A 57671-nucleotide genomic window follows, 5' to 3' on the forward strand; every position below is an offset into this window, starting at 1 on the left:
CCACCCCCCCACGCCGGCCGGGGGTTTCGGCGCCCCCCCCGCGGGGGGCCCCCGGCGCCCGCCCCGGCCCGCGGGGCCACCGACGCGTTCGGCTGTTCCGCCGTCAGGCCCGGCCCGCCGCCCGGCGGCGGCTGGCGACCACGATGGCGCCGCCGGCCGCGAGGACGACCACGCCGCCGATCGCGATCGGGAGGGCGCCGCCGGCGCCGGTGAGGGCCAGGCCGCCACCGGTGCTCGGGGTGGCCGAGGGGCTGGCGCTCGGGCTCGGGACGACGCCCGGCACGGCCGGGGCGCTGCCGCTCGCGCTGGGCGAGGGCTTGGGCGTGCCGCCGGGGGTGGTGGCCGGCGTGATGGCCGGGGTCGAGGCGCCCGGGGTGGTCGGGGCGGAGGTGCCCGGTGCGGGAACGCCCGGGGTGGTCGGGACGACGACCGGGGGCACCTCGGCGGGCAGGCAGCCGGTGAAGGGGTAGTGGTGCGTCTCCGCGCCGCCCTTGCCGGTGAGCGACTTGGCGATGACCGAGCCGTTGACCGGGCCGCCGCTGCCGAGGTCGAAGGCGGCGTTCGGGGCGAGCACGCTGCCGGCCCAGGCGGCGGCGCTGTTCTTGACGACCTTGGTGGCGGTCGGGAAGTTCCAGAGCAGCTTTGCGCGCACGGCGCCGCCGGAGGCGGACTGCAGCTTGTCGTCGAGGACGTAGCCCTTGGTGTCCGCGTCCCAGAGGAAGAAGCCGGTGGTGCCGGCGGCGGCCATGTCGTAGCCGGCACCGGTGACGTTGACGATGGTGGAGGCGCCGGCCGGGACGTGGACGTACACCTCCTTCGCGGCCTGGAGGGTCGCGGCGGGGACGGTGAAGCTGTTCACCGAGGCGTCGGTGCCGGTCAGGGTGAGGCGGGTGCCGTCGGTCTCGACCTTGGCCCCGGCCGTCGCGGGGGCGGCGGCGAGGGCGGCGGAGGCGGCGCGCAGCTTGGTGAACTCGGCAGCGAAGTCGATCGGGGACGGCCCCTTGGCGATCTTGCCCTGGTGGGCGTCGAGGACGCCGGTGAGGGTCCCGGCGTAGCTGCCGTTGCCCTTCATCACCTGCGTGTTGGTGCCGGTGATGTTGCCGGCGACGACCAGCGCGTTGCCGCCGGGGAGCGCCGCCACCTGTGCCGGGGTCAGCTCCTGGCCGACGGTGAAGCCGCCGGTGAAGTCGGCGTTGCCGCCGATCGCGACCGCGCCCTCGGCGTCGGGCGTGTGGGTGTCGTCGCCCTCGACGAACTCGCCGTAGAGGTTGGCGACGCCCAGGCTCTGGCACTGCTGGCCGGCCGGGGCCGCCTGGGAGGCCGGGGCGAGGAAGGCGCCCAGGGCCAGGGAACCGCCGAGCGCGAGGGCGACGGCGGGTACGGATATGCGCATGTGCAGGATCTCCGCTGTGGGTGCGGGGTGGGAGAGATCCACAGGTGTGGACCAATCGCACTCTTACGGCCAAACCGGCGAATGGTCAAGACCTTTGCTCGCAGTGGTCGAGACCTCTGTCCGCATTGCCCGGTTGATCACGTTTACGACCGCGGGCCCGGGGCCGCCACGGGCACGGCGCCGCACCCGACGGCCCCGCCGGAAGATCGCCCACCGTGCAATCTAGGATGAATCCGTGCGTACCCCTTCCTCTCTTCTCGCCGAACGCTGGCAGCCCTCCGCCGTCGTCGTACGGCGGGCCGCGCTCGCCGCCCTGGTGATGAGCATCGTGATCGTGGTCACCGGCGGGGCCGTCCGGCTCACCGCCTCCGGCCTCGGCTGCACGACCTGGCCGAGCTGCACCGGCGAGAGCCTGACGCCGACCCCCGAGATGGGCCTGCACGGGGTCATCGAGTTCACCAACCGGATGCTGACGTACGTGCTGTGCGCGGCGATCGGCTGGGCGATCCTGGCGGCGCGCTGCGCCCTCCCGTGGCGACGGAGCCTCACCCGGCTCGGCTGGGCGCAGTTCTGGCTGGTGATGAGCAACGCCGTGATCGGCGGCATCACCGTGCTGACCGGCCTCAACCCGTACACGGTGGCCGTGCACCTGATCTCCGCGATGGCGCTGGTCTGGGTCGCGACCCTGATGTGGGAGCGCTCGAAGGAGGGCGACGGCGCACCTCGGCCCTCGGTCGCGCGGCCGATCACCCAGCTCGCGTACGTGCTGGTGGGGGTCGTCGGACTACTGGTGGCGGCCGGCACCCTGGTGACGGGGGCGGGGCACCACCCGGGCACGCCGACGGACAACCGGATGGTGCCGCGGATCCCGCTGGACTACGACCGGCTCGCGCAGGTGCACGCCGACCTGGCCTTCGTCTCGGTCGGCCTGGCGGTCGCGGTGCTCTTCGTGTTCGCCGCCGTCAAGGTGCCGCCGGCCGCCCGGGCCCGGGCCCGCGAGCTGCTCGCGGTGCTGCTCGTCCAGGGCGTGCTGGGCTTCGTCCAGTACTTCACCCACGTGCCGGAGCTGCTGGTCGGGGTGCACATGCTGGGCGCCACGCTGACCTGGATCGCCGCGCTGCGCATCCCGCTCGCGCTTCGGACGCGCACGCAGGAGCCGGCCGGCGCCCCGCTGCCCGACCGGACCCCGGCCGCGGCCGCCGTCTGACCCGCCGTACGACCCGGGCCCCGGTCGTTGCGGGCGGCGGACTCAGCCGCCGAGCTGGATGCCCGCCATCCGCTTCCACTCGTAGGAGCCGGTCTTCACCCGCAGGCCGAGCTCGCCCTCGAAGGTGTCGTGCACCGTGAGGCCGGCGAGTTCGGCGGCCCGCAGGCCGACGGCGTAGGTCGGGGCGACCTGGTCGCCCCAGGTGCCGTCCGCACCGACCACGACGATCCGGGTCGCGGTGCGGCCGACGTACTCGACGACGCCCTCGGCGCTGCCGCCGTGCTGGGCGGCGAAGCTGGTGAGGTGCTTGGCGATGCGCTTGGCACGGCGCTCGGCGCGGGCGTCGGTCGCGGCGGGGGTGGCGGTCTCTGCGCTGCTCATGCCCGCATGCTACCGATCGGTAGCGGGACTCGCGACGGCAGCGCCGTGTGCGGCGGGCCACACCGCCGCGCCTCCCCCCGCTCCTGTTCCGACCGGGCCTCCGGTCGGGCCCCCACCTCGGCCGGAACGGCGCCTGCGGTCAGGCCCGGGCCGCGGGTGCCGCCGGGGCCGTCAGGTCGAGGCACCAGTCGTTGCAGCGCATGAAACTGCCCTTCGGGTACTCGAACTCGCACTCGTCGAGCAGGGTGAACCCGGCCCGGCGGCAGATGGCGTTGGACGCGGGGTTGCCGACCGAGGGGAAGGCGTGCAGCTCCCGGTGGCGCTCCTCGGCCCGTACGGCGGCGATCACGGCCCTGGCCGCGGCCACCGCGACGCCCCGGCCCTGGAATCCGGGCAGGACGGCCCAGCCGGTCTCGTAGACCTTCTCGCCGCGCCAGACGGTCTCCCAGAACCCGATGCTGCCGGCCGCCCGCTCCTCGCCCGCGAGGTGGACGGTGAACATCCGCCCCCGGCCGGTGCCGGGCAGGTCCACGTACCGCCGGTGCCGGTCGAGCAGCTGCTGCTCGGTCTCCGGGCCGCCCAGGTGCTCGGTCATCTCCGGCGCGTTGGTCTGCCGCAGCAGCCAGAGGTCGTCCTCCGCCCAGGGTTCCAGCCGTACGTCCTGCATGTCGACCTCCGCTCCGGCCGGCGCGTCGGGCGCCGGAACGACCACCCAGCATGGCACGGACGCGGCGGCCCGGGCCCCGGCCGGACGGCGGGCCCGCCCGCGGACGGCGCGAGGCCCCGCCATCCGGGGACGGCGGGGCCTCGGTGCGGATCCCGCGGGACCACCCGACGGGCGACTACCCGATGAAGGGGTCCACGGCGATGACCACGAAGAGCAGCGTCAGGTAGGTGATCGACCAGTGGAACAGCCGCATCTCCTTGAGCTTGGCGCCCACCAGGCCGGCCTTGGCCCGGTTGTACAGGCCGTGCGCCTCCTTCAGCCAGGCGGCGCCGAGCACCAGGGCGGCGGCGGGGTACAGCAGGCTGGTGTCGGCGAGCGGCCACAGGGCCAGCGAGACGGCCACCATCACCCAGGAGTAGGCCACGATCTGCTTGGCGACCGCCAGGTTGCCCTTGATCACCGGCAGCATCGGCACGCCGGCCTTGGCGTAGTCCTCACGGACCTTCATCGACAGCGGCCAGTAGTGCGGCGGCGTCCAGAAGAAGATGACCAGGAACAGCACCAGGGCGGACCAGGAGACCGAGTTGTCGACGGCCGCCCAGCCGACGAACACCGGCATGCAGCCGGCGATGCCGCCCCAGACGATGTTCTGCGCCGTGCGCCGCTTGAGCCCGAGGGTGTAGACGAAGACGTAGAACAGCAGCGCCGCCAGGGCCAGCCCGGAGGAGAGCCAGTTGACCAGCAGGCCCAGCCACAGGGTCGAGACGACCGCCAGCGCGATGCCGAAGACCAGCGCCTCGGGCGGCGAGACCATGCCGGTCACCAGCGGCCGGCGCTCGGTGCGGGACATCACCGCGTCGATGTCGCGGTCGATGTACATGTTGAGGGCGTTGGCGCCGCCGGCCGACAGGTAGCCGCCGACGACGACCTCCAGCACCAGCAGCGGGTCCGGCACACCGCGCTGCGCCAGGAACATCACCGGCACGGTGGTGATCAGCAGCAGCTCGATGATCCGGGGCTTGGTCAGGGCGACGAACGCGCCGACACGGGCCCCGAACGGCCGGTGCGCATGCGTCGCACCGGTGACCCCGGCGGGGCGGGATTCGACGGCGGTCACTAACACCCCAACTGAAGAAAAATCCTCGCAGGCGTCCACCGGACCAAAGGTGCCGAATTCGTCCGCTCTGCGCGTACCACGCCACCTTAGACGCTCCATATCTCCCGACCGGCCTCGGGGTCCCCCGGCGGGGCGGAACGCACACCGCTGGGTGAACGGGCTCCGCGGGGCGGTGCGCGGCGGGGCCGGGGCGGTCGGCGGCGCCGCGGGGCTCGCCCGTCCTGCCGTCCGGAGAGGCAGCCGCCGGGAAAAGGGACGAGTGTGGACAAAGCCCCTGTCCGCGCGTCCGGGAATGGCGACCCGCAAGGCCCGGTTGACCCAGCACGGAGGGTGAGCCCCGGCCCAAACGGTAGGCTCGCACAGAGAAGCGGGATCTACCCTCCGTGACCGGCACCACCCAAACGTCTGGTCCACAGCGACGTGGCCGACCCGGTCCCCTTCACGGGGTCACTCTTCAATACGGAAGGAGCCCTGAGACTAGGGTGAGCACCACGCCGACGAACGCATTCGAGTGGACCGAGCTGGACGAGCGTACGGTCGACACGGCCCGTGTCCTGGCCATGGACGCAGTACAGAAGGTCGGCAACGGACACCCGGGGACGGCCATGTCGCTGGCCCCCGCGGCGTACCTGATCTTCCAGCGCTTCCTGCGCCACGACCCGACCGACCCCGCCTGGGTGGGACGCGACCGCTTCGTCCTCTCCCCCGGACACACCAGCCTCACGCTCTACACCCAGCTCTACCTGTCCGGCTACGGCCTGGAGCTGGACGACCTCAAGGCCTTCCGGGTCGCCGGCAGCCGCACCCCCGGCCACCCCGAGCACGGCCACACCGCCGGCGTGGAGACCACCACCGGTCCGCTCGGCCAGGGCATCGCCAACGCCGTCGGCATGGCGATGGCCGCCCGCTACGAGCGCGGCCTCTTCGACCCGCAGGCCGCCGCCGGCGCCTCGCCGTTCGACCACACCATCTGGGCCATCGTCTCCGACGGCGACCTGGAGGAGGGCATCTCCGCCGAGGCCTCCTCCCTCGCCGGCCACCAGAAGCTCGGCAACCTCGTCGCCCTCTACGACGACAACCACATCTCGATCGAGGGCGACACCGAGACCGCCTTCTCCGAGGACGTCCTCAAGCGCTACGAGGCGTACGGCTGGCACGTCCAGCGCGTCACCCCGAAGGAGAACGGCGACGTGGACGTGGCGGCGCTGGCCGCCGCACTGGACGCCGCCAAGGCCGAGACCTCCCGCCCGTCGATGATCGCCATGCGGACGATCATCGCCTGGCCGGCCCCGGACGCCCAGAACACCGCCAAGGCCCACGGCTCCGCCCTCGGCGCGGCCGAGATCGCCGCCACCAAGAAGGTGCTCGGCTTCAACCCCGACGAGACCTTCGAGGTGACCGACGAGGTCATCACCCACGCCCGCGAGGTGGTCACCCGCGGCAAGGCCCACCGGGCCGAGTGGGAGAAGGGCTTCGCCGCCTGGCGGGCCGGCGACCCCGCGCGCGCCGCCGAGTTCGACCGCATCCAGGCGGGCGAGCTGCCGGAGGGCTGGAAGAGGCAGATCCCGTCCTTCCCGGCCGGCAAGGACGTCGCCACCCGCAAGGCCAGCGGCGAGACCCTCAAGGCGATCGGCGCGGTCATCCCGGAGCTGTGGGGCGGCTCGGCCGACCTCGCGGAGTCCAACCTGACCACCATCGACGAGGAGTCCTCCTTCCTCCCCGAGGGCAACCCGCTCAAGAGCGCCTCCCCGTACGGCCGGACGATCCACTTCGGCATCCGCGAGCACGCCATGGGCTCCACCATGAACGGCATCGCCCTGCACGGACGCACCCGCGTGTACGGCGGCACCTTCCTGGTCTTCGCCGACTACATGCGCCCCGCCGTGCGCCTGGCCGCCCTGATGAAGCTCCCGGTCACCTACGTCTGGACGCACGACTCGATCGGCCTCGGCGAGGACGGCCCGACCCACCAGCCGGTGGAGCACCTGGCCTCGCTTCGCGCCATCCCGGGCCTGTCCATCGTCCGCCCGGCCGACGCCAACGAGACGGCCGTCGCCTGGCGCACCGTCATCGAGCGCCAGACCAGCCACCCCGGCCCGGTCGGCCTGGCCCTCACCCGCCAGAACGTCCCGACGTACGACCGCGAGGTCTTCGGCTCCGCCGAGGGCACCGCCCGGGGCGGCTACATCCTGGCCGAGGCCTCCAGCGGCGTGCCGCAGGTGATCCTGCTCGGCACCGGCTCCGAGGTCCAGCTCGCCGTCAAGGCGCGCGAGGTCCTGGAGGCCGAGGGCATCCACACCCGGGTGGTCTCGCTGCCGTCCTTCGAGTGGTTCCAGGAGCAGGACCAGGCCTACCGCGACAGCGTGCTGCCGCCGGACGTCAAGGCCCGGGTCTCCATCGAGGCCGGCATCGCGCAGGGCTGGCGCGAGCTGGTCGGCGACCACGGCCGCATCGTCAGCCTGGAGCACTTCGGCGCCTCCGCCGACTACCAGGTGCTCTTCCAGGAGTTCGGCCTGACCAGCGAGACCGTGGTGGCCGAGGCGCACAACGCGCTGCGCTCGCTGGAAGCCGTCAACCGCTAGCGAGGGTGCACGCCCCCGCGGCGGGCGACCGCTCACCCGCCGCGGGGGCCGTGCACAGCACAGCGCGCCGCGTGCCCGGCCGCACACCGGGTACGCGGCCCGTACGACGAACTCAAAGACGCAGAAGACCAAGAAGAGGACTGAGCACCATGACTGACGCATTGAAGCGCCTCAGCGACGAAGGCGTGGCGATCTGGCTGGACGACCTCAGCCGCAAGCGGCTGAACACCGGCAACCTGGCCGAGCTGGTGCAGAACAAGCACGTCGTGGGCGTCACCACCAACCCCACCATCTTCCAGAAGGCGATCGGCGGCGGCGACACCTCCTACGACGCCCAGCTGCGCGACCTCGCCGTCCGCAAGGTCACCACGGACGAGGCCGTCCGCATGATCACCACCTCGGACGTCCGCGACGCGGCCGACGTGCTGCGCCCGGTCTACGACGCCAGCAACGGCCGCGACGGCCGGGTCTCCATCGAGGTCGACCCGCGCCTGGCCCACGAGACCGCGGCGACCATCGCCGAGGCCAAGCAGCTGTGGTGGCTGGTCGACCGCCCCAACGTGCTGATCAAGATCCCCGCCACCAAGGCCGGCCTGCCCGCCATCACCGAGGTCATCGGCAAGGGCATCAGCGTCAACGTCACCCTGATCTTCTCGCTGGAGCGCTACCGCGCCGTGGTCGACGCCTACCTGGCCGGCCTGGAGCAGGCCAAGGCCAAGGGCCTTGACCTCTCCGCCATCGAGTCCGTCGCCTCCTTCTTCGTGTCGCGCGTCGACACCGAGATCGACAAGCGCCTCGACAAGGTCGGCGGCGACGCCAAGGCGCTGCGCTCCAAGGCCGCGCTGGCCAACGCCCGCCTCGCCTACCAGGCGTACGAGGAGGTCTTCGGCTCCGTCGACGGCACCACCGCCCCCGGCGCCCGCTGGAAGGCCCTGGAGGCCGCCGGCGCCAACCCGCAGCGCCCGCTGTGGGCCTCCACCGGCGTGAAGGACCCGGCCCTGCCGGACACCCTGTACGTCACCGAGCTCGTCGCCCCCGGCACGGTCAACACCATGCCCGAGGCCACCCTGGACGCCACCGGCGACCACGGCGTCGTCACCGCCGGCACCATCACCGACAACTACGCCGACGCCGCGTCCGTGATGGCCGCCATCGCCGCCGCCGGCGTCGACTACGACGACGTGGTCCAGGTGCTGGAGGACGAGGGCGTCGAGAAGTTCGAGCAGTCCTGGAACGAGCTGCTCGACACCGTCACCGCCTCGCTGGCTTCCTTCGCAGCCGAGAAGTGATCCCCGCTCACACCAGCGCACTGAAAGCGGAGCCAATCAAGTGAGCACTGATTACCCCGAGTTGACACAGGACGCCGAGGCGGGAGACCCCCCACCGGCACCCGTCAACCCGCTCCGTGACCCCACCGACCGGCGGCTCCCGCGCATCGCGGGGCCGTCCGGCCTGGTCATTTTCGGGGTCACCGGCGACCTGTCCCGCAAGAAGCTCATGCCGGCCATCTACGACCTCGCCAACCGCGGCCTGCTGCCGCCGGGCTTCTCGCTGATCGGGTTCGCCCGCCGCGAGTGGGAGGACGAGGACTTCGCGCGCGAGGTGCACGACGCGGTCAAGGAGCACGCGCGTACGCCGTTCCGCGAGGAGGTGTGGCAGCAGCTCGCCAAGGGCATGCGCTTCGTCCAGGGCGACTTCGGCGACGACGACGCCTTCGAGCAGCTGCGCGAGACCATCGAGGAGCTCGACAAGGCGCAGGGGACGGGCGGCAACTTCGCCTTCTACCTCTCGGTGCCCCCGAAGTTCTTCCCGCTGGTCGTCCAGCAGCTGAAGAAGCACGGCCTGACCGATCCCCCGCAGGGCTCCTGGCGCCGCGCGGTGATCGAGAAGCCGTTCGGCCACGACCTGGAGAGCGCCCAGGAGCTGAACCGGATCGTCCACGAGGTCTTCCCCCGTGACGAGGTCTTCCGGATCGACCACTACCTGGGCAAGGAGACCGTCCAGAACATCCTGGCGCTGCGCTTCGCCAACACCATGTTCGAGCCGATCTGGAACCGGTCGTACGTCGACCACGTGCAGATCACCATGGCCGAGGACATCGGTATCGGCGGCCGTGCCGGGTACTACGACGGCATCGGCTCGGCCCGTGACGTGATCCAGAACCACCTGCTCCAGCTGATGGCGCTCACCGCCATCGAGGAGCCGGCGTCCTTCCACCCGAAGGCGCTGGTGGCCGAGAAGCTCAAGGTGCTCAGCGCCGTCAAGCTCCCCGCCGACCTGGGCAAGCACACCGTGCGCGGCCAGTACGCGGCCGGCTGGCAGGGCGGCGAGGAGGTCGTCGGGTACCTCGACGAGGACGGCATCAACCCGGCCTCGAAGACCGACACCTACGCCGCCATCAAGCTGGAGATCAACAACCGCCGCTGGGCGGGCGTCCCGTTCTACCTGCGCACGGGCAAGCGCCTGGGCCGCCGGGTGACCGAGATCGCGGTGGTCTTCCAGCGGGCGCCGTACCTGCCCTTCGACTCCTACGCGACCGAGGAGCTGGGGCAGAACGCCCTGGTCATCCGGGTCCAGCCGGACGAGGGCGTCACGGTGCGGTTCGGCTCCAAGGTGCCGGGCACCTCCTTCGAGGTGCGGGACGTGACGATGGACTTCGCCTACGGCGAGTCCTTCACCGAGTCCAGCCCGGAGGCGTACGAGCGGCTCATCCTGGACGTCCTGCTCGGTGACGCCAACCTCTTCCCCCGGCACCAGGAGGTCGAGCTCTCCTGGGAGATCCTCGACCCGATCGAGAAGTACTGGGACGCCCACGGCAAGCCCGCGCAGTACCCCGCCGGGACCTGGGGCCCGGTGGAGGCGGACGAGATGCTCGCACGAGACGGCAGGAGCTGGCGCCGGCCATGAAGATCGACCTGACGGACACCACGTCCAGCAAGATCAACGCCGCCCTGATGGACGCCCGGCGGGCCGGTGGCGCGGGCGCCGCCGGCATGGTGCTCACCCTGGTGATCGTGACCGACGAGGGCAGCGCGTACGACGCCCTCAAGGCCGCCAACGACGCCTCCCGCGAGCACCCCTCGCGCACCCTCGCGGTGATCAAGCGCGCCGGGCGCTCGCCCCGGGCCCGCGCCGAGACCCGCCTGGACGCCGAGATCCTGGTGGGCTCCGACGCCGGCTCCGGCGAGACGGTCGTCCTGCGCATGCACGGCGAGCTCGCCGCGCACGCCCAGTCGGTCGTCCTGCCGCTGCTGCTGCCGGACGCCCCGGTGGTGGTGTGGTGGCCGGAGAACTCCCCCGCCCACCCCGCGCAGGACCCGCTGGGCGCCCTCGCCCAGCGCCGGATCACCGACGCGGTCACCGCCGAGTCGCCGGTCGGCCAGCTCGCCCAGCGCGCCCAGAGCTACACCCCGGGCGACACCGACCTGGCCTGGACCCGGATCACCGGCTGGCGCTCCATGCTGGCCGCCGCCCTGGACCAGCGCCCGGCGAAGGTCACCTCCGCCGTGGTCGAGGGCGAGTCCTACAACCCCAGCGTCGAGCTGCTCGGCCTCTGGCTGACCACCCGGCTGCACGTCCCGGTGGAGCGGGTGGTCACCGGCGGCCCCGGCATCACCTCGGTGACGCTGCGCACCAAGGACGGCGACATCACCCTCGACCGTCCGGACGGCCTGATGGGCACCCTGTCCATGCCGGGCGCACCGGACCGCCAGGTGGCGCTCAAGCGCCGCGAGACCTCGGAGCTGATCGCCGAGGAGCTGCGCCGCCTGGACCCGGACGACATCTACGCGACGTCGGTGCGCACGCCGGTCGAGCGGCTGCGCGAGCCGGTCAACGCCGAGACGACGGCCGCGGACAAGGCCGCCAAGGCCGTCGAGGCGGCCACCGCCGCCCCCGTCCGGGTGACCGCCAAGGTGCCGGCCGAGCCCGTCGAGGCACCGGCGAAGGCGGCCGAGGCACCGGCGAAGGCCGCCGCCAAGGCGCCGGTCCGCAAGACGGCCGCCGCGGCGAAGAAGGCACCGGCCAAGCGCGCCACCAAGCGGGCCGGCTCGTGACCGCCGCCGTCCCGCAGCTGGTGGTCCACCGGGACAAGGAGCTGATGGCGCAGGCCGCGGCGGCCCGGCTGATCACCCGCATCGTCGACGCGCAGTCCGCCCGCGGCACCGCCTCGGTGGTGCTGACGGGCGGGCGCAACGGCAACGCACTGCTCGCCGCGATCGCCGACTCCCCGGCACGGGACGCGGTGGACTGGCGGCGGCTGGACCTCTGGTGGGGTGACGAGCGCTTCCTGCCCGCCGAGGACACGGAGCGCAACGTCGTCCAGGCCAGGGCGGAGCTGCTGGACCGGGTGCCGGTCGACCCGGCGCGGGTGCACGAGATGCCGGCCTCGGACGGCACCGACGGCTCCGACGTGGAGGCGGCGGCCGACCGGTACGCCAAGGAGCTGGCCGCGGCCGCGGAGCCGGGCGACCGGCTCGGTGTACCGGCCTTCGACGTGCTCCTGCTCGGGGTCGGTCCGGACACCCATGTGGCGTCCCTCTTCCCCGAACACCCCGGTGTCCGGGAGGGCGAGCTGACCGTGATCGGCGTCCGGGGGGCTCCCAAGCCCCCGCCGACCAGGATCTCGCTCACCCTGCCGGCGATCCGGGCCGCCCGCGAGGTCTGGCTGCTCGCGGCCGGCGAGGACAAGGCGGACGCGGTCGCACTGGCCCTCTCCGGCCCGGGCGAACTGCAGGCGCCCGCCTCCGGCGCGTACGGGCGCAGCCGTACGCTCTGGCTGCTCGACCGGTCCGCCGCGTCGAAGCTGCCGCCCGAACTGTACCCGCCGGCCTCGGCCTAGGCGGTGACGGACGGAGGTGGGTGCAGCCGCGCCCGCCCCCTTCCGCGTTCGGTGCGGGCGACCGTCGGCCCACCCGGTGCCGGGCCCACCGGACGGCGAGGGCGGCCCGGGCCGGGCGGATCAGCGGCTCCACGCCCCGCCTCCCGGTCCGAGCCGGCCTCGCGGGCCCGGCGGGCCCAGGCGGCCGGCTCCGCCCGCAGGGGCGAGTCCGCAGCGGACTCCGCCCCGGCCGGCGAGCGCAGCACGAAGGTGCCGGCGCCCGGCCGCGGGGCGACCAGCCCTCGCGTTCCGGTTCGCGGTGGGCCTTGAGGACGGTGTCGGGCCCCGCCGTCGAACCGCACCCGGCGGGGCCCCGGGGCGCAGCGAACGCGCGAAGGGGGCCGGGCCAGTGGCCCGGCCCCCTTCGTGGAGGTGCGGTGGACTCAGATCTCGCCGCGCAGCTTGGCGAGCGCCTCGGCGAGGATCGCCTCGCCGTCGGCGTCGGTGCGCCGCTCGCGGACGTACGCGAGGTGGGTCTTGTACGGCTCGTTGCGCGACGGGGCCGGCGGGTTGTGCTCGTCCTGGCCGGCCGGGAAGCCGCAGCGCGGGCAGTCCCAGGTCTCCGGGATGACGGCCTCGGCGGCGAAGCTCGGGCGCGTCTCGTGCTTGTTGGCGCACCAGAAGGAGATCCGGTTGCGGGGCGCGGACTCGCCGCGCTCCGCCTCGCCCATCGGGCCGGCGCCGACTCTGCTGCCACGGATGGCGTTGCCACTTGCCACGGTCTGACTCCCTGCGTGCTGATGCGATGCGATCTCAGCCGACACCCTGGGACAGGGAGACCCGGGCCCCTCGCGGGGTGCGGATCGCGGCCAGTATCCACTGCCGACCGGCTACGGCCTGCGGGCGGTGGCGAAGTTGTCCCAGTGTAAGCAGCCGATAAGGATCTGTCCGCACCGCCTCCGGGAATGCCCCGGAACCGGGCACCCCCTCAGGATAGGCGGGCGGACGACGCGCCGTCAGATATGCGCGGAAAAGGCTGTTCGGGCAGGAAACATCAGCTCTTGTACTTGAGCACCAGGCCCAGAATCATGATGCAGGCGAACCAGCCGACCCCGACGATGATGGTGATGCGGTCGAGGTTGCGCTCGGCCACGGCCGAACCGCCGCCGGCGGACATCGCGCCGCCGCCGAACATGTCGGACAGGCCACCGCCCTTGCCCTTGTGCAGCAGCACCAGGAGCACCATCAGCAGGCTGAAGATGATCAGGGCGATGGAGAACCCGAGAACCAACACAGCGGACCAACTCTCTCGTTCATCGGCAAGGGGCCGGACCGCCCTGAGCGGTCCGGCCCCAAAGCCTACGTTGCTGCAGCGGCGTTAGCCTACTGCCTGCTCACGGTAACGCACGATCCTGACGAACTCGTCGGCGTCCAGGGAGGCTCCGCCGATCAGGGCGCCGTCCACGTCGGGCTTGGCCATCAGGCCGGCCGCGCTGGAGGCCTTCACCGAACCGCCGTAGAGCACGCGGACCTTCGCGGCCAGCTCGCCGTCGTACAGCTCGGCCAGGCGGGCGCGGATCGCCGCGCAGACCTCCTGGGCGTCCTCCGGGGTCGCCACCTCGCCGGTGCCGATGGCCCAGACGGGCTCGTACGCCACGACGACGCTCTCGGCGTCCGCGGCCGGGACGCCGTCCAGGGCGCCGTCCAGCTGGGCCAGCGTGTGGGCGACGTGGGTGCCCGCCTTGCGGACCTCCAGGGGCTCGCCGACGCACAGGATCGGCGTGATGCCGCTGCGGTAGGCCGCCTTCACCTTGGCGTTGACGATCTCCTCGTTCTCGCCGTGGTACTGGCGGCGCTCCGAGTGGCCGATGGCCGCGTAGGTGCACTTCAGCTTGGCGAGCATCGGGCCGGAGACCTCGCCGGTGTAGGCACCGGAGTCGTGGGCCGAGATGTCCTGCGAGCCGTACTTGATTTTCAGCTTGTCGCCGTCGACCAGGGTCTGGACCGAGCGCAGGTCGGTGAACGGCGCGAGCACCGCGACCTCGACCGCCTCGTAGTCCTTGTCGGCCAGCGCGAAGGCCAGCTTCTGGGTGTGCTGGATGGCCTCAAGGTGGTTGAGGTTCATCTTCCAGTTGCCCGCCATCAGCGGGAGACGCTCGGTCATTGATCAGCCTTCCAGGGCGGCGAGACCGGGGAGGGTCTTGCCCTCCAGGTATTCGAGGCTCGCGCCCCCGCCGGTCGAGATGTGCCCGAACTTCGTCTCGTCGAAGCCCAGGATGCGGACGGCGGCGGCGGAGTCCCCGCCACCGACCACGGTGAACGCGTCACTGTCCAGCAGCGCCTGCGCGATCGCCCGGGTGCCGGGGGCGAACGCCGGGTGCTCGAACACGCCGGCCGGGCCGTTCCAGAACACCGTCCTGGCGTCAGCCAGCTTCGCGGCGAACAGCTCGCCTGACTTGGGGCCGATGTCCAGGCCCAGCACGCCGTCCGGGATCTTGTCGGCGTCGACGACCTGGAAGTCCTCGACCGGGGCGCCCGCCTTGACGTCGGGGAAGCTCCCGGACACCGCGATGTCGACCGGCAGCACGAACTCGACGCCGGTCTCCTCCGCCCGCTTCAGGTACTCCTTGACGACCGGGATCTGGTCCTCCTGCAGCAGCGAGCTGCCGACCCCGTGACCCTGGGCCGCGAGGAAGGTGAACACCATGCCGCCGCCGACCAGGATGCGGTCGGCCTTGCCCAGCAGGTTGTCGATCACGCCGACCTTGTCGGAGACCTTCGAGCCGCCGAGCACGACGACGTACGGGCGCTCCACCTCCTCGGTGAGGCGCTTGAGCACGCCGACCTCGGTGGCGATCAGGTCGCCGACGGCGTGCGGCAGGCGGGCCGGCAGGTCGTAGACCGAGGCGTGCTTGCGGTGCACGGCGCCGAAGCCGTCGCCGACGTAGAGGTCGGCCAGGCCGGCCAGGGCGTCCGCGAAGACGCCGCGCTCGGCGTCGTCCTTGGCGGTCTCGCCGGCGTTGAAGCGCAGGTTCTCCAGCAGCGTGACCTCGCCGTCGGCCAGGGCGGCGACGGTGGCCTTCGCGCTCTCGCCCACGGTGTCGGTCGCGAACGCGACCGGCGCACCGAGGATCTCGCCGAGGCGGACCGCGACGGGGGCGAGCGAGAACTGGGGGTCGGGCTCGCCCTTCGGGCGCCCGAGGTGGGACGCGACGATCACCTTGGCGCCGGCCTGCAGCAGCTTCACGATGGTCGGCGCGACGGCACGGATCCGGCCGTCGTCGGTGATGCTCCCGTTGGAGAGCGGGACGTTCAGGTCGGCGCGGACGAACACGCGCCTGCCGGCGACGTCGAGGTCTTCGATGGTCTTCACGGTCTTCGAGTCTCCTGGGGAGAGGTGGAACGAGGCGACGGCACGACGCCGGGCCGCCGGGTCCGAGAAGCGAGGGTGCCGGGTGAGGTGGCGCGGGCGCAGGGGCGCGAAGGAACAAGGCCCGGACGGTCGCGCACGGCCGTCCGGGCCCTGTTCCTCACTTCACGTCAGCTCCCGCTGCGTCAGAGCTGGCCACCGACGAGGGTGGTCAGGTTGACGAGGCGGTTGGAGTAGCCCCACTCGTTGTCGTACCAGCCGAAGACCTTGACCTGGTTGCCCTGGACCATGGTCATCAGCGAGTCGAAGATCGTGGAGAACGGCGAGTTCACGATGTCGGAGGAGACGATCGGGTCCTCGGTGTACTGCAGGATGCCCTTGAGCGGGCCGTCCTCCGCCGCCTTCTGGAAGGCCGCGTTGACCTCCTCGACCGTGACGTCGCGCTCCAGCGTGACGACCAGGTCGGTGATCGAGCCGGTGGGGACCGGGACGCGCAGCGAGGTGCCGTCCAGCTTGCCCTTGAGCTCGGGGATGACCAGGGCGGTGGCCTTGGCGGCACCGGTCGAGGTCGGGATGATGTTCAGCGACGCGGCGCGCGCACGACGCAGGTCCTTGTGCGGGAAGTCCAGCGTGACCTGGTCGTTGGTGAACGCGTGCACCGTGGTCATCAGACCCTTGACGATGCCGAAGTTCTCCAGCAGCACCTTCGCCAGCGGCGCCACGCAGTTCGTGGTGCACGAGGCGTTGGAGATGACGGTGTGGTTCGCGGCGTCGTACTTGTCGTCGTTGACGCCCATGACGATGGTGACGTCCTCGTCGGTGGCGGGCGCCGAGATGATGACCTTCTTCGCGCCGGCGGTGACGTGCTTCTTCGCAGCGTCGGCCTTGGTGAAGATGCCGGTCGACTCGATCACGATGTCCACGCCCAGGTCGCCCCAGGGCAGGTTGGCCGGGTCGCGCTCGGCGATGACCTTGAAGGTCTTGCCGTCGACCGTGATGCTGTCAGCGGTGTGGCTGACCTCGGCCTGGAGGGTGCCCAGGATCGAGTCGTACTTGAGCAGGTGCGCCAGGGTCTTGGTGTCGGTCAGGTCGTTGACACCGACGATCTCGATGTCCGCGGCCTGGGCCCGAACCGCGCGGAAGAAGTTGCGGCCAATGCGGCCGAATCCGTTGATGCCTACCCGGATCGTCACGAACCGATCTCCTTGTTAGGTACGCCGGAACTATGCCGACGGGGTGGAAATGGGATGTCCCCGACCACCCATGACCCTACCTCTCCGAGACCGGCGAGGGCACATCGCCCTGGGCCGACACCGCGGCGTGGCGTGTCAAGGGCGCCCGAGCAGGGCTTGTGCCGCGGGCGCCCGCGGAGCCGGTCGCCGGACACCGGAGGGGACTTGGGGAACAGTTCGAATGCGAAACGGCTGGTGTCCACGATGTGGGACACCAGCCGTTCGACAGGTGAGATCAGCCGGCCCGGCTCAGCTGAGCGCCATCTCGTCGGTCAGGTTCGCCTCGGTGCTGGGAAGCCCGAGCTCGGAGGCCCGCTTGTCGGCCATCGCCAGCAGCCGGCGGATCCGGCCGGCCACCGCGTCCTTGGTCAGCGGCGGATCGGCGAGCGCACCCAGCTCCTCCAGCGAGGCCTGCTTGTGCTGCATCCGCAGCTGGCCGGCCGCCGCCAGGTGCTCCGGCACCTCGTCACCGAGGATCTCCAGCGCGCGCTGCACCCGGGCGCCCGCGGCGACCGCCGCGCGCGCCGAGCGGCGCAGGTTGGCGTCGTCGAAGTTGGCCAGCCGGTTGGCGGTGGCCCGCACCTCGCGGCGCATCCGGCGCTCCTCCCAGGCCAGCACCGACTCGTGCGCGCCCAGTCGGGTCAGCAGCGCGCCGATCGCGTCGCCGTCCCGGATCACCACCCGGTCCACCCCGCGCACCTCGCGGGCCTTCGCCGGGATGCCGAGCCGCCGGGCCGCACCGACCAGCGCCAGCGCCGCCTCCGACCCCGGGCAGGTGATCTCCAGCGAGGAGGACCGGCCGGGCTCGGTCAGCGAGCCGTGGGCCAGGAACGCCCCGCGCCACGCCGCCTCGGCGTCGCAGGTCGCACCGGAGACCACCGCCGGGGGCAGCCCCCGGATCGGGCGTCCCCTGCCGTCCACGAGCCCGGTCTGCCGGGCGAGCAGTTCGCCGTCCTTGACCACCCGCACCACGTACCGGCTGCCGCGCCGCAGACCGCCGGGGGCCATCACCACCAGGTCGGAGGAGTGTCCGAAGATCTCCAGCAGATCCTTGCGCAGTCGCCGCGCCGCCACGCCGGTGTCCAGCTCAGCCTCGATCACGATCCGGCCGCTCACAATGTGCAAGCCGCCCGCGAACCTGAGGATCGCCGAAACCTCCGCCTTGCGGCAGCAGGCCCGGGTGACGGGGAGCCGGCTGATTTCGTCCTTCACCGCTGCCGTCATCGCCATGGGCCGATCCTTCCATGTGTCCGGAAAATCCGGTCGTACGCCGCGGCCAGAAGCTCCCGGTCGTGTCGCGGCGTGCCGTCCGCCGCGGCGACCCGGTCGAGCACCAGGGCAGCGCCCATCCGCTCCGCCGCCTTCTCCAGGCCGGCCAGGTCGGCGACGCCGAAGGCGCCGCCGGTGACCGCCCGCTCGTCCACCAGGATCGCATCAACGGCGAGCCCGGGGGCGTGGTCGGCGATCACCTCCAGGTGGCGCTGCGGGGTGAAGCCCTCCGTCTCGCCGGGCTGGGGGGCCAGATTCAGGGTGAGCAGGCGCCGGGCGCGGGTCTCGACGAGCGCCCTCGCGAGGTCCGGCACGAGCAGGTGCGGCAGCACGCTGGTGAACCAGGAGCCCGGGCCGAGCACGACCCAGTCGGCCTCCCGGACGGCCGCGACGGCCTCGGGGACGGCCGGCGGCGCGTCCGGCAGCAGCCGGATCGACTGCACCGTACCGGGGGTCACCGCGACGTTCGCCTGGCCGCGCACGGGCGACAGCTCCGCGGGCCGGGCCGGGTCGTGGCCCCGGACCTCGGCCTCGATGTCGAGCGGGACGGCCGACATCGGCAGCACCCGGCCCTGCACGTTGAGCAGTCGACCGACCCAGTCCAGCGCCGCCACCGGATCGCCGAGCTTCTCCCAGAGGGCGACGATCAGCAGGTTGCCGACCGCGTGGCCGCCGAGCTCACCGGTGCCGCTGAAACGCTGCTGGATCACCTCGGACCAGGTCCGGCCCCATTCGTCGTCCCCGCAGAGCGCCGCCAGCGCCTTGCGCAGGTCACCGGGCGGCAGCACACCGAGCTCGGTGCGCAGCCGCCCGCTGGAGCCGCCGTCGTCCGCGACCGTGACCACCGCGGTGAGGGCGGTGGTGAGCCTGCGCAGCGCCGACAGGGAGGCCGACAGGCCCTGCCCGCCGCCCAGCGCGGCGATCCTCGGGGCGTTGGCGCGCGGCTTGCCCGCCGTCGTGGCGCGTGAAGGGACCGCCGACCGGTCGGCGGCCTTGTTCTGGAGCTGCCGCCCGGGCACGTATCCCGCCACAACCACCTCGGCTTCCTCTGCCTGCCGCCGCCCACCGCCTGGCGGCAGGGCTCGCGGCTACTCCCGTCCCATGTCCCGGTGGACGAGCACCGTCTCCACGCCGTCGGCGATGAGACGCTTCGTCAACCGCTCGGACATGGCCACGCTGCGGTGCTTGCCACCGGTGCAGCCTACGGCAAGCGTCATGTACCGCTTCCCCTCGCGGCGGTACCCCTCGGTGACGATACGCAGCAGGTCCGTGTAGCCGTCAAGGAATTCGTTCGCACCGGGCTGCTGAAACACGTAGTCGGCGACGTCGGCGTCGGTGCCCGTGCGCGCACGCAGCTCGGGCACCCAGTGCGGGTTCGGCAGGAAGCGACAGTCCACCACGAGGTCGGCGTCGACCGGCAGGCCGTACTTGAAGCCGAAGGACATCACCGTCGCGCGCAGCTCGGGCTCGTTGTGGTCGGCGAACTGGGCGTCCAGCTTGGCCCGCAGCTGGTGGACGTTGAGGTTGGAGGTGTCGATCACCAGGTCGGCCTCGCCGCGCAGCTCGCGCAGCAGGTCCCGCTCCTGGGCGATGCCGTCCACGATCCGGCCCTCGGCCTGCAGCGGGTGCGGGCGGCGCACGCTCTCGAAGCGGCGGACCAGCGCGTCGTCCGAGGAGTCCAGGAAGACGACGCGCATCCGCACGCCGCGCTTCTCCAGCTCGTCCAGCGAGGTCAGCAGGTCGTCGAAGAACTTGCGGCCGCGGACGTCGACCACGACGCCGATCCTCGCGACGGCGCCCTGGGAGCGCGCGCCGAGGTCGACCATGGTCGGGATCAGGGCCGGCGGCAGGTTGTCGACGACGAACCAGCCCAGGTCCTCCAGGCACTTCGCCGCCGTGGAGCGGCCGGCTCCGGACATGCCGGAGATGATCACCAGCTCCGGCGCGGTCTCGGCCACGTCTGTCACGGTCACTTCGGTTCCCCGCTCTCAATGGTTCTGCTGAGGAGAACGCCCGGGGCGGCGCCGCGCTTCCCCAGGTCACCCTGGGGAGTGAAGGCGGGCCGCACGGGCTGACGGGCGGCGCCGGCCGTCATGGCGTCTCCGGTGGTGTTGCGGTCGATGGCACTGCGACGGGCGGCACTGCGGAGGGTTCCACCGCGGCGGGTCGCGCTGCGGCGGGTTGGACTGCGGTGGGTCGCGCTGCGGCGGGTTGCGCTGCGGTGGGTTGCGCTGCGGTGGGTCGCACGGCGGCATCCCCGGCCACGGCGCCCTCGTCGGCGTCGTCGGCGTCGTTGTCAAGGATCTCTCCGGTGGCGGTGTTCACCGCGAACGCCGCGGGTGTACGGGAGGCCAACGCTGCCGCAACAGTCTCGGCGGTGCGCCGGCCGATGCCCGGGACCTCGCAGAGCTCGTCCACGGTGGCCGCCCTCAGCTTCTTCAGCGAGCCGAAGTGCTTGAGCAGGGCCTGGCGGCGAGTCTCGCCCAGGCCGGGGACGGAGTCCAGCTCCCCCGCGGTGAGTCGCTTGGAACGCTTGTTGCGCTGGTACGAGATGGCGAAGCGGTGCGCCTCGTCACGGACCCGCTGCAGCAGGTACAGGCCCTCGCTGCTGCGCGGCAGGACCACCGGGTCGTCCTCGCCGGGCAGCCAGACCTCCTCCAGGCGCTTGGCCAGGCCGCACAGCGCGACGTCGTCCACACCCAGTTCGTCGAGCGCGCGGCGGGCCGCGGCCACCTGCGGCTGGCCGCCGTCGACCACCAGCAGCTGCGGCGGGTAGGCGAAGCGGCGCGGGCGGCCGGTCTCGGGGTCGATCGGGCCGGCCGGCAACTCGCCCCCGGCGGCGGGCGGCTGCCCCGGGTCGTCGGCCTCCGGAACCGCCCACTCGCCGGTCTGCTCGCGCTCCTGGAGGTAGCGGCGGAACCGGCGACTGATCACCTCGTGCATCGAGCGGACGTCGTCCTGGCCCTCGAAGCCCTTGATCTGGAACCGGCGGTACTCGCTCTTGCGCGCCAGACCGTCCTCGAACACCACCATCGAGGCGACCACGTCCTCGCCCTGCAGGTGCGAGATGTCGAAGCACTCGATGCGCAGCGGCACGGAGTCCAGCTCCAGCGCCTCGGCGATCTCCTGCAGGGCCCGGCTGCGGGTGGTCAGGTCCGAGGCGCGCTTGGTCTTGTGCAGGGCCAGCGACTGCTGGGCGTTGCGCTCGACCGTGGCCATCAGGTCCTTCTTGTCGCCGCGCTGCGGCACCCGCAGGTCGACCTGGGAGCCGCGCAGGCCGCTCAGCCACTCCCGCACCGGCCCGGCCGGCTCGGGCAGCGCCGGCACCAGCACCTCCCGCGGGACGCTCTCCGCGCCGCCGCCGTAGAGCTGCTGGAGGGCGTGCTCGACCAGCGCCGCCGTGTCGACGTCCTCGACCTTGTCCGTGACCCAGCCGCGCTGGCCGCGCACCCGGCCGCCGCGGACGTGGAAGATCTGGACGGCGGCCTCCAGTTCGTCCTCGGCGAGGGCCAGCAGGTCGGCGTCGGTGCCGTCCGCGAGGACGACGGCGTTCTTCTCCATCGCCCGCTTGAGCGCGCCGATGTCGTCGCGCAGCCGGGCGGCCTTCTCGTACTCCATGTCGGCGGCGGCCTCGCGCATCTGCTCTTCCAGCCGGCGCAGGTGGTTGCCGGTGCGCCCGGCCATGAAGTCGCAGAACTCCTCTGCCAGCTCGACGTGTTCGGCCTGCGAGATCTTGCCGACGCACGGGGCGGCGCACTTGCCGATGTACCCGAGCAGGCACGGCCGGCCGACCTGGGCCGCCCGCTTGAAGACGCCGTTGGAGCACGTCCGGACCGGGAAGACCCGCAGCAGCAGGTCGACCGTCTCGCGGATCGCCCAGGCGTGCCCGTACGGGCCGAAGTAGCGCACGCCCTTCTTGTGCGCCCCGCGCATCACCTGGACCCGCGGGAACTCCTCGTTCAGCGTGACCGCGAGCTCCGGATAGCTCTTGTCGTCCCGGTACTTGACGTTGAAACGGGGGTCGAACTCCTTGATCCAGGAGTACTCCAGCTGCAGCGCCTCGACCTCGGTGCCGACCACCGTCCACTCGACGGAGGCGGCCGTGGTGACCATCGTCGCCGTGCGCGGGTGCAGGTTCGCGATGTCCTGGAAGTAGGAGGACAGCCGCGGGCGCAGGCTCTTGGCCTTGCCGACGTAGATGACCCGCCCGTGGACGTCGCGGAACCGGTAGACACCGGGTGAGGTCGGAATCGCGCCCGGAGCGGGGCGGTAGGTGGACGGGTCAGCCATGGGTCTACCGTACCGAGTCGGCCGGACATCCCGGGGAGCGGTTCACCCTTCGGCCCGCGGGACGGCGGCCGCCCCCTCGACCTGGCCGGTACCGGGTCGGGGCACGGGTCGACGCCGGGTCGGGAGCGGCTTCGGGCACGGGTTCGGGCACGGGTTGAGGAGCGGCTTCGGGCACGGGTTCGGGCACGGGTTGAGGATCGGGTTCGGGCACGGGTCGGCGCGGGACCGGTCAGCGGGCGGCGCCGCGGTTGAGCAGGTCGAGGCCGAGCGGGGTGATCGAGTGCAGCACCGCGCCGCCCCGACGGCGGGTGGTGATCAGGTTGGCGTCGCGCAGCACGCCCGCGTGCTGGCTGGCGGCCGCCGGTGAGATGCCGAGCCTGCGGGCCAGCTCCCCGGTGCTGCACCCCTGCGCCACCACGTCCAGGGCCGCCGCCCTGGTCCGGCCCAGCAGCGCGCCGAGGGAGCGCCGGGCCTCCGTACCGCCGTCGCGGTCGCCGTCGTCCCAGAGCGCGGCCGCGGTGAGCGGGTCGCGCAGCGTCGGGATGCCCAGGACCAGCGGCGCGGCCTCGTCCGTCAGGTCGGTCAGCAGGACGGCCTGGTGGGCGAGGAACACCGTCGGCGCGAGGACGAGTCCGCGGCCGGCGAGCCGGATGTCGGCGTCCCGGGGGAACCGGACCCGCAGGACCGGGGCCTCCCAGCGCACCAGCGTGGGGCAGACCGTCTCCAGCAGTCGCTCGACGCCGCCGTCCAGCACCGTGCGCGCGTAGCCGGCCCTGACGGCGTCGAGATGCCCGCGCATCCGGTGCCAGTGGGGTTCCACCAGCGCGCGGTAACAGGAGTCGAGCGAGCCGGCCAGCAGCTCCCTGGCCTCCCGGTCGCCCTCCATCAGCGCCCGTAACCACCGGGGTTCGGCCCGCGGCAGGGCGAGGTGCTCGATCTCCATCCGGACCAGCGAGTCGGCGGCGGACAGCAGGTGCTCGGCGCCGGCCTCGATCGAGGGCGCGGAGCCGGCGAGCGCCGACAGGTCGAGCGCCTGGCCGGGGCCGGGCACCAGCGAGACCATCGGCCCGAGCGCCTCCCGGAGCCGGCCGCCGAACTGCCCGCTCAGCTGCCTGCGCCACGGCCGGAAGGCCACCGGGCTGACCCGGCAGAGCAGTTGGTCGAGCGCGTGGCCGGTCTCGGCGGCCGCCCCGACCGTGCCGGCCACCCTGGTCCTGGCCAGGTCGTCCGCCGTGAAGTGGATCCGCAGCATGGGTCCTCCCCTCCCCCGGAGGCCCCCGCCTCCGCCCCGCCTGCAGTCTCGCGGGTCGTGCGCACGCCGTCCAGCTGCGGTTTTAAGGCTCGGCCGAAAGGCCTGCCGGCGGTGGACTCCCGGGCCGCAGGCTGGAGTTGTCCGGCCCGACGGCCGGACCCGCACCTCCGGGGGCGATCACCGTTCACCAGGATCACCGTTCACCAGGATCACCGTTCACCAGGAAGAGGGAACAGCATGAGGAAGATCTCCACCGCCGTGGCCGGGGTGGCCGTGGCCGCGCTCGCCGCACTGCTGCCTGCCACCGCGCAGGCCACGCCGTCGCAGGTCTCGGCGGACGGCAACCTGCACGCCTACCTGGGCGTCAACCGGACCACGCAGTGCGCCCAGTGGGCGGGCAACTCGTCGAACTGGGGGTCGTGCGCCAACGTCACCCACTCGCTGTGGAACAACGGCGTGGACGACGGGATGGGCGACGTCCTGGTCTACTGGGGCACCGGCTACAGCGGCGCCTACCGCTGCATCGACACGGGCACGGTGATCGACGACCTGTCCACGGTGACGTTCAACCGGGGCACCGGCGGCGGGCGCGGCCAGACGCTGGAGAACAACATCGCGTCCCACCGGTGGGTCCCGTCGGGCACCTGCTGAGGGACGGCGGCAGCCGCCCGGTGACGCTGCCGGGCGGCTGCCGCCGGGGCCGGGCCCCGGCCGGCCCGCCCGGTCAGGCCTGGGTCACCGTGAGGGTGCCGTCCTTCTCCGTCACCTGGTACGAGGGCAGCGGGGTGGGGGCCGGGCCCGTGCCCTGGACCGAGCCGTCGGTGATGCTGAACCGGCTGCCGTGGCAGGGGCAGAGGATCTCGTTGTTCTTGACCTGGTCGACGATGCAGCCGGCGTGGGTGCACTTGGCGCTGAACGCCTTGTACTGGCCCGCGGTCGGCTGGGTGACGACGATCTTCTTCTCGCGGAACACCTTGCCGCCGCCGACCGGCACCTCGCTGGCCGGGCCGACCTCGACCGGTCCGCCGGCCGCGGCCGTGGAGGAGGTGGAACCGCCGGCCGAGGAGCAGCCGGACACGGTGAGGGCGCCGCCGCCGGCGAGGACGGCGGCCGCTCCGCAGAGCAGGGTGCGGCGGGTGGTGGCGGGGCTCTGCTGGGCCTCGGACATCGGTGGCTCCTGCTCGTACGGTCGGATCTGCTGCGGACGGCCGGGCGGGCCCGGTGCGCCCGGCTCGACCGGGCGGGCGGGCCGGCTCGACCGTCACCGGGTGCGCGGGGCACCTGCGCCGCATCCTACGGCGCGAGACCGCGCCGCCCGCCCCGGGTGGGCCGGGGGCGGACGGCGCGGGGCCGGGGTTACTTCTTGGCGGCGGCCCGCTTGCGGGGCGCCTTGGCCGGGGCGGGCGCCGGCGCGTCGCTGACGTCGGTGAGGATGTCGCGCAGGAACTTGCCGGTGTGGCTGGCAGGGACGGAGGCGACCTGCTCGGGGGTGCCCTCCGCGACGATCATGCCGCCGCCGGAGCCGCCCTCGGGGCCCATGTCGACCACCCAGTCGGCCGTCTTGATCACATCGAGGTTGTGCTCGATGACGACGACCGTGTTGCCCTTCTCCACCAGGCCGTCCAGGACCTTGATCAGCTTGCTGATGTCCTCGAAGTGCAGGCCGGTGGTGGGCTCGTCCAGCACGTAGACCGTCCGGCCGGTGGAGCGCTTCTGCAGCTCGGAGGCGAGCTTGACGCGCTGGGCCTCGCCGCCGGAGAGGGTCGGCGCGGACTGGCCGAGCCGGACGTAGCCGAGGCCGACGTCGTTGAGGGTGCGCAGGTGCCGGGCGATGGCGGGGACGGCCTCGAAGAAGGCCAGCCCCTCCTCGATCGGCATGTCCAGCACCTCGGAGATGGACTTGCCCTTGTAGTGGACCTCCAGCGTCTCCCGGTTGTAGCGGGCGCCGTGGCAGACCTCGCAGGGAACGTAGACGTCCGGCAGGAAGTTCATCTCGATCTTGATCGTGCCGTCGCCCGAGCAGTTCTCGCAGCGGCCGCCCTTGACGTTGAAGGAGAAGCGGCCCGGCAGGTAGCCGCGCACCTTCGCCTCCTGGGTCTCCGCGAACAGCCGCCGGACGTGGTCGAAGACGCCGGTGTACGTGGCCGGGTTGGAGCGCGGGGTGCGGCCGATCGGCGACTGGTCGACGTGCACGACCTTGTCGACCAGGTCGGTGCCGGTGACCCGGGTGTGCCGGCCGGGCACGCTGCGCGCGCCGTTCAGCTCCCGGGCGAGGTGGGTGTAGAGGATGTCGTTGACCAGGGTGGACTTGCCGGAGCCCGAGACGCCCGTGATCGCCGTGAACGTGCCGAGCGGGAACGCCACGGTGACGTCCTGGAGGTTGTGCTCGCGGGCGCCGTGCACCACCAGCTGGCGCTTCTTGTCGCGCGGCCTGCGGGCCGCCGGGATCGGGATGGACCGCTTGCCGGAGAGGTACTGGCCGGTCAGCGACTCCTTGTTGGTGAGCAGCTGCTTCAGCGACCCGGAGTGCACCACCTTGCCGCCGTGCTCGCCGGCGCCCGGGCCGATGTCGACCACCCAGTCGGCCATCTTGATGGTGTCCTCGTCGTGCTCGACGACGATCAGGGTGTTGCCGATGTCCCGCAGCCGGACCAGCGTCTCGATCAGCCGGTGGTTGTCGCGCTGGTGCAGGCCGATGGACGGCTCGTCCAGCACGTAGAGCACGCCGACCAGGCCGGAGCCGATCTGGGTGGCGAGGCGGATCCGCTGGGCCTCGCCGCCGGAGAGGGTGCCGGCCGCCCGGTTGAGCGAGAGGTAGTCCAGGCCGACGTCGACCAGGAACCGCAGCCGCTCGTTGACCTCCTTCAGCACCCGCTCGGCGATCTGCTTGTCGCGGGCGTCGAGCTTCATCGCGCCGAGGAAGTCCGAGCAGTCGCTGATCGACATCGCCGAGACGTCCGCGATCGACCGGCCCTGCACGGTGACCGCCAGCACCACCGGCTTGAGCCGGGTGCCCTCGCAGGTCGGGCAGGGCACCTCGCGCATGTAGCCCTCGAAGCGCTCGCGGCTGCTGTCGCTCTCGGCCTCGGTGTGCCGGCGCTGGATGAACGGCACCGCGCCCTCGAAGCCGGTGGTGTAGGAGCGGTCGCGGCCGTAGCGGTTGCGGTAGCGGACCTCGACCTGGTGCTTGTGGCCGTACAGCAGCGCCTTCCTGGCGCGGGCGGGCAGGCCGGCCCAGGGGATGTCGGTGCGGAAGCCGAGCTCGCCGGCGAGCGCGTCGATCAGCCGCTGGAAGTACTCCTTGGTGTGGCCGCCGGACCACGGGTGGATGGCGCCCTCGTCGAGGGACTTCTCCTCGTCGGGGATGACCAGCTCGGGGTCGACCTCCATCCGGTTGCCGAGGCCCGAGCAGTCCGGGCAGGCGCCGAACGGGGAGTTGAAGGAGAAGGAGCGCGGCTCCAGCTCCTCGAAGGAGACGTCGTCGTACGGGCAGTAGAGGTGCTCGGAGAACATCCGCTCGCGCTCCGGGTCGTCCTCCGGGAGGTCGACGAAGTCGAGCACGACCATGCCGCCGGCCAGCTTGAGGGCCGTCTCCACGGAGTCGGTCAGGCGGCGCTTGGCGCTCTCCTTCACCGTGAGGCGGTCGATGACCACCTCGACGGTGTGCTTCTCCTGCTTCTTGAGCTTGGGCGGCTCGGCCAGCTGGACGGTCGCGCCGTCGACCCGGGCGCGGGCGTACCCCTTGGACTGGAGGTCGGCGAAGAGGTCGACGAACTCGCCCTTGCGCTCGCGGACCACCGGGCTGAGCACCTGGAAGCGGGTGCCCTCCGCCAGCTCCAGCACGCGGTCGACGATGGCCTGCGGGGACTGCTTGGCGATCGGCCGGGCGCAGTGCGGGCAGTGCGGCTTGCCGATCCGGGCGAACAGCAGCCGGAGGTAGTCGTACACCTCGGTGATGGTGCCGACCGTCGAGCGGGGGTTGCGGTTGGTGGACTTCTGATCGATGGAGACGGCCGGGGAGAGGCCCTCGATGAAGTCGACGTCGGGCTTGTCCATCTGCCCGAGGAACTGGCGGGCGTAGGAGGACAGCGACTCGACGTAGCGCCGCTGACCCTCCGCGAAGATCGTGTCGAAGGCCAGCGAGGACTTGCCCGAGCCGGAGAGGCCGGTGAAGACGATCAGCGAGTCGCGCGGCAGGTCGAGGGAGACGTTCTTGAGGTTGTGCTCACGAGCACCGCGGACGATGAGGCGGTCGGCCACTGCTTCTGGCGCCTTTCTCCGGTGGGCTTCTCACTCAGGATTCGGCTGAGGACTCTCACCCAGATGCCAACGGGCTCGGACGGCCCGTTCTTCCGGTGTTCCAGTCTTGCAGCTTGGGACGGCCAGCCTACTAGCTCAGGCGTTCGATTATCGAGCTTGTCCAGTGGAGACCACCCGAACGGGTGACGGCGGCCCCGCCGCGGGCCCGCCCCGCACCACCCCGCAACCCGGACAACCCCCCAGGTGAACCGGCCAATCCGAGCCGGCACACCGGATATCCGCCCCATCGCCCGGCGGATCGGCGATAGCGTCGTACCACTCAACGAGCGGCCGCCCCGGCGGGCACGCGGCGAGGGCGACACCCAGCGATCCACGCGGTACCGGACAGCGCACGACAGACCCGGGCGGATTCGGACCGGCCGGGCGACACCTTCGGAGGGGTAGACCATGACCGACACCGGCAGCTCGGCGACCAGCGCACCCGAACTCGCGGCCCGGGCCGCCGCGACCAGCCTGCTCCTGCTCGCGGAGAGCACCGACCAGCTGCTGCGGACGGTCTCCGCACTGGATCCGGAGGCCGTCGCCGGCCCCTCGGCGCTGCCCGGCTGGACCCGCGGACACGTCCTCGCGCACATCGCCCGCAACGCCGACTCGCTGGTCAACCTGCTGGACGGCGCGCGCACCGGCACCGACATCCCGCAGTACGCCACGCCCGAGACCCGCGACCGGGACATCGAGGCGGGGGCGCCGCGCCCGCTGGACGTCCAGCTCGCCGACATCCGGGAATCCGCCCTGCGCTTCACCGCGGCCGCCGAGGAACTCGACGAGAAGGCCTGGACGGCGGAGGTCCGCCACCGCTCCGGCGTCACCTTCGAGGCGTTCGAGATCCCCTGGAAGCGCCTGATGGAGGTCGAGTACCACCACGTCGACCTGGACGCCGGCCACACCCCCGCGCACTGGCCGGAGGAGTTCGCCGCCGCCGAGTTCCGCCGGCTGGCGGCCAGGCTGGACGGCTCGCCCGGGCTGCCCGCCGTCCTGCTGGTCGCGGAGGACACCGGGGACCGGGCCCGGATCGGCGACCGGGACGGCGAGCCCGGACTGACCGCCGAGGGCCCCGTGCGGGCGCTCACCGCCTGGCTCTCCGGCCGCTCCGCCGGCGACGGACTCCAGGTCCACCAGGGCGGCCGGCAGCTCGCCGACGCCCGCACCGCACTGCCGCAGCTTCCGCCGCTCGGCTGAGCGCGCGAGGATGGGAACGGGTCGGGGTCGCGACGCGGCCGGGAGCGCGCCGATGATGATCGCAGAGCCAGGGGTCCTGCCGTCCGGCAGCACCCGAGACCGAGGAGGAGCGCCCCGATGACGTACCACGGAGCGGTGAAGGTCGGCGGCCCGCCGGACGTCCGCGAGCTGGCCCACCTGATCATCAGCAAGGTGGCCGTCGGCCCGTACGACAACAACGCCTACCTGCTGCGCTGCCGGGCCACCGACGAGCAGCTGCTGATCGACGCGGCGGCCGACGCGCCGGTGCTGCTGGAGACGGTCGGCGACCGGCTGGCCACCGTGGTCACCACCCACCGCCACCACGACCACTGGGGCGCGCTGGCGGAGGTGGTGGCCGCGACCGGCGCCCGCACCGCGGCCGGACGGATCGACGCCGAGGCGGTGGACGTCCCCACCGACCTGCTGCTGGACGACGGCGACGTCCTGCGGGTGGGCCGGGTGGAGCTCACCGTCCGCCAGCTGGTCGGCCACACGCCCGGGGCGATCGTGCTGGTCTACGACGACCCGCAGGGCCACCAGCACGTGTTCACCGGCGACTGCCTCTTCCCCGGCGGGATCGGGAACACCTGGGGCGACCCGGCCGCCTTCGAGAGCCTCTTCCGGGACGTCAACGAGAAGGTCTTCGACGTCCTGCCGGACGAGGCCTGGGTCTACCCCGGCCACGGCGCCGACACCACGCTCGGCGCCGAGCGGCCGAAGCTCGCCGAGTGGCGCGAGCGCGGCTGGTAGGCGGAGCGCGACCGCCCGGCACCCCGGCGCGGGTGTCGGGCGGTCCGCCGTCATCGGGCGGGCCGCCGACATCGTGCATGCCGGTCAAACGATGAATATCCTGCAAGACGCCCAGCACGAGAAATTCCGTACAAATATATTGCCTCGACGAGCATCACCACCCGTGGTGGGAAGGCCCGTGAATTCGGCCGCCAAGGGCCGTTGAATATCTCGGGGGATGCACATCATGAATATCGGCGCGCAAAGAGCTCACTCAACCGCGGGTTCGGAATTCCAGCCGGCGTGGCGATTGCGGTCGCCGTGATCCCGGGGGGAAGTGCGGTGGCGGCCAGCCCGTACACCGGGGATTCGATCCGCAACCTGCACAGCGGACTCTGCCTGGAGATCGCCGACTGGAGCCGGAACAACGGCGCCGTCGCGCGCCGGTGGTCCTGCACCGACAGCCCCTCGGCTCCGGTCGTTCCGGGTGCCGGCCTCGGCCGGCACCCGGAACGACCGGCCGGGCCGGCGACACCGCCTCAGAAGTCCCCGTAGTTGACCTGGAAGGTCGGCAGGCCCAGCCGGCGCCAGAGCGCCACCACCCGGTCCCGGTCGTCGAGGCTGACCCGCACGGCGAAGCGGTGGCGGACATGGGCGTCGAAGAGGTCCAGCTTCACCGCGTCGTCCCGGCGGGTGTCGCCCGCCGCGCGCATCCACAGCTCGTCGTACGGCACGCCGTGGGTGGCCAGCCAGGCCTCGGTCTGCGGCCGGTACTCCTCGCTCCGGCCGGACAGCACCACGACCCGGTGGCCGGCGTCCCGGTACAGCCGGACGGTGTCCGCGACCGCCGTGTTGAGGGCATCCTCGTCGCAGTGCTCGAAGTCGTACGGCCCGCGCGAGACGTTCACCGCGAGCGTCCCGTCGATGTCCACCATCACCGCCGACGGCAGCCCCTCGGCGGGCACGTACGGCTCCACCGGGATCGTCTCGGCCATCCACTCGGCGGTCAGCCGCCAGCCGCTGCGCCGGGCGGACCGGTGCCGCTGGTCCAGCCGGCGGATCGCCTCCTCGCCGACCGGGTTGGCGCGGGCGGCGTCGCGAGCCAGGCACTCCTCCAGCGGGACGTCGGTGAAGTCGTGGACGACGAAGGTGACGTCGTCCGCCTGGGCCAGGACGGCCTTCAGCCGGCCGGCCATCCCCGAGGTCATGTGGGTGTTGTCGACGACCACGTCGAAGCCGTCCCGGACGGCGGCCAGGATCGCGGCCTCCTGGACGGCCATCGCGGTCTTCTCGTGCTTGTGGCTCCAGGCCCGCTCGCCGCCGTGCTCGTCCAGCATCGCGCGGATGTCGTCCATGTTGACCCGGCGCATGGTGCCCTGCGACTGCGCGAGCAGTTGCAGGGCCCGGGTGGTCTTCCCGGAGGCGGGCAGGCCGGTGGTGAGGTGCACGGTGGGCATGGTTCAGCCTTCGTCGTCGGTCTTGAACGGCGCGTCGCCGCGGGGTTTGACGGCCCTCCAGGCCATGTCGAGGACGTCCCGCCCGTCGTACAGGCGGAACATCGCGGCCGGCAGCCGGGACTTCCCGGCCTCGGCGGCGAAGGACTTGCGGTCCAGGCCGGCCGGGATCAGCGCGAAGTCGGCCTCGGCCCGGGCCACGAACTCGGCGACCAGGGCGCGCTGACGGTCGGCGATCTGCTCGACCCAGTCCCGGAACTCGTCCGGCACCCGGTCGAACAGGGTGCCGAGCTCGCGGCCGGCGGCCAGCGCCTCCCAGACCGTCCGCTCGTTGGTGCCGGTGTAGAGCCGGTGCAGTGCGAGGTAGGCCGTGAGCTTCAGCTTGGCCCGGACGCCGGAGGCGAAGCGGATGACGTAGCCCTCCTCGCGCGTCCCGCCGACCTGCTCGCCGTCCATCGTGGTGTCCTCGGCCGCGCGCTTCTCCAGTTCGGCGACGTCGGAGCTCAGACCCCAGGAGCGGACCACCGGGCCGATCGGCTCCCACTGCGCGGCCACGCTCGCCAGCGGTGCCTCGCTGCCGTCGGCGGGCCGGTACGCGGCGAGGAGCACCAGGTCCTGCCGGGCGCCGTAGTCCACCACGATCCGGTTGCCCGGGTAGATGGCCTCCGCGAGGTAGGTGAGGCCCTCGTCCAGGCCGCTGGTGTCGGAGCGGTCGAGGACCTGCTGGGCCCAGCGGGCCTGCTCGGAGATGAACGAGCCCTTGGACGCCGCGTGCCAGCGACCGGCGTGGTGGAAGACGATCGCCAGGCTCCCGTCGGCCTTCTCGAAGACCTCGAACGGTTCGGCCGGCAGCGCCGGCGCGAAGTCGTGCAGGCCGTGCATCGCGGTCACGAAGATCTTCGGGAACGGCAGGGCGACCACCTCGCCGCTCGCGTCGTCCGCGATCAGGCCCCGGCAGCGCATGGTGACGGGGGTCCAGATGTGCCCGTACTGGCAGACCGGCGTGTAGGTGTAGATCGAGACCGGCAGCGTCGGGTGCGGCTTGCGGGTGACGTGCCCCGCCTCGACGGCGGCGGCCAAGTCGGCGGCGTCGAAGAGGTCGTCGAGGGTGAGGCGGGTCGGTGCGAGGGTCACGGGAGCCTGCTTTCGGTGGTCTGCCCGTGATTGTGCCCTGACGATCGACACTGCCGCCGATGAATATTACTGACCGACGGACCAGGGGTGACTCCCGCGCCCGGCCCCGGTCGGCGGAACGGCCCCGCGGACCGGGGTCTCCGGTCCGCGGGGCCGCCGACGGCGTCTGCCGGGGGGATCAGACGTCGGCCTTCTCCGGCTGCTCGCTCTCCAGCGCCTCCTGCCGCCTGGAGGCGATCAGGCTGGCCACGGTGGTGACGGTCAGCACCACCACGATGAAGCCGAGCGACAGCGGGATGCCGATCTCCGGCACGTGCACACCGCTCTCGTGCAGTGCGTGCAGGACCAGCTTCACACCGATGAAGCCGAGGATCACCGACAGGCCGTAGGACAGGTAGACGAGCTTCTTCAGCAGACCACCGATCAGGAAGTACAGCTGGCGCAGACCCATCAGGGCGAAGGCGTTGGCGGTGAAGACGATGTACGGGTCCTGGGTCAGGCCGAAGATCGCGGGGATCGAGTCGAGCGCGAACAGGACGTCGGTGGTGCCGATCGCGATCATCACGATCAGCATCGGCGTCATCAGCCGGCGGCCGTTCTCCCGGACGAAGAGCTTGGTGCCGTGGTAGACGCTGGTCGACGGGAAGCGCCGCTCGATGGTCTTGAGCAGGCGGTTCTCCTCGAACTCCTCCTCCTCGCCGGCCCGGGCGTCCTTGATCAGCTTCCAGGCCGTCCAGACCAGGAAGGCACCGAAGATGTAGAAGACCCAGGAGAACTGCGTCACCAGGGCGGCGCCGCCGGCGATGAAGACCGCCCGCAGGACCAGCGCGATGATCACGCCGAACATCAGCACGCGCTGCTGGTAGATCCTGGGCACCGCGAACTTGCCCATGATCAGAATGAACACGAACAGGTTGTCGACGCTGAGCGACTTCTCGGTGATGTAACCGGCGAAGAACTCCGTGGCGGGCTGCGAGCCCGAGTGCCACCAGAGGAATCCGCCGAAGATCAGAGCCAGGACGACCCAGACGGCCGTCCAGATTCCGGCCTCCTTGATCGAGACCTCGTGGGGCTTTCGGCCGCCGATGAAGAAATCGGCCACGATCAGGGCGACCAACACCCCGACGGTGCCGATCCACAAAGATAGGGAAACGTCCACTTCTGCTGCTCCTCCGGCAGGTAGGCGAGACAGTCATCGTCACTGCCGGAGGTCTCTTCCGCCCGTCGGCCCGCATTCAGGGGGCGAACGGACCAGCGCCCCGGGGCACCCCTGAAGGGGCATCCGTGATGACGGGGACACTGCGGGGGAATACTCCCCTCCGCTGCCGCCAACACTAACAGGAAGCCCAAGAAAAGGTAAAGAAGGTAAAGATCCACCCTGTACCGGGCCGGCCCGGGCCCGGCCGGCCGGGCGGAACCCGCCGGAACCCGCCGGGCTCAGAGGAAGGGGTCGATCGCGGGCAACATGTCCTGGAACGTACGGGCCCGGGCCGGCGCCCCGATCGCCTGCATGCCCCAGCCGCCCGACTCCTCGCGGAACACCTTGGCCATGATCTGGCCCGTGTGCGGGCCGCCGCCCGCCAGCTCGTAGCGGGCCAGCTCCTGACCGTTGCTCTCGTCGACCAGCCGGCAGTGCGCGTTCTGCACCTCGGCGAAGGTCTGCCCGGTGTACGAGCTGACCGTGAAGACCACCTGGGTGATGTGCACGGGCACGTGCGAGAGGTCGACCAGGATCGACTCGTCGTCGTCACCCGCGCCGGCCCCGCCCACCAGGTTGTCACCGGTGTGCCGCACGGAGCCGTCGTTGCTCTCCAGGTGCTGGAAGAAGACCACGTCGGAGGGGGTCTTCTCGGCGTAGAGCAGCGCGGAGGCGTCCAGGTCGATCTGGCGGGTGCGGCTGCCGAACAGGCCCCGCCTGGGGGCGGCCCGCCAGCCCAGGCCCATCCGGACGACGGTCAGGGACTCACCCGAACTCTTCTGCAGGCTGACCGACTGTCCCTTGGCCAGGTTCACCGACACGGTGCTGTCCTCTCTCCTCGACCACGCGGGTCGGTTCCCCGCGCCGGCTTCACGGCGGAACACCCCGTTGCCGTCCCCCGGCTGAGGCCCCCTGGTGCCGGCAGCCGCGAACGCCGTCGGCCGGACGGCCGACCGGCGGCCACCCGGCCGACACCCGCAGGCCAGCCTAGGCCCTGAGGGTCTCGGCGCCACGCAGGACCGACCCGTTTGTGCCAAGCCCGGGACACCCCGGGCATCGACCCCGCCGGACGGCCTCAGGCCATCCCCGCCTCGCGCATCTGCCGCAGCTCCCGCTTCAGCTCCTTGACCTCGTCCCGGATCCGCGCCGCGACCTCGAACTGCAGGTCGGTGGCCGCCGCGTGCATCCGGTCGGTCAGCTGCTGGATCAGGTCGGCCAGCTCGGTGGCGGGCAGGTTCTTGGCGGGCTTGCGGTCCGCGCCCAGGGCGGGCACCGGGGCCTTGCCCTTGCCGCTGCCCCGGTAGCCGGTGGAGAGCAGCTCCTCGGTGTCGATCTCCTCGCGGCTGAGGGTGTCGAGGATGTCGCCGATCTTCTTCCGGAGCGGCTGCGGGTCGATGCCGTGCTCGGTGTTGTACGCCTGCTGGACCTCGCGGCGGCGGTTGGTCTCGTCGATGGCCTTCTCCATCGCCGGGGTGATCCGGTCCGCGTACATGTGGACCTGGCCGGAGACGTTGCGGGCGGCCCGGCCGATGGTCTGGATCAGCGAGGTGCCGGAGCGCAGGAAGCCCTCCTTGTCCGCGTCCAGGATCGCCACCAGCGAGACCTCGGGCAGGTCGAGGCCCTCCCGGAGCAGGTTGATGCCGACCAGCACGTCGTACTCGCCGGCCCGCAGCTCGCGCAGCAGCTCGACCCGGCGCAGGGTGTCGATGTCGCTGTGCAGGTACCGGACCCGGATGTCGAGGCCGAGCATGTAGTCGGTGAGGTCCTCGGACATCTTCTTGGTGAGGGTGGTGACCAGCACCCGCTCGTTGCGCTCGACCCGCTTGCGCACCTCGTGCACCAGGTCGTCGATCTGGCCCTCGGTGGGCTTGACCACGATCTCGGGGTCGATCAGGCCGGTCGGGCGGATGATCTGCTCGACCACGCCGTCGCCGCGGGACAGCTCGTACTTGCCGGGGGTCGCGGAGAGGTAGACCGTCTGGCCGGTGCGCTCCAGGAACTCCTCCCACTTCAGCGGGCGGTTGTCCATCGCCGAGGGCAGCCGGAAGCCGTGCTCCACCAGGGTGCGCTTGCGGGAGGCGTCGCCCTCGTACATCGCGCCGATCTGCGGGACGGTGACGTGCGACTCGTCGATCACCAGGAGGAAGTCCTCCGGGAAGTAGTCGAGCAGGGTGTTGGGGGCGGTGCCCGGCTCGCGGCCGTCGAAGTGCATCGAGTAGTTCTCGACGCCGGAGCAGGTGCCGATCTGGCGGAGCATCTCGATGTCGTAGGTGGTGCGCATCCGCAGCCGCTGGGCCTCCAGCAGCTTGCCCTGCTTCTCCATCCGGGCGAGCGTCAGCTCCAGCTCCTGCTCGATGCCGTTGACCGCCCGCTCCATCCGCTCCGGGCCGGCCACGTAGTGCGAGGCGGGGAAGACGTGGACGGACTCGTCCTGGCTGATGATCTCGCCGGTGAGCGGGTGCAGGGTGTAGAGCGCCTCGATCTCGTCCCCGAACATCTCGATCCGGACGGCCAGCTCCTCGTACACCGGGAAGATCTCGATGGTGTCCCCGCGCACCCGGAAGGTGCCGCGGGCGAACGCCAGGTCGTTGCGGGAGTACTGGATGTCGACGAAGCGGCGCAGCAGGACGTCCCGGTCGATCTCCTCGCCGACCTTGAGCTGGACCATGCGGTCGACGTACTCCTGCGGCGTGCCGAGGCCGTAGATGCAGGAGACGGAGGCGACCACGACCACGTCCCGCCGGGTGAGCAGCGAGTTGGTCGCGGAGTGGCGCAGGCGCTCGACCTCCTCGTTGATCGAGGAGTCCTTCTCGATGTAGGTGTCCGTCTGCGGGACGTACGCCTCGGGCTGGTAGTAGTCGTAGTACGAGACGAAGTACTCGACGGCGTTGTTGGGGAGAAGCTCGCGGAACTCGTTGGCGAGCTGGGCGGCCAGGGTCTTGTTCGGCGCCATCACCAGGGTGGGCCGCTGGAGCTTCTCGATCATCCAGGCGGTGGTCGCCGACTTGCCGGTGCCGGTGGCTCCCAGCAGGACGACGTCCTGCTCGCCGGCACGGATGCGGCGCTCCAGCTCGGCGATCGCCGCGGGCTGGTCGCCGTTGGGCTGGTAGGGGCTGACGACCTCGAAGGGCGCCACTGTCCGCTCAATGCTCGTGATGGGTCGCACGCCACCACCGTACGGCCAGCCACCGACAATCCGTCGCGGTTCCGGGCGGGCCGGGCGGCCGGGGGCCCGCCGGGGCCGGCCGGGGGCGTCGGCGGCGGGCGGTCGCGGCCGGCCGGACCGGGCCCGACGCCCTTCCGGCTGCCCGGAGGGGCGTGTCATCATGTGATGACATCACTTGATGACAAGGAGCCCTCGTGCGCCCCGCCACCGCCTCCGCGCCGGTCATGGCCGACCCGCGGACCCCCCGCGGCCGGGCCCTGGTCCCCGTCCTGGTCTTCCTCGGCATGGTCGTGGCCGTGGTCAGCAGCCTCGGCGCACCACTCGTCCCGACCGTCGCCGCCGACTACGGCGTCTCGCTCGGCGGCGCGCAGTGGTCCCTGACCATCACGCTGCTGGCCGGCGCCGTCGCCACCCCCGTGCTGAGCCGGCTCGGCGACGGGCCGCACCGGCGGCGGGTGATCCTCACCGCGCTGTCCCTGATCACGGCCGGCTGCCTGCTCGCCGCCCTGCCCGGCGGGTTCCCGCTGCTGCTGGCGGGCCGCGCGCTGCAGGGAATCGGCCTGGGCCTGACCCCGCTGGCCATGAGCGTCGCCCGCGACCACCTGCCCGCCGCGCGGGCCCGCTCCGCCGTCGCCACCCTGTCCGTCACCACCGTGGCTGGCGTCGGACTCGGCTACCCGCTGACCGGCCTGATCGCCCAGCACCTCGGCTTCCACGCCGCGTTCTGGGCCGCCGCCGCGGCCGGCGCCACCGTGCTCACCGCCGCCGCCCTCGTCCTGCCCGCCAGCACGCACCGCCCGCACCGCCGGCTGGACGCCCCCGGCGCCGTCCTGCTCGGCCTCGGCCTGGCCGCGCTGCTGGTGGCCCTGAGCGAGGGCGGCCAGTGGGGGTGGACCTCGACCCGGCTGCTGGCCGCCGCCGGCACCGCCGTGGCGGCGCTCGGCGCCTGGGCCCTGCACGAGCTGCGCACCCCGTACCCGCTGGTCGCGCTGAGGCTGCTGCGCAACCGCGCCGTCCTGACCGCCGACGTCACCGGGCTGGTCGCCGGCGTCGGCATGTACTTCCTGATGTCGCTGGTCATCCGCCTGGTGCAGACGCCGGTCTCCACCGGCTACGGGCTCGGCCGGTCCGTGGTGGTCGCGGCGCTGACCCTGCTGCCGTTCTCGGTGGCCAGCGTGGGCGCCAGCCGGCTGGCACCGCTGATCGGCCGGCGGTTCGGCGCCCGGGCGGTGATGCCGGCCGGCTCGCTGGCCTTCGTCGCGGCGATGCTGGTCTTCTGCTTCGCCCGCTCCGGCCTCTGGGAGATCTTCCTGCTGATGGCGATCGCCGGGCTGGGGGTGGGCTGCACCTTCGCGGCCATGCCCGCGTTCATCGTCAGCGCCGTGCCGCCGGCCGAGACCGGCAGCGCGCTGGGCGTCAACCAGGTGCTGCGGGTGATCGGCGGCTCGATCGGCAGCGCGCTCAGCGCCGGCATCCTGACCGCCCACACCACCCCGCCCGCCCGGTTGCCGGCCGAGAGCGGCTACACCGCGGCGACCGCCGTCGGGATCGGCGTCTGGGTGTTCGCCGGCCTGGCCGCCCTGCTGCTGCCCGGACGGCTGCCGGCCGGCCGGCAGCAGGGTGGGCAGGAGCAGGGCGCCTTGCAGCAGAGCGGGCAGGAGCAGGGCGGGCAGGAGCAGGGTGACGAGCAGCAGGCGGGCCGGCGGCAGGACACGGCGCAGGCCACCGGTGCGGACGCGGACGGCGCCGCCGCCGGCGCCCGCTCCGCCACCGCGGCGCAGGCCACCGGTAGGGTCACCGCCGGGGCCACCGGCAGCGTGCCGGGCGGCGGCGAGGGGCACGGCCAGGACGGCAGCCGGCCCGGACGCGCCCCCGCGGACGGCCTGGAGGCCCGATGACGGACACCGACCCGGCCGCGGCGGCCGCGCCCCGCCGCCGCGACGCCCAGGGCAGCCGCCGGGCGCTGCTGGACGCCGCGCGGGCCCTGTTCGGCGAGCGCGGCTACGAGCGGACGACCGTCCGGGAGATCGGCGAGCAGGCCGGGGTGGACCCGGCCCTGATCGCGCGCTACTTCGGCAGCAAGGCGGCGCTCTACGTGGCCGCGCTGCACAGCGAGCAGGACCACGAGGCCCCGGCCGCCGACCTCCTCGCCCCCGGCCGGCTGGACGAGGTGCTCGCCAAGCTCGACCGGGTCGGGCCCGGCCCCGTGCTGCAGGCCGCCGTCCGCCCGCACGACGACCAGGTCGTCCAGCGGGCCGCCCGGGCGGCCCTGGCGGCCCGGCTCACCGGACCGCTGGAGCAGCGGCTGGAGCGCTCCGGCGCCGACCGGGCCCGGCTGCGGGCCGAACTCGCGGTCGCCGCGGTCGCCGGCATCGCGCTGGCCAGGTCGGCCGGCGCCTTCGACACCCTCGGCGCGGCGCCGCACGCCGAGGTGGCGGAGCTGGCCACGAGGATGCTCGAAGCGCTCGCCGAGCCGCCGCGGGACGCGACCGGGGCGACCGGGGCGACCGGGGCGACCGGGGCGACCGGGGCGACCGGCGGACCGTCGCACTGACGGCGGCGGGCGGCCGACCCGCGGGACGGGCGGAGCTACCCCACCTTGGCGCTGTCGCGCGCCAGCGCGACCAGCCGGGAGACCGCCCGCAGGTACTTCTTCCGGTAGCCGCCGCGCAGCATCTCCGCGGAGAACACCTGGTCGAAGGGGATGCCGGAGGCGGTGATCGGCAGCTCCCGGTCGTACATCCGGTCCGCGAGCACCACCAGTCGCAGGGCGGTGGACTGGTCCTCCACCGGCTTGACCCCGCGCAGGAAGACCGCCCGGACGTCGTCCAGCAACGCGCCGTACCGGCTGGGGTGGACGACGGAGAGGTGCGCCAGCAGCGCGTCGAAGCCGTCGAGCGAGGCACCCGCCGTACGCGCCGCGGCCGCCTCGACGGCCTCGTCGGTGTACGGCGGCGGGGCCTCGGGCAGGCCGCGGTGGCGGTAGTCCTGGCCGTCGATCCGCAGCGGGCGGAAGTGCGCGGCCAGGCCCTGGATCTCGCGCAGGAAGTCGGTGGCCGCGAACCGGCCCTCGCCGAGCTTGTCGGGGAGCGTGTTGGAGGTCGCGGCGAGCTTGACGCCGTTCTCGACCAGCCGGGCGAGCAGGGTGGACACCAGGACGGTGTCACCCGGATCGTCCAGCTCGAACTCGTCGATGCAGAGCAGCCGGTGCCCGGACAGCGTCTGGACGGCCTGCTGGAAGCCCAGCGCGCCGACCAGGTTGGTCAGCTCGACGAAGGTGCCGAAGGCCTTCGGGCCGGGGGTGGCGTGCCAGAGCGAGGCGAGCAGGTGGGTCTTGCCGACGCCGTAGCCGCCGTCCAGGTAGACCCCGGACGGGCCGGCCGGGACGGGCGCGGTACGGCGGAACCAGCTGCGCTTCGGTGCGGCGCTCCCGGCGTTGAGGGTGGCCGCGAACTCCTCCAGGACCTGCACGGCCTCGTACTGGCTGGGCTGCGTCGGGTCCGGGTTGTAGCTGCCGAAGCTGACGTCGGAGAACCTCGGCGGCGGGACCATCTCGGCGACCAGCCGCTCGGCCGGCACGACCGGTCGGCGGTCGGTCAGCGCGACCGGTCCGGCGGCGGGCACGGGGGTCGCGGTGCGGTCGCCGGTCGGGTTCGGGACCAGGTCCGGGGCGGCTATGGCGTCGGGGCGGGAGGCTGCGGGCACGTTAGTAGAGGGTACGCCTGGTGGAAGACTGGCTCTCATGCAGCAGCTGATCAGCCCCCTCCCCCCGCCCGCGGCCGGCACCGCGCCGCTCGACCCGGCGTCCCTGGAGTCGCTCGCGGCCGTCTACGCGTACCCCGACCAGGTGAATCACGGCCGGCCGTGGTTGCGGGCCAACATGGTGGCCGGGCTGGACGGCGGCGCGCGCCTGGAGGGGCTCTCCGAGGGGCTGTCGGGGGACGCCGACAAGCGGATCTTCGGGGTGCTGCGGGCGCTGTCCGACGTGGTGCTGGTGGGGGCGCAGACCGTCCGCGCCGAGGGGTACCGGCCGGCCCGGGCGCGGGCCGAGTTCGCGGCCGCGCGGAAGGCGGCCGGGCAGCCGCCGGCGCCGGTGATCGCGATCGTCAGCCGCTCGCTGGAGCTCGACCTCGCGGCCCCGCTCTTCACCGAGCCGCTGGTCAGGACGGTGGTGGTGACCACCGAGGACGCCCCGGCACAGGCCCGCGCGGCGGTCGGGCGGGTGGCCGACCTGGTGCTCGCCGGCCGGGGCTCGGTGGACCTGCCGGCGGCGGTGGCGGCCCTCGCCGCACGGGGCTGGACCAGGCTGCTCAGCGAGGGCGGCCCGCGGCTGCTGGGGCAGCTCGCCGCCGACGGGCTGCTGGACGAGCTGTGCCTCTCGGTGGCGCCGCTGATCACCGGTGGCGATGCGCCGCGCATAGTCCACGGTGCGCAAATGCCGGACGTGCAGCGGATGCGACTGGTGTCATTGATCGAGCAGAAAGGTTTCCTCTTCACCCGCTACCTGCGTCCGCAGGGTCTGTGATCCAGCTCCCCTGTGGCACCTGTGCCGCGTGTGCAGCGTGAGGAAAGCTTCCTCCGGGCACTATGGGACTGGACGCCGGACCCGGGGGCCTGCCACTGGAAGGGACTCACGTGTTCAAAACAGTACTGATGATCGAGAAGGCACTCTCCGACGCCGATGTGGAACTCGTCACCACGCTCCACAGTGAGGAGAAGGTCTCCTTCATCGTCCTGATGCAGCCGCGAGGCAAGCAGGACGAGCTGCTCCGCGCCCTCGACGACGTGGCCCTCGGACACCTGGACAAGGTGGTGCACGAGCACGACGAGTCGTCCACCACCCCCACCCTCGCCAGCGAGTCGCTGGAGCACAGCCTGCGCCACCTGCGCGAGGCGGGCGCCGACGCCGTCGGCGAACTCGTCGAGGAGAAGCCCCTCGACCACCTGCGCTCGGTCGTCGAGGACAACGCCGCGGACGAGGTGGTGGTCCTCACCTCCCCGCACTTCGTCGAGGAGTTCTTCCACCGCGACTGGGCCTCCCAGGCCCGGCACAAGGTGGGAGTACCGGTCCTGCGACTGTTCGCCAGCGACTCCTGACCCACTCCCCCGGTGGTGCAGAATCGTCCTTGCGGCCGGTCCACGCGACCGGTCCGCGAGGACGATTCGCCCACGTCGCCCCCCTGCCGCCCCAGCCCGTACGGAGCCCCGCCTTGAACGACGCCGCACACGACCTGCACGCCCCGCACTTCATCGGCATCGGCGGGGCCGGCATGTCCGGACTGGCGAAGATCCTCGCCGTCCGCGGCGCCCAGGTCTCCGGCAGCGACTCCAGGGAGTCCGAGACCGTCCTCGCCCTGCGGGAGCTCGGCGCCCGGGTCCACGTCGGCCACGCCGCCGAGAACGTCCCCGCCGGCGTCAGCAGCGTGGTCGTCTCCAGCGCCATCCGCGAGGACAACCCCGAAATGGCCGCGGCCCGCGAGCGCGGCATCCCCGTGGTGCACCGCTCCGACGCCCTCGCCGCCCTGATGGGCGGCCGGCGCGCCCTCGCCGTCGCCGGCACCCACGGCAAGACCACCACCACCAGCATGCTCGCCGTCAGCCTCGCCGAGCTCGGCCTCGACCCCTCGTACGCCATCGGCGGCGACCTCGACGCCCCCGGCAGCAACGCCCACCACGGCACCGGCGAGATCTTCGTCGCCGAGGCCGACGAGAGCGACCGCAGCTTCCACAAGTACGCCCCCGAGGTCGCCATCGTCCTCAACGTGGAGCTCGACCACCACGCGAACTACGCCTCGATCGAGGAGATCTACGAGTCCTTCGAGACCTTCGCCGGGCGGATCACCCCCGGCGGCACCCTGGTGATCTCCGCCGACCACGCCGGCGCCCGCGAGCTCACCTCCCGGCTGGCCAGCCGCGAGGGCCTGAACATCGTCACCGTCGGCGCCGCCGAGGACGCCACCGTGCGCGTGCTCTCGGTCGCCGCCCGCGGCATGACCAGCGAGGTCACCGTCCTGCTCGACGGCGCCGAGCTCACCTTCACGGTCTCCGTCCCCGGCCGGCACTACGCGCACAACGCCGTCGCCGCGCTCGCCGCCGGCGCCGCGCTGGGCGTCCCCGCCGGCGACCTCGCCAAGGCGCTCGGCACCTACACCGGCGTCCGGCGCCGGCTCCAGCTCAAGGGCGAGGCCGGCGGCGTCCAGGTGATCGACTCCTACGCCCACCACCCGACCGAGATGACCGCCGACCTCGAAGCCGTCCGGGAGGGCCTGGACGGCGCCGGCCGCGTCCTGGTCGTCTTCCAGCCGCACCTGTTCAGCCGCACCCAGCAGCTGGCCGAGGAGATGGGCCAGTCCCTCGCCCTCGCCGACGCCTCCGTCGTCCTGGACATCTACCCCGCCCGCGAGGACCCGATCCCCGGCGTCACCAGCGAGCTGATCATCGACGCCGCGCACCGAGCCGGCGCCGAGGTCACCGCCGAGCACGCCTTCGACGCCGCACCCGCCCTGCTCGCGGGCCTCGCCCGGCCGGGCGACCTGCTGCTCACCATGGGCGCCGGCGACGTCACCAACCTCGGCCCGGAAATCCTGAAGCACCTCGCGAACGTTGCAACCAACGCCTGACGTCGGCACCCTCGCCGACGCCCGACCGACCGGGAGCACGCCGTGAGCTACAAGATCGAGAAGACCGACGCCGAATGGCGCGAGCAGCTCAGCCCCGCGGAGTACCACGTGCTCCGCGAGGCCGGGACGGAGCGCCCGTTCGTCGGCGAGTACACCGACACCAAGACCGTCGGCGTCTACGGCTGTCGCGCCTGCGGAGCCGAGCTCTTCAGCTCGGAGACCAAGTTCGACAGCCACTGCGGCTGGCCCTCGTACTACGCCCCGCTCGCCGAGGACCGGGTCCAGTACATCGAGGACACCACCCTCGGCATGCGCCGCGTCGAGGTCCGCTGCGCCGCCTGCGGCGGCCACCTCGGCCACGTCTTCGAGGGCGAGGGCTACGGGACGCCGACCGACCAGCGCTACTGCATCAACAGCATCTCGCTGACGCTCAAGCCCATCGAGGATTGAGGCAGCGGGCAGCCCCCGGCGACGACACGAAGTTCCGGGGGCTGCATCCGTCCCGCGTGACCGAGCGGCAAGCAGCTGGCTCAAATGCTGCGGAGGACGGCATCACACTCCCTGCAACGCCGGTTGGGTACCACGGTTGCTCGGGGACCCGCCGCCGGTACGGTGCATGCTGCATCGCGGCCGTATCGAGCCCGCAAAGCGTCCTTGCACCGGATTCTTCCGGGACGCCGCAGTCTCGCTCCAGCAGCCACGTGGCGGCCAGCCCAGGGAGGGCGCCGACTCCCGGACGCTAGGGATCGTCCATCGCGTCCTTATAGTTCAGCCAGGTCCAGGCGTCGATCACAAGAGAGCACAGGCCCGCAGTGCCCCTCCAGACAGTCGGCCCCACGCCGGGCAGTAGCTTACGGCTCCCTGGGGCCTCCTTCTGGGTGGAGTTGCCCACTCGCTAAGCCCATCGCGGTCCTCCAACGTGCGACTGGACGTGATGCGAGGTGACGATAGAAACGGTGCGTTGTTGGCTCGCCACGCCGCGACGTGTACTTCCGCGCTGCCGCCGACGAGCAGCGCTATCCCTTGGCGCGCGTGGCGGCTCAGCGGAAGGACTGACTCAAAGATGAGCACCAGCATCCGGTTCGCGGCGGATCAAGCTTCAAAGACGGTGGGCACTACGGCTGTTGACATCCTGTCGCCCTCGGGCGACAAGACCGGCAGCGTTACGCTGCCCGCTGAGATCTTCGACGCCAAGGTCAGCATTCCGCTGATGCACCAGGTCGTTGTCGCTCAGCTCGCGGACGCCCGTCAGGGCACCCACTCGACAAAGCGTCGTGGCGAGGTCCGAGGCGGCGGCCGCAAACCGTACCGCCAGAAAGGTACCGGTCGCGCCCGTCAGGGCTCGACCCGCGCGCCGCAGTTCATCGGCGGTGGCGTTGTCCACGGCCCGAAGCCGCGTGACTACTCACAGCGGACCCCGAAGAAGATGATTGCCGCCGCCCTACGCGGTGCGCTCACCGACCGGGCTTGCCATAACCGCATCCACGTCGTCACCGCTGTAACGGCGACCGAGGCGCCATCGACCAAGGCCGCCAGACGCCTGTTCGGCATGATCACCGAACGCAAGAGGGTCCTCCTGGTCGTCGAGCGCGACGACGAGCTGGGGATTAAGTCCGCTCGCAACTTGCCGAACGTGCACATCCTGCACGTCGGTCAACTGAACACCTACGACGTACTTGTCTCAGACGATGTGATCTTCACCCAGGCTGCTTTCGAGCGTTTCGTGGCCGGTCCAGCCCCGTCCGCCAAGACCATTGCCGCTGAGGGCGAGCTCGAAGGGATGACCCTGCCGAAACCGCTCAAGAAGCGGCCAGTCACAGGTCGAACAACAGCGTATTTCGCAGAAGGGTCTGACGACGATTTTGTTTCGGTTGGAGTATTTGATGACAGCTGCTCATTCCTGTGGTCAACGACCTGCGGCGCCGAGGCGATCGGAAGCATCATCTATCACACAATCAGCGAGGCATCGGAGGCGCGCCCGATTTCCACCATTGCTTTGATTGCTGGGAAAGATGGACACCAACGACTACGCCTGCGGGAGCTACTTCGACTAACATCAAAAGAGCCCGAGTCCATCCTATTCGCTCGGGTGAACTTCCCCCACCTTGCAATCACATGGCAGGCCGCCAGAGAGGAGGCCCCAAGCCAGCTCGGGATCATCGCAGATGCGTTCGACGCGACCACCATGGTGGCCTTTCTGGCCAATACTGGCACAAAAACAATTTCTCAGCTCTCCGCGCAAATCATCGACAATGCCAGCGGAATGCTACATCGAATTCCCACGGGGGAATTACTGCACGTCGAGGATTGGTTCTCATGACCATAAGCGACAAATCATCGAATCTCTATGAAATAGAGACAACAACCGAGATTGACTGCAGTGGATCGTCAATGCGAGCTGGGGATACGTGCCACCATCGCGTCTCATTAACGAACTATGCCGTAGGCGAGGTAGGGGTTAAATTCAAAGCCGAGTGCTACGGCACCGGACCGCTACTTTACAAGGCCGGGAAGGAATGGGGAGACCTTGAATTTGACCTGCGGCCATTTGTGAGCGACCCACCTTCGGTTAATCTTGAAGAAGAGATCAGACATGCCGGGGCCCCGATACCTTCGGCCGGCTACCAAAAAGTCACGGTTAAAGTATCAAGCCCAGCTGCTCAAATATTTAGAGAGTCATATGCAAACCTCGTCCTCCGCGTGAACCTCTCGTGAAGCCGGAGGATGCGTCAGCATTAGCAACAGCTGCCTCCTTCACTGCCAGCTTGGCACTGCACGTAAGCGGATCACTTTGGACAGAGGCGGCGGCCAAGCGAGCTGCAAATTGGGTACGTAAGGAGCGACTTGCTGCCTTAGCTGACGCAGACATTTTGCGGCTTCCCGTAAACCTCCGGCCACCTCAGCTCGCACATCTCGTCAGCTGGGGCATCGACATCTCTACAGCCTTCGGGACAGTAGTATCCCCCATCGTCAGCTTTGCCATCTCCGCCTTCAGCTTCAGCTGGAGATCCGCCTTCTTTTGCTGCGCATCTCTTGTTTTTGGTCTTCTATTATTCGCCTGGGTTTACACCCGAACAAATCCCAGCCGATACGAAGCCAAGAAGCGAAAGAAGATAAAGGATCCAATCTTCATCTTAGGAACTCTAGCTAACCTTGTCGGCATTCTCTTCTTTGCGATTCCTGTTCTCTAACCTTCGCTCAGTGCCCACCGGCAAGCCGTCTACTATCGTGAGTGCGCGGCATAGCCGGATCGAGGAAGAGGTCTTACAACGCCCAGACCATGGAGTCGAGCAGATCCGGGGAGCCCTCGGTCTCGCCCTGGCCGACAACGGGGTCATCTGCTCCTCCAACTCGGCGTACAGGCAGGCCAGGCTGAAGTGGTGGACGTGGGCCTGCTCGTACAGCTGCGCCATGGGTGCGGCGCCGGCTCACACCATCAGCACACTGTGAATCACCCACGGCTGGCCCTCGTACTACGCCCCGCTCGCCGAGGACCGGGTCCAGTACATCGAGGACACCACCCTCGGCATGCGCCGCGTCGAGGTCCGCTGCGCCGCCTGCGGCGGCCACCTCGGCCACGTCTTCGAGGGCGAGGGCTACGGGACGCCGACCGACCAGCGCTACTGCATCAACAGCATCTCGCTGACGCTGAAGCCGGCCGACAGCTGACGACCGACGGCTGACGGCTGACGGAACGGGCCCCCGGACACCACCAGGTGCCGGGGGCTCCGCGCTGCCCGGCGCGCCCGCGTCGGACTCGGTCGGGACCGCCGGTCAGCGGCGGCCGCGGCGGACATCACGGGGCGTTGGCCGGCGGTTGGCGGTCTGTTGGAGCCCTGTTGGCGGGGGCCTGGAAGATCGTCCCGTCAGTTACCGAGGAAAGGTACGCGGAGATGATGAAGAGGTTCGTGACCCGGCTGGGGCTCACGGCGGGAGTGGCGGCACTCGCGCTCGGCGGGGTGAGCGGCACCGCGCAGGCGACGCCGGGCGCCGCCTACGTCGGCCCGGGCTACGCCAACAACCCGCACGCGGTGTGGTGCGTGCAGCACCTGATGAACGACGTGTCCCGGCAGTACGGCCAGCCCACCGTCGACGAGGACGGGGTGTGGGGACCGAAGACCTTCGCCGCGGTGAAGACGTTCCAGAACCGGTTCTGGGCCACCTCCTCGAACGGGGCCGACGGCATCGTGGGCCCCACCACCGGCGAGTACCTGCTCTCCTACGGCGACGACTACTACGGTCGCGGCAACTACTGCTTCTGGTACCTCCCCTCGCCGGACGCCACCTTCATGCCGGTGGCGAGCACCCACCTCGACTGACGCCGGCCGCCACTGCGCGGGGAGTGGCGGGCGACCGGACCAGGAGTGAGGTCCGGCGCGTACAGCGAGCGGGACGACGCCGGAGCGATCCGGCGCGACAGCAGCCGCAGGCCATGCCTGCGGCTGCTGTCGTACGGGGCCGCCCGAAGGGACGTCAGAACCGGACGTCGTCGCCCTCCCGGACCGGGCCCGGCCGCAGCACCTGGGCGTACACCCCGACGCACGGCTCCGGCGAGCGCCCGGCCAGGGCCGGGACGCGGTTGTGCACGGCCGGTGTGCGCAGGGCGTCGGCGTCCCGGGGCAGGGCGCCGTGCGCGAGGGTCGGCACCGCGCAGCGCGGTGTGGAGGCGACCACCCGCAGGACGAGGCGGTCGCCGATCCGGAGCTCCCGGCCGACCCAGCCGTCCTCCACGAACCCCGTTCCGGGGGTGTCGATCACGAGGTTGGGGCGGTAGCGCTCCGCCTCGGCGACGCCGCGCGGGCCCAGTGCCGCCAGCCGGTCCAGGGTGGCGGTGGTCAGCAGGTGGACGGGGGCGAAGTCGAAGAACGTCCCGGGCGGGGACGCCGAGCCGAACCGGACGACGTCGGCCGCCACCTCGGCGTCCAGGCCCTCCCCCAGCACCTCTTCGGGTCTCGAGCGGTCCAGCGTGGCGCCGGCCGGCGGCCGGTCGGTCAGGGTGACGGGCCGGCCGACGATCGCGGAGAGCACGTCGTCGACGCCGGCGTCGGTACTCAGCAGGGTCTCGCCGGCCGGACCGGTGATCCGGGTGGCCGGGCCGGTCAGGGCGGCCGCGCAGGTGAGCAGGGACCGCCAGAGCCGCGGGGTCTTCGCGCTGGCGACCTTGCCGGTCTCCCGGTCGAGCAGGGCGAGGCGCCGGTCACCCGCCAGCCCGCGGTCGGTCACCTCGGCGGCGGGGATCCGCTCGCCCAGCATGGACTTGACGGGGTAGCGCCGGAGCGCGCCGACCGTGCCCACCGGGGTGTCCGTCACCGGTCACGCCCCGCGCAGGTGGAGGGCGTCCAGCAGGGCCAGCTCGTCCGCGGAGAGGCGCAGGGCGCCGGCGGCGACGTTGGCGGCCAGGTGGTCCGGGTTGCCGGTGCCCGGGATGGCCAGCACGTGCGGGCCCCGGTGCAGCGTCCAGGCGAGCCGGATCTGCGCGGGCGTCGCCTCGTGGGCACGGGCGACGGTGAGCACCTCCGCGGCCTCGGGGGCGGTCGCGCCCGACTCCCGTCCGGCGGCGGCGATCGAGTAGAACGGCACGAACGCGACGCCCTGCTCCCCGCAGGTGCGCAGCAACGTGTCGTGCTCGGGCCGCACGCCGATGCCGTAGGGGTTCTGTACGCAGACCACGGGGGCGATCGCCCGGGCCTCGGCGAGGTGGCCGGGCTGGATGTTGGACAGGCCCAGGTGGCGGATCAGTCCGGCGTCGCGCAGGTCGGCGAGGGCGCCGAAGCGCTCGGCGATCGGGGCGGTGCCGAGGATCCGCAGGTTGACCACGTCGAGGTGGTCGCGGCCGAGCTGGCGCAGGTTCTCCTCGACCTGGGCGCGCAACTCCGCCGGGGTGGCGGCGTGCTGCGCCCACTCGCCCGAGGGGCCGCGGGCCGGGCCGACCTTGGTGGTGATCACGAGGTCGTCCGGGTAGGGGCCGCCGAGGGCGCTGTTGATCAGCTCGTTGGCGGAGCGCAGCGAGGAGAAGTAGAAGGCGGCGGTGTCGATGTGGTTGACGCCGAGCTCGACGGCGCGGCGCAGCAGTCCGACGGCCCGGCCGCGGTCGCTCGGGGTGGCACCGGGTGCGAAGGCCGGGCCGTCCTGGGTGAGGCGCATGGCGCCGAAGCCGATCCGGTTGACCGTCAGGTCACCGAGTCTCCAGGTGCCCGAGGCGGCCGCGGTGATGGTCTCGTGTGTCATGCCGAGCATCATCATCGTGGGGGCGTCCCGGCCGCCACGGAATAAGAGACGTCAGGCGGGCGGCCCGCACGGGCCGGTCGGGACAGCAGGGGCGACAGGATTCGAACCTGCGACATGCGGTTTTGGAGACCGCCGCTCTGGCCAACTGAGCTACGCCCCTCGGTGGGTGTGACCTCAGCCTGCCGTACGGCGCGGGGCGGGCGCAACGCGGTTTCGGGTGGCGGTGCGCCCGCCGGGGCGTCAGCCCGTCAGCTGCTTCACGAACTTCCGTTCGCTGGCGCAGCGTTGGTAACCGAGCCGGTCGTTGATGGCGAGCATCGGGGCGTTGCCGGCGTCGTTGCTGGTGAAGGCCTCGGTGAGGCCGGCGGCCCGGGCCAGGTGCAGGGATCGGGTCTTGGCCAGGGTGGACAGGCCGCGACCGCGGAACTCGCGCCGGCAGGCGGTGAACGCCGACCAGTAGCGGTCCCCGTCGGTCTGGGCGGCGCTGAAGGCGGCCGGGCGGCCGTCGACCACCGCGACGACGGTGAGCCCGCGGTCGAGGTCGGGCCGGGACCAGACGCCGTCCAGCCAGTCCTGGTAGTCGGACCGGTCGACCTCGACCTCGCCGGGTTCGTCCCGGATCGCGTCCTCCTCGACGAGGAACAGGGGGTAGGGGTCGTCCTGGAAGTCCGCCGCCGTCCGCAGTTCGACGCCGGCGGGCAGCGGCGGCTCCGGCGGCAGCGGGGCGGTGAGGTCGCGGCGGGCGAAGTGCGCGAGTCTGCCCTCCCGGTAGCCGCGGTGGGCGGCGAAGGCGAGGGCCTCGGGCACGTCGTCCACCCAGCTGTGCACCTCGGTGGCGCCGTGCGCGGCGAGGTGCCGCTCGGCGGCGGCCAGCAGGGCGGTGAAGGCGCCCCGGCGGCGGAACCCGGGGAGCACGCTGCCGTTGGCGAAGGCGATGCCCTCGGTGCTGGTGTCGGTCACCCGGCCGCAGCGGACGCTGCCGACCACCCGGCCGTCGACCTCGGCCACCAGTGTCCGGTAGTGCTGGTCGGCGGGCAGGTGGTCGGGGAGCCAGGCGAACACCTCGGCGGGGAGGACCAGGTGCGGGCGGCCGGCGCAGTGGGCGGCGGCGGCCGCCTCGGCGTCGGCGGGGCGGAAGTCACGAATCGTCAAAGTCATATGCATGCCAGGCTAGCCGGGCGGCCGCCGCGGCGCCCGCGAATTTCCCGGGGCGCGGGCCGTCCTCGCAGGTCACCGGGCCGGGGTACCCCCCGGGGTGATCGGTGTCGGTGCCACATGCTCAAGTAATGCTCTGAGAATCCCGGTCGAGGCTTGGCAGCGGCCCCGCCCGGGGACATCCTCAGCATCGTGCGGTACCGAAGCCCCGCACCCCGCACTCCCCACCGGCCCGACGGCCGCCCGGCGACGAAGCCCGCGCACCGTCCGGCCCCCTCACCGCAAGCCCTCCGAAGGGGGCGAACCCATGGCTACTCCCGCATCGACCCTGCCCCGGCTGGGCGTCGGCCTCGGCTGGCGCAGCGAGATCGACACCGTCGTGGAGCGACTGCCCGGCCTGGACTGGGTCGAGGTGGTCGCCGAGAACATCTGCGCCGGCCACCTCCCCGAGTCGCTGCGGCTGCTGCGCGCCCGCGGTGCCACCGTCGTCCCGCACGGCGTCTCGCTGGGCGTCGGCGGCGCCGCGCCGCCCGACCCGGCCCGGCTCGCCCGGCTCGCCGAGGCGGCGCTGGCCCTGGAGTCGCCGCTGGTCACCGAGCACCTCGCGTTCGTCCGGGCCGGCGGCCTGGAGGCCGGCCACCTGCTGCCGGTGCCCCGCTCGCGGGACTCGCTGCGGGTGATCGCCGAGAACGTCAGGATCGCCCAGGACCAGCTCCCGGTGCCCCTGGCGCTGGAGAACATCGCCGCCCAGCTGGCCTGGCCCGAGGACGAGCTGACCGAAGGGCAGTTCCTCGCCGAACTGGTCGAGCGGACGGGCGTGCGGTTGCTGATCGACGTCGCCAACCTGCACACCAACCGGGTCAACCTCGGCCTCGACCCGGCGGCCGAGCTGGACCTGCTGCCGCTGGAGGCGATCGCCTACGTGCACGTGGCGGGCGGGCGGCTGGTCGACGGGGTCTGGCACGACACCCACGCCGACCCGGTCACCGAGCCGGTGCTGGAGGTGCTGGCCGAGCTGTGCTCCCGGGTGACACCGCCCGGCGTCCTGCTGGAGCGGGACGGCAACTTCCCGCCGCCCGCCGAGCTCGGCGCCGAACTGGACGCGATCCGCAGGGTGTTGGAGGAGGTGCCGCGGTATGTCCGAACGGCTTGAGTACCTCGCCCGCGGGGCGGACGCCGAACTCGTGCTCGCCCGGGCCGCGCTGGAGCGCCGCCAGGGCGCGCTGCTGGCCGCCCTGGTCGCGGGCGGCCCGCCGCCGCCGGGCTTCGACCCGGCGCAGGTCCGCGCCCAGGCGATCGGGCTGGCGGCCAAACGACGCGACACCGTCGCGAAGGTGGTGCCCGAGCTGCCCCAGCTGCTCGGGCCCGCGTTCGGCCCGCTGTTCCTGCGGTACGCCCGGCAGCGACCGCAGGACGGCGGCTACCGGGCCGACGCCCACGCCTTCGCCCGCTGGGCCCTCGCGGACGAGGACGGCGATCCGCTCGACCCCGCCCACCGCCGGCTGCTGGAGGGCTGGCCGGCCCCGTCGGACACCCAGGCGACCGGGCGACCGACCGGCCCGCTGGGCCGGCTGCGCCGGGCCCTGCGCCCGCACCAGGACTGACCGAACCACTCACCACCGGGGGAACCGCCCATGTGGCACACCACGCACCTCACCGTCCTCACCCTGCTGCTGATCGCCGCCGGCCTGTCCGCCGTCGTGACCTTCGCCCGGGCGCGGCGCCGGAGCAACCCGACCGACCTGCCCGGCACCGGGATCCCGCTGCTGGACGCGGCCTTCCTGGCCGGCGGTCCGGGCCGGGTCGTCGACACCGTGCTGGTGCGGATGCACCAGGAGGGCCGGGTGATCGTCTCGCGCGGCGGGCTGGTCACCGTCACGGCCAACACCCCGTACGACGACGTCGAGGCCGCGCTGATCGTCGCGGCCGGCGACCTGCGCCAGCGCGACCTGCCCGGCCTGCGCCGGGCGGTGATGACCTCCGACGCCGTGCAGCGGATCGGCGACCGGCTGGCCGCCCACGGGCTGATGCTCGACCCGGCTCTGCTGCGCCGGGCCCGCTCCGCCCGCCGGCGGCTCTGGCTCGTGCTGCTGGCCGTGCCGGTCTCCACGATCGCGGGCTTCGTCGTGACGAGTGGCGAGCCGGCCGCCGAGCGGCCGGTTGTGGGCGGGGTGATCGCGCTGGTGGTCGTGGGCCTGACGGTGGCCCTGGCGACCCGCCCGGGCCGGGGGCGGATCACCGCGGCGGGGCGGCGCCAGCTCTCCCAGCTGACCGGTACCACGCCGTGGCGCCCGCGGCACGGCGTGGGGATCGCGAGCGGCGCGCTGCTCGGCGTGGTCGCCCTGGAGGGGGTCGACGCGGGTCTGCCGGACGAGGAGCTGCAGGCGGCCATGCTCGCCGCGGCCCGGCCGGTCCCGGCGGTCGGCTCGCCGTCCTCGTCCTCCTCCGGGTCCAGCTGCGGCTCCGGACCGGCCACCTGGTGCGGTTCCTCCGACCCGGGCTCCTCCGGCAGCGGATCGAGCTGCGGCTCGTCCAGCTGCGGGTCCGCGTCCAGCTGCGGTTCGTCCTCGTCGAGCTGCGGGTCGTCCTCCTCCAGCTGCGGTTCCAGCTCCAGCTGCGGCGGCGGGTCGAGCTGCGGCTCGTGACTCCGGCCCGGGGCGGGCCGGTGCGACAAGTGAGCCGGCGCTCATCCGCCTCACATGCGGCCCTCATGTCGTGTTCCTAGGCTCCGTCGGTATGGGACACGATCACGAAGGCCAGCGGGTCAGCCGCCGCACCGCACTGGCGGGCATCGGCAGCATCGGTCTGGGCGCGCTGCTGGCGGCCTGCGGCCAGGGCGGCGGGGGCCGGGCGACCACCACCACCGGCGCGAGCGCCAGCGTGTCGCCGCAGTCCGCCGGCACCGCCGACCTGACCGGGCTGTTCACGGACGCCACCACCTGCACGCTGACCGCGAGCACCACCCAGGGGCCGTACTACTTCGACGCGGACAAGGTCCGCAGCGACATCCGGGAGGACCGGGACGGGCGCCGGCTGCGGCTCGCGATCCGGGTCCAGGACAGCGAGAGCTGCGCGGCCCTGCCGAACGCGGTGGTGGAGATCTGGCACTGCGACGCGGCGGGCCTCTACTCCGGCGCCGAGAGCCTCTCCTCCGGCGGCGGCGGTGCCCCGGGTGGCGGCGGCACGCCCCCGGCGGGTGCGGGCGGCACCCCGCCCGCCGGCGCACCCGGCGGGGCCCCGCCCTCGGGGATGCCCGGCGGCACCCCGCCGTCCGGCGGCCCCGGCGCGGGCGGACCGGCCGGTGGCGGGGCCGGCGCGGGCGGCGACCTGACCCCCACCGACGACAAGCGCTACCTGCGCGGCGCGCAGGTCACCGACGCCCACGGCATCGTGCAGTTCACCACGATCTGGCCCGGCTGGTACTCCGGCCGGACGGTCCACGTGCACGTGATGGTGCACGTCGGTGACGACCGCACGCTGACCACCCAGCTGATGATGGACGAGAAGCTGAACAGTGCGGTTTTCGCCAACGCGCCGTACGCCCGGCACACCGGTCGCGACACCTTCAACGACGGTGACTCCATCTACCGGCCGGGCATGCTGATGACCGTCAGCGAGGAGGGCGACGGCTATCTGGGCGTCATCACCCTTGCCGCGGACCCGGATCACAACGGCAAGTAGCCGGCCGGCGGGCGGTCACAGTTCGATATCGCGGACCGGGAACGGTTCCGCGATGGCCGGATCCGGTCTAGAACAGCCCCATGTGGTTGCTGCTCCTGATTCCGGCCTGCATCGCCGCCGTGCTCACCTGCCTGCGGCTGGTCCGGATCGCGGCGACCGCCGACGCCCTCACCGGAGTGGACGGCCCCCGTCCAGCCGAAGCCGTCGGGATCGGCCTGTACGAGACCGCGTACCTCGCCGGCGGTCCGGCCCGGGTGGTCGACCTGGCCCTGGTGCTGATGGCCTCCCGGGGCCGGCTGCACCTCGCGCACACCGGGTGGACGAGCGTGGTGGACCCGCAGGGGCGCAGCCGGCTGGAGCGGGCGCTGCTCACCGCCGTCGGCCCGGACGGCCAGTGCCGGACGGGTGAGCTGCGCCGGGCGATGGCCGCCCACCCGACGGTGATGGAGGTCGGAGCCCGGCTCGCGCTCGCCGGCCTCGCCACCCCGGCGGCGGTCCAGGAGAGCACCGCGGCGGCCGTCCGGCACGTCCGCCAGGCCCTGCTGCTCGCGCTGGTCCTCCTCGGCGCGGCGCTCACCCTGGGCTCTCCGGCGGCGGAGGACGCGGTCGCGGCCCTCGCCTGGTTCTCCCTGCCGGTGATCCTCACCTCGGGCACCCTGCTGATGGCCCGGGTCGACGTCTACCCGTACACCCGCTGGGCCTCGCCGGCCGGCCTGGAGGTCCTGCGGGAGGTCCGGGTGCCGCGCCAGGCGGTCGCGGGCGACCGGGACCGCGAGCTGCTGACCGCCGTGGCGATGACCGGTCCGGCCGCGCTCCAGGACGCCCGGCTGCGGGCGGCCCTGCGGCACTGAGCGGGCCGCGGCCGGCCTTCCGCGAACGCGCGAAGGGCGCCACCCCGAGGGCCTTCCGGCCGGGGTGGCGCCCTTCCGCACGTCGGACCGTCGCCGGCCCGGGCGACGGACGCAGCCGGTCACCCGGCCGCGGTCACCCGGCCGACCGTCAGGCCAGGCCGTTCAGCAGTTCCGCGACCGGCTTGCGGCGCCCGGTGAAGAAGGGCACCTCCTCGCGCACGTGCAGGCGGGCCCGCGAGGGACGCAGGTCGCGCATCAGGTCGACGATCCGGTGCAGCTCGTCCGCCTCGAAGGCGAGCAGCCACTCGTAGTCGCCGAGGGCGAACGAGGCCACCGTGTTGGCCCGCACGTCGGGGTAGCCGCGGGCCATCTGGCCGTGCTCGGCGAGCATCGCGCGCCGCTCGGCGTCCGGCAGCAGGTACCACTCGTAGGAGCGGACGAACGGGTAGACGCAGATGTAGTCGCGCGGCGCCTCGTCGGCGAGGAACGCGGGGATGTGCGACTTGTTGAACTCGGCGGGGCGGTGCAGCGCCATGTTGGACCAGACCGGCTCCAGGCGGCGGCCCAGACCGGTGCGGCGGAAGCGGTTGTACGCCTCCTGCAGGTCGTCCGAGTCCTCGGCGTGCCACCAGACCATGACGTCGGCGTCGGCCCGCAGCCCGGACACGTCGTAGGTGCCGCGCACCGTGACGTCCTTGGCGGCCAGCTGCGCGAACAGCTCGTCGACCTCGGCGGCCAGGGCGGCGCGGTCCTCCGGCAGGTTGTCCTTGAGCTTGAACACCGACCACAAGGTGTAGCGGATCACCTGGTTGAGGTCGCGGGCCTTCTTCTTCTCGGGCTGCTGCGCGGTGGCCTGCGCGGCCGCCTGCGGCTCAGTGCTGTCAGTCATGCGGACATTGTCCCCTCTGTCACGGGTGCCCCGGCGGCCGGGGTCAACAGCTTGTCAACGGCCGCGCGCGCGCTCGCGACGCAGGCCGGGATGCCCACTCCGTCGTACGCGGCGCCGCACAGGGCCAGTGCGCCGAGCCCCTCGGCCCGCGCGCGGATCCGGGCCACCCGGTCGAGGTGGCCGACCGGGTACTGCGGCAGGCCGCCCCGCCAGCGGGTGACCGCCGTGTCGTACGGCTTCGCCGTCAGGCCGACGGCCTCCCCGAGGTCGGCCAGCGAACGGGCGACCAGCTCCTCGTCCGGGAGGTCGAGGGCCTGCTCCTCGCGATGGCGGCCGAGCGAGGTGCGCAGCACGAAGGTGTCCGGCGCCGAACGCGCCAGCCAGTCCCACTTGTTGGAGGAGAAGGTGGACGCCTTGATCTGCCGGCCGTCCACCGGTGGCACCAGGAACCCGCTGCCGGCCGGCGGCTCGGGCAGGTCGGCGCGCCGGAAGGCCATGGTGACCAGCGCCATCCCCGCGTACTCCACCGCGGCCAGCTCGGCGGCGGCGCCGGGGGCGTCGGTGCGCAGCAGCCGGGCCGCCTCGGGCGCCGGGACGGCCAGCACCACGGCGTCGGCGTGCAGGGTCTCGCCGCCCACCACCAGCCGCCAGCCCTCGGGGGTGCGGCGCAGCTCCTGCACCGGGCTGCCGGTGCGCAGCTCGACGCCGGCCCGGCGGCAGGCGGCGACGACGGCCTGCGGCAGGGTGCCGATACCGCCGTCCAGGCCCTGGAAGACCGGTCCGGTGCTGCTCTGCGGGCGGCTCGCCAGCTCGTGCACCCCGCCCACCAGCGGGGCGCCGCTGCGGGCCAGGTCGAGCAGTTGCGGGACGGCGGCGCGCAGCGAGATCTCGTCGGCGTGGCCGGCGTAGACACCGCCGAGCAGCGGCTCGACCAGCCGGTCGACCACCTCGCGGCCGAGCCGGGCGGCCACGTACGCGCCGATCGCGACGTCGTCCCCCACCGCCGGGGCGTCCTCCTCCCGGCCGGCCCGGGCCAGGCCCTCCGGGGTGAGCACGCCGGCGGCGGCGAGGGCGTCGAGGTCGCCGGGGACGCCCATCACCTGGCCGCCGGGCAGCGGGCGCAGCGCGTCCCTGGTCCAGATCGCGGCCTTGGCGGTGCCGGGCGGCTGGAGGGAGTCGGCGAGTCCGACGGAGCGGGCCAGCGCGACCGCCTCCGGGCGGCGGGCGAGCATCGACTCGGCCCCGAGGTCGACCTTCACCCCGCCGACCTCACCGCCGCGGAGCTTCCCGCCGAGGCGCTCGGAGGCCTCCAGGAGGGTGACCGCGGCTCTCCCGCCACCACCGTCCGCCCCGCTGAGGAAGGCGGCCGCGGCGAGGCCCGCGATACCGCCGCCGATCACGACGACATGAGGTTGCGACATGCTTCGCAGTCTTGCAGAGAGCCGGGCGAAGGCCTCAATCCGTCCG

Annotated in this window: 48 protein-coding genes, 1 tRNA gene and 3 pseudogenes (1 of these 52 running past the window's edge); 23 read left to right on the forward strand and 29 right to left on the reverse strand. The window is 72.3% G+C overall.

Annotated features, from left to right (window positions below):
• Positions 1-103 precede the first annotated feature (103 nt).
• Positions 104-1393: a choice-of-anchor A family protein gene (locus ACFTWP_RS31825; protein WP_380268432.1), complete on the reverse strand. Its 1290-nt coding sequence runs from the start codon at positions 1391-1393 to the stop codon at positions 104-106.
• A gap of 235 nt (positions 1394-1628) precedes the next feature.
• Here ACFTWP_RS31825 and ACFTWP_RS31830 point away from each other — a divergent pair, with 235 nt between their 5' ends.
• Complete coding sequence (locus ACFTWP_RS31830) at positions 1629-2600, forward strand: heme A synthase (RefSeq protein ID WP_380268433.1); 972 nt, start codon at positions 1629-1631, stop codon at positions 2598-2600.
• Between the two features lie 42 nt (positions 2601-2642).
• Here the strand turns inward: ACFTWP_RS31830 and ACFTWP_RS31835 are convergent, their stop codons facing one another.
• The 3 genes from ACFTWP_RS31835 to ACFTWP_RS31845 form a co-directional block, all read right to left on the reverse strand.
• On the reverse strand, positions 2643-2981 hold the full coding sequence (locus ACFTWP_RS31835) for a hypothetical protein (RefSeq protein ID WP_380268434.1): 339 nt from the start codon (positions 2979-2981) through the stop codon (positions 2643-2645).
• Between the two features lie 139 nt (positions 2982-3120).
• Positions 3121-3648, reverse strand: coding sequence for a GNAT family N-acetyltransferase (locus tag ACFTWP_RS31840; RefSeq protein ID WP_380268435.1), 528 nt, complete (start codon positions 3646-3648; stop codon positions 3121-3123).
• A 175-nt stretch (positions 3649-3823) separates the two neighbouring features.
• Positions 3824-4765 carry a heme o synthase gene (locus ACFTWP_RS31845; RefSeq protein ID WP_380268436.1) on the reverse strand — a complete coding sequence of 314 codons (942 nt, stop codon included), beginning with the start codon at positions 4763-4765 and terminating at the stop codon, positions 3824-3826.
• Between the two features lie 482 nt (positions 4766-5247).
• Here ACFTWP_RS31845 and tkt point away from each other — a divergent pair, with 482 nt between their 5' ends.
• The 5 genes from tkt (at position 5248) to pgl (ending at position 12187) form a co-directional block, all read left to right on the forward strand.
• The gene (tkt, locus tag ACFTWP_RS31850) at positions 5248-7347 is read left to right on the forward strand and encodes a transketolase (RefSeq protein WP_380268437.1); all 2100 of its coding nucleotides are present in this window, start codon (positions 5248-5250) and stop codon (positions 7345-7347) included.
• Positions 7348-7496: 149 nt separating this feature from the next.
• On the forward strand, positions 7497-8636 hold the full coding sequence (gene tal, locus ACFTWP_RS31855; RefSeq protein ID WP_380268438.1) for a transaldolase: 1140 nt from the start codon (positions 7497-7499) through the stop codon (positions 8634-8636).
• Positions 8637-8697: 61 nt separating this feature from the next.
• Positions 8698-10254 carry a glucose-6-phosphate dehydrogenase gene (gene zwf, locus ACFTWP_RS31860; RefSeq protein ID WP_380268493.1) on the forward strand — a complete coding sequence of 519 codons (1557 nt, stop codon included), beginning with the start codon at positions 8698-8700 and terminating at the stop codon, positions 10252-10254.
• Positions 10251-11402 carry a glucose-6-phosphate dehydrogenase assembly protein OpcA gene (gene opcA / locus ACFTWP_RS31865; RefSeq protein WP_380268439.1) on the forward strand — a complete coding sequence of 384 codons (1152 nt, stop codon included), beginning with the start codon at positions 10251-10253 and terminating at the stop codon, positions 11400-11402. The genes zwf and opcA overlap by 4 nt, the downstream gene beginning before the upstream one ends.
• Positions 11399-12187 carry a 6-phosphogluconolactonase gene (pgl, locus tag ACFTWP_RS31870; RefSeq protein WP_380268440.1) on the forward strand — a complete coding sequence of 263 codons (789 nt, stop codon included), beginning with the start codon at positions 11399-11401 and terminating at the stop codon, positions 12185-12187. Before opcA ends, pgl begins: the two co-directional genes overlap by 4 nt.
• Positions 12188-12609: 422 nt before the next feature.
• Here pgl and ACFTWP_RS31875 read toward each other — a convergent pair whose 3' ends face one another.
• From ACFTWP_RS31875 to ACFTWP_RS31920, 10 genes are all read right to left on the reverse strand, one after another.
• On the reverse strand, positions 12610-12945 hold the full coding sequence (locus ACFTWP_RS31875; protein ID WP_207811681.1) for an RNA polymerase-binding protein RbpA: 336 nt from the start codon (positions 12943-12945) through the stop codon (positions 12610-12612).
• 275 nt (positions 12946-13220) lie between these two features.
• Positions 13221-13457 carry a preprotein translocase subunit SecG gene (secG, locus tag ACFTWP_RS31880; RefSeq protein WP_380268494.1) on the reverse strand — a complete coding sequence of 79 codons (237 nt, stop codon included), beginning with the start codon at positions 13455-13457 and terminating at the stop codon, positions 13221-13223.
• Positions 13458-13544: 87 nt separating this feature from the next.
• On the reverse strand, positions 13545-14330 hold the full coding sequence (tpiA, locus tag ACFTWP_RS31885) for a triose-phosphate isomerase (protein WP_380268441.1): 786 nt from the start codon (positions 14328-14330) through the stop codon (positions 13545-13547).
• Between the two features lie 3 nt (positions 14331-14333).
• Positions 14334-15539 carry a phosphoglycerate kinase gene (locus ACFTWP_RS31890; RefSeq protein WP_380268442.1) on the reverse strand — a complete coding sequence of 402 codons (1206 nt, stop codon included), beginning with the start codon at positions 15537-15539 and terminating at the stop codon, positions 14334-14336.
• A 182-nt stretch (positions 15540-15721) separates the two neighbouring features.
• Positions 15722-16729 (reverse strand): type I glyceraldehyde-3-phosphate dehydrogenase, encoded by a 1008-nt coding sequence (gene gap / locus ACFTWP_RS31895; RefSeq protein ID WP_380268443.1) that lies wholly within the window; start codon positions 16727-16729, stop codon positions 15722-15724.
• Positions 16730-17017: 288 nt separating this feature from the next.
• Complete coding sequence (gene whiA / locus ACFTWP_RS31900) at positions 17018-17998, reverse strand: DNA-binding protein WhiA (protein ID WP_073928888.1); 981 nt, start codon at positions 17996-17998, stop codon at positions 17018-17020.
• Positions 17989-19068, reverse strand: a complete 1080-nt coding sequence (gene yvcK / locus ACFTWP_RS31905) for a uridine diphosphate-N-acetylglucosamine-binding protein YvcK (RefSeq protein ID WP_380268495.1) — start codon at positions 19066-19068, stop codon at positions 17989-17991. Before yvcK ends, whiA begins: the two co-directional genes overlap by 10 nt.
• Before the next feature lie 57 nt (positions 19069-19125).
• Entirely contained in the window at positions 19126-19956 is an 831-nt protein-coding gene (gene rapZ, locus ACFTWP_RS31910; protein ID WP_380268496.1) for an RNase adapter RapZ, read from the reverse strand.
• A gap of 172 nt (positions 19957-20128) precedes the next feature.
• Positions 20129-22327, reverse strand: a complete 2199-nt coding sequence (gene uvrC, locus ACFTWP_RS31915) for an excinuclease ABC subunit UvrC (protein ID WP_380268444.1) — start codon at positions 22325-22327, stop codon at positions 20129-20131.
• Between the two features lie 229 nt (positions 22328-22556).
• On the reverse strand, positions 22557-23579 hold the full coding sequence (locus ACFTWP_RS31920; RefSeq protein WP_380268445.1) for an ArsR/SmtB family transcription factor: 1023 nt from the start codon (positions 23577-23579) through the stop codon (positions 22557-22559).
• 237 nt (positions 23580-23816) lie between these two features.
• Here ACFTWP_RS31920 and ACFTWP_RS31925 point away from each other — a divergent pair, with 237 nt between their 5' ends.
• Positions 23817-24230 (forward strand): hypothetical protein, encoded by a 414-nt coding sequence (locus ACFTWP_RS31925; protein WP_380268446.1) that lies wholly within the window; start codon positions 23817-23819, stop codon positions 24228-24230.
• Between the two features lie 73 nt (positions 24231-24303).
• On the opposite strand, the gene ACFTWP_RS31930 is transcribed toward ACFTWP_RS31925, so the two are convergent.
• Positions 24304-24747, reverse strand: a complete 444-nt coding sequence (locus ACFTWP_RS31930) for a Rieske (2Fe-2S) protein (RefSeq protein WP_380268447.1) — start codon at positions 24745-24747, stop codon at positions 24304-24306.
• A gap of 188 nt (positions 24748-24935) precedes the next feature.
• Positions 24936-27839, reverse strand: coding sequence for an excinuclease ABC subunit UvrA (gene uvrA, locus ACFTWP_RS31935; protein ID WP_380268448.1), 2904 nt, complete (start codon positions 27837-27839; stop codon positions 24936-24938).
• A gap of 447 nt (positions 27840-28286) precedes the next feature.
• Here uvrA and ACFTWP_RS31940 point away from each other — a divergent pair, with 447 nt between their 5' ends.
• Complete coding sequence (locus ACFTWP_RS31940) at positions 28287-29078, forward strand: maleylpyruvate isomerase family mycothiol-dependent enzyme (protein WP_380268449.1); 792 nt, start codon at positions 28287-28289, stop codon at positions 29076-29078.
• Positions 29079-29195: 117 nt separating this feature from the next.
• Entirely contained in the window at positions 29196-29849 is a 654-nt protein-coding gene (locus ACFTWP_RS31945) for an MBL fold metallo-hydrolase (RefSeq protein WP_380268450.1), read from the forward strand.
• Between the two features lie 518 nt (positions 29850-30367).
• Here ACFTWP_RS31945 and ACFTWP_RS31950 read toward each other — a convergent pair.
• From ACFTWP_RS31950 to uvrB, 5 genes are all read right to left on the reverse strand, one after another.
• On the reverse strand, positions 30368-31285 hold the full coding sequence (locus tag ACFTWP_RS31950; protein WP_380268451.1) for an AAA family ATPase: 918 nt from the start codon (positions 31283-31285) through the stop codon (positions 30368-30370).
• Between the two features lie 3 nt (positions 31286-31288).
• The gene (locus ACFTWP_RS31955) at positions 31289-32416 is read right to left on the reverse strand and encodes an RNA ligase (protein ID WP_380268452.1); all 1128 of its coding nucleotides are present in this window, start codon (positions 32414-32416) and stop codon (positions 31289-31291) included.
• A gap of 178 nt (positions 32417-32594) precedes the next feature.
• Complete coding sequence (locus ACFTWP_RS31960; RefSeq protein WP_380268453.1) at positions 32595-33575, reverse strand: TerC family protein; 981 nt, start codon at positions 33573-33575, stop codon at positions 32595-32597.
• A gap of 278 nt (positions 33576-33853) precedes the next feature.
• Positions 33854-34435 (reverse strand): TerD family protein, encoded by a 582-nt coding sequence (locus tag ACFTWP_RS31965; RefSeq protein WP_380268454.1) that lies wholly within the window; start codon positions 34433-34435, stop codon positions 33854-33856.
• Positions 34436-34689: 254 nt separating this feature from the next.
• Entirely contained in the window at positions 34690-36780 is a 2091-nt protein-coding gene (uvrB, locus tag ACFTWP_RS31970) for an excinuclease ABC subunit UvrB (RefSeq protein ID WP_380268455.1), read from the reverse strand.
• Between the two features lie 194 nt (positions 36781-36974).
• On the opposite strand from uvrB, the gene ACFTWP_RS31975 reads away from it, so the two are divergent.
• On the forward strand, positions 36975-38678 hold the full coding sequence (locus ACFTWP_RS31975; protein ID WP_380268456.1) for an MFS transporter: 1704 nt from the start codon (positions 36975-36977) through the stop codon (positions 38676-38678).
• Positions 38675-39334, forward strand: coding sequence for a TetR family transcriptional regulator (locus tag ACFTWP_RS31980; protein WP_380268457.1), 660 nt, complete (start codon positions 38675-38677; stop codon positions 39332-39334). The genes ACFTWP_RS31975 and ACFTWP_RS31980 overlap by 4 nt, the downstream gene beginning before the upstream one ends.
• A gap of 35 nt (positions 39335-39369) precedes the next feature.
• On the opposite strand, the gene zapE is transcribed toward ACFTWP_RS31980, so the two are convergent.
• On the reverse strand, positions 39370-40443 hold the full coding sequence (gene zapE / locus ACFTWP_RS31985; RefSeq protein WP_380268497.1) for a cell division protein ZapE: 1074 nt from the start codon (positions 40441-40443) through the stop codon (positions 39370-39372).
• 79 nt (positions 40444-40522) lie between these two features.
• On the opposite strand from zapE, the gene ACFTWP_RS31990 reads away from it, so the two are divergent.
• The 8 genes and pseudogenes from ACFTWP_RS31990 (at position 40523) to ACFTWP_RS32025 (ending at position 47719) form a co-directional block, all read left to right on the forward strand.
• Complete coding sequence (locus ACFTWP_RS31990) at positions 40523-41305, forward strand: pyrimidine reductase family protein (protein WP_380268458.1); 783 nt, start codon at positions 40523-40525, stop codon at positions 41303-41305.
• A gap of 110 nt (positions 41306-41415) precedes the next feature.
• Entirely contained in the window at positions 41416-41877 is a 462-nt protein-coding gene (locus ACFTWP_RS31995; RefSeq protein WP_380268460.1) for an indole-3-glycerol phosphate synthase, read from the forward strand.
• Between the two features lie 113 nt (positions 41878-41990).
• Positions 41991-43400 (forward strand): UDP-N-acetylmuramate--L-alanine ligase, encoded by a 1410-nt coding sequence (gene murC, locus ACFTWP_RS32000; RefSeq protein WP_380268461.1) that lies wholly within the window; start codon positions 41991-41993, stop codon positions 43398-43400.
• A 42-nt stretch (positions 43401-43442) separates the two neighbouring features.
• Positions 43443-43850, forward strand: coding sequence for a peptide-methionine (R)-S-oxide reductase MsrB (gene msrB / locus ACFTWP_RS32005; protein WP_380268462.1), 408 nt, complete (start codon positions 43443-43445; stop codon positions 43848-43850).
• Positions 43851-44463: 613 nt separating this feature from the next.
• Positions 44464-45153 (forward strand): annotated as a pseudogene (rplD, locus tag ACFTWP_RS32010) (50S ribosomal protein L4); the annotation flags it as partial.
• Between the two features lie 563 nt (positions 45154-45716).
• Positions 45717-46115, forward strand: coding sequence for a hypothetical protein (locus tag ACFTWP_RS32015; protein ID WP_380268463.1), 399 nt, complete (start codon positions 45717-45719; stop codon positions 46113-46115).
• Between the two features lie 744 nt (positions 46116-46859).
• A pseudogene (locus ACFTWP_RS32020) lies at positions 46860-47069 on the forward strand (peptide-methionine (R)-S-oxide reductase); the annotation flags it as partial.
• A 224-nt stretch (positions 47070-47293) separates the two neighbouring features.
• Complete coding sequence (locus tag ACFTWP_RS32025) at positions 47294-47719, forward strand: peptidoglycan-binding protein (protein WP_380268464.1); 426 nt, start codon at positions 47294-47296, stop codon at positions 47717-47719.
• Between the two features lie 154 nt (positions 47720-47873).
• On the opposite strand, the gene ACFTWP_RS32030 is transcribed toward ACFTWP_RS32025, so the two are convergent.
• From ACFTWP_RS32030 to ACFTWP_RS32045, 4 genes are all read right to left on the reverse strand, one after another.
• Positions 47874-48653, reverse strand: coding sequence for an MOSC domain-containing protein (locus ACFTWP_RS32030; protein ID WP_380268498.1), 780 nt, complete (start codon positions 48651-48653; stop codon positions 47874-47876).
• A gap of 60 nt (positions 48654-48713) precedes the next feature.
• The gene (locus tag ACFTWP_RS32035; RefSeq protein ID WP_380268465.1) at positions 48714-49628 is read right to left on the reverse strand and encodes an aldo/keto reductase; all 915 of its coding nucleotides are present in this window, start codon (positions 49626-49628) and stop codon (positions 48714-48716) included.
• Between the two features lie 86 nt (positions 49629-49714).
• Positions 49715-49788, reverse strand: a tRNA-Trp gene (locus tag ACFTWP_RS32040).
• 80 nt (positions 49789-49868) lie between these two features.
• Positions 49869-50786 carry a GNAT family N-acetyltransferase gene (locus ACFTWP_RS32045; RefSeq protein WP_380268466.1) on the reverse strand — a complete coding sequence of 306 codons (918 nt, stop codon included), beginning with the start codon at positions 50784-50786 and terminating at the stop codon, positions 49869-49871.
• Positions 50787-51090: 304 nt separating this feature from the next.
• Here ACFTWP_RS32045 and ACFTWP_RS32050 point away from each other — a divergent pair.
• The 4 genes and pseudogenes from ACFTWP_RS32050 to ACFTWP_RS32065 all read left to right on the forward strand — a co-directional run bounded on the left by ACFTWP_RS32050 (position 51091) and on the right by ACFTWP_RS32065 (position 55315).
• Positions 51091-52387, forward strand: a pseudogene (locus ACFTWP_RS32050) (DUF692 domain-containing protein).
• A gap of 30 nt (positions 52388-52417) precedes the next feature.
• The gene (locus tag ACFTWP_RS32055; RefSeq protein ID WP_380268467.1) at positions 52418-53428 is read left to right on the forward strand and encodes a TIGR04222 domain-containing membrane protein; all 1011 of its coding nucleotides are present in this window, start codon (positions 52418-52420) and stop codon (positions 53426-53428) included.
• 91 nt (positions 53429-53519) lie between these two features.
• Positions 53520-54464: a protocatechuate dioxygenase gene (locus tag ACFTWP_RS32060; RefSeq protein WP_380268468.1), complete on the forward strand. Its 945-nt coding sequence runs from the start codon at positions 53520-53522 to the stop codon at positions 54462-54464.
• 80 nt (positions 54465-54544) lie between these two features.
• Positions 54545-55315 carry a TIGR04222 domain-containing membrane protein gene (locus ACFTWP_RS32065; protein ID WP_380268469.1) on the forward strand — a complete coding sequence of 257 codons (771 nt, stop codon included), beginning with the start codon at positions 54545-54547 and terminating at the stop codon, positions 55313-55315.
• A 148-nt stretch (positions 55316-55463) separates the two neighbouring features.
• Here ACFTWP_RS32065 and hemQ read toward each other — a convergent pair whose 3' ends face one another.
• The 3 genes in view from hemQ to ACFTWP_RS32080 are tightly spaced (at most 34 nt apart) and all read right to left on the reverse strand, a layout consistent with a single transcriptional unit that may run on beyond the window.
• Complete coding sequence (gene hemQ / locus ACFTWP_RS32070; protein WP_380268470.1) at positions 55464-56204, reverse strand: hydrogen peroxide-dependent heme synthase; 741 nt, start codon at positions 56202-56204, stop codon at positions 55464-55466.
• Positions 56201-57625, reverse strand: coding sequence for a protoporphyrinogen oxidase (gene hemG / locus ACFTWP_RS32075; RefSeq protein WP_380268471.1), 1425 nt, complete (start codon positions 57623-57625; stop codon positions 56201-56203). Before hemG ends, hemQ begins: the two co-directional genes overlap by 4 nt.
• Positions 57626-57659: 34 nt before the next feature.
• On the reverse strand, positions 57660-57671 hold the 3' end of the coding sequence (locus tag ACFTWP_RS32080; protein ID WP_380268472.1) for a Uma2 family endonuclease. It continues 576 nt past the right edge of the window; only the last 12 of its 588 coding nucleotides appear in the window; its start codon lies off the right edge, out of view; it ends in the stop codon at positions 57660-57662.

The sequence above is a fragment of the Kitasatospora sp. NPDC057015 genome, assembly GCF_042673745.1.
Lineage (GTDB): Bacteria > Actinomycetota > Actinomycetes > Streptomycetales > Streptomycetaceae > Kitasatospora.

Coding starts and splice junctions, on each gene's coding strand:
- rapZ (WP_380268496.1), bottom strand. CDS start 19,956: ATGTCCGGAGCCGGCCGCTCCACGGCGGCGAAGTGCCTGGAGGACCTG.
- ACFTWP_RS31990 (WP_380268458.1), top strand. CDS start 40,523: ATGCAGCAGCTGATCAGCCCCCTCCCCCCGCCCGCGGCCGGCACCGCG.
- ACFTWP_RS31925 (WP_380268446.1), top strand. CDS start 23,817: ATGAGGAAGATCTCCACCGCCGTGGCCGGGGTGGCCGTGGCCGCGCTC.
- hemQ (WP_380268470.1), bottom strand. CDS start 56,204: ATGACTGACAGCACTGAGCCGCAGGCGGCCGCGCAGGCCACCGCGCAG.
- ACFTWP_RS32035 (WP_380268465.1), bottom strand. CDS start 49,628: ATGACACACGAGACCATCACCGCGGCCGCCTCGGGCACCTGGAGACTC.
- ACFTWP_RS31840 (WP_380268435.1), bottom strand. CDS start 3,648: ATGCAGGACGTACGGCTGGAACCCTGGGCGGAGGACGACCTCTGGCTG.
- ACFTWP_RS32030 (WP_380268498.1), bottom strand. CDS start 48,653: ATGCTGGGCGAGCGGATCCCCGCCGCCGAGGTGACCGACCGCGGGCTG.
- ACFTWP_RS31930 (WP_380268447.1), bottom strand. CDS start 24,747: ATGTCCGAGGCCCAGCAGAGCCCCGCCACCACCCGCCGCACCCTGCTC.
- hemG (WP_380268471.1), bottom strand. CDS start 57,625: ATGTCGCAACCTCATGTCGTCGTGATCGGCGGCGGTATCGCGGGCCTC.
- ACFTWP_RS32025 (WP_380268464.1), top strand. CDS start 47,294: ATGATGAAGAGGTTCGTGACCCGGCTGGGGCTCACGGCGGGAGTGGCG.
- ACFTWP_RS32060 (WP_380268468.1), top strand. CDS start 53,520: ATGGGACACGATCACGAAGGCCAGCGGGTCAGCCGCCGCACCGCACTG.
- ACFTWP_RS31940 (WP_380268449.1), top strand. CDS start 28,287: ATGACCGACACCGGCAGCTCGGCGACCAGCGCACCCGAACTCGCGGCC.
- ACFTWP_RS32065 (WP_380268469.1), top strand. CDS start 54,545: ATGTGGTTGCTGCTCCTGATTCCGGCCTGCATCGCCGCCGTGCTCACC.
- ACFTWP_RS32015 (WP_380268463.1), top strand. CDS start 45,717: ATGACCATAAGCGACAAATCATCGAATCTCTATGAAATAGAGACAACA.
- opcA (WP_380268439.1), top strand. CDS start 10,251: ATGAAGATCGACCTGACGGACACCACGTCCAGCAAGATCAACGCCGCC.
- ACFTWP_RS31950 (WP_380268451.1), bottom strand. CDS start 31,285: ATGCCCACCGTGCACCTCACCACCGGCCTGCCCGCCTCCGGGAAGACC.
- ACFTWP_RS32055 (WP_380268467.1), top strand. CDS start 52,418: ATGTGGCACACCACGCACCTCACCGTCCTCACCCTGCTGCTGATCGCC.
- tpiA (WP_380268441.1), bottom strand. CDS start 14,330: ATGACCGAGCGTCTCCCGCTGATGGCGGGCAACTGGAAGATGAACCTC.
- uvrC (WP_380268444.1), bottom strand. CDS start 22,327: ATGGCTGACCCGTCCACCTACCGCCCCGCTCCGGGCGCGATTCCGACC.
- tal (WP_380268438.1), top strand. CDS start 7,497: ATGACTGACGCATTGAAGCGCCTCAGCGACGAAGGCGTGGCGATCTGG.
- ACFTWP_RS32045 (WP_380268466.1), bottom strand. CDS start 50,786: ATGACTTTGACGATTCGTGACTTCCGCCCCGCCGACGCCGAGGCGGCC.
- ACFTWP_RS31825 (WP_380268432.1), bottom strand. CDS start 1,393: ATGCGCATATCCGTACCCGCCGTCGCCCTCGCGCTCGGCGGTTCCCTG.
- ACFTWP_RS31920 (WP_380268445.1), bottom strand. CDS start 23,579: ATGCTGCGGATCCACTTCACGGCGGACGACCTGGCCAGGACCAGGGTG.
- ACFTWP_RS31945 (WP_380268450.1), top strand. CDS start 29,196: ATGACGTACCACGGAGCGGTGAAGGTCGGCGGCCCGCCGGACGTCCGC.
- ACFTWP_RS31980 (WP_380268457.1), top strand. CDS start 38,675: ATGACGGACACCGACCCGGCCGCGGCGGCCGCGCCCCGCCGCCGCGAC.
- ACFTWP_RS31835 (WP_380268434.1), bottom strand. CDS start 2,981: ATGAGCAGCGCAGAGACCGCCACCCCCGCCGCGACCGACGCCCGCGCC.
- whiA (WP_073928888.1), bottom strand. CDS start 17,998: ATGGCGATGACGGCAGCGGTGAAGGACGAAATCAGCCGGCTCCCCGTC.